Annotated in this window: 54 protein-coding genes (2 of these 54 running past the window's edge); 36 read left to right on the top strand and 18 right to left on the bottom strand. The window is 68.6% G+C overall.

Annotated elements, in window-relative coordinates:
• Both ND450_RS27625 and ND450_RS27620 read right to left on the bottom strand, forming a co-directional pair.
• Positions 1-505: the 5' portion of a cytochrome d ubiquinol oxidase subunit II gene (locus tag ND450_RS27625; protein ID WP_253321491.1), read on the bottom strand. 116 nt of this gene lie to the left of the window's left edge; 505 of the gene's 621 nt are visible here — the first part of the coding sequence; it begins with the start codon at positions 503-505; its stop codon lies beyond the left edge, outside the window.
• Positions 505-1,665: a cytochrome ubiquinol oxidase subunit I gene (locus ND450_RS27620; protein ID WP_253321490.1), complete on the bottom strand. Its 1,161-nt coding sequence runs from the start codon at positions 1,663-1,665 to the stop codon at positions 505-507. Before ND450_RS27620 ends, ND450_RS27625 begins: the two co-directional genes overlap by 1 nt.
• A gap of 131 nt (positions 1,666-1,796) precedes the next feature.
• Between ND450_RS27620 and ND450_RS27615 the strand changes: the two genes are divergently transcribed.
• Genes ND450_RS27615 through ND450_RS27590 form a run of 6 tightly spaced genes read left to right on the top strand, consistent with a single transcriptional unit; the run spans position 1,797 to position 4,832 of the window.
• Positions 1,797-2,132 carry a PadR family transcriptional regulator gene (locus tag ND450_RS27615; protein WP_089909725.1) on the top strand — a complete coding sequence of 112 codons (336 nt, stop codon included), beginning with the start codon at positions 1,797-1,799 and terminating at the stop codon, positions 2,130-2,132.
• Complete coding sequence (locus tag ND450_RS27610) at positions 2,117-2,794, top strand: permease prefix domain 1-containing protein (RefSeq protein WP_253321489.1); 678 nt, start codon at positions 2,117-2,119, stop codon at positions 2,792-2,794. Before ND450_RS27615 ends, ND450_RS27610 begins: the two co-directional genes overlap by 16 nt.
• Complete coding sequence (locus ND450_RS27605; protein ID WP_089909731.1) at positions 2,791-3,099, top strand: DivIVA domain-containing protein; 309 nt, start codon at positions 2,791-2,793, stop codon at positions 3,097-3,099. The genes ND450_RS27610 and ND450_RS27605 overlap by 4 nt, the downstream gene beginning before the upstream one ends.
• Entirely contained in the window at positions 3,083-3,643 is a 561-nt protein-coding gene (locus tag ND450_RS27600) for a DNA-3-methyladenine glycosylase I (RefSeq protein WP_253321488.1), read from the top strand. The genes ND450_RS27605 and ND450_RS27600 overlap by 17 nt, the downstream gene beginning before the upstream one ends.
• A gap of 23 nt (positions 3,644-3,666) precedes the next feature.
• On the top strand, positions 3,667-4,401 hold the full coding sequence (locus ND450_RS27595) for a DddA-like double-stranded DNA deaminase toxin (RefSeq protein WP_253321487.1): 735 nt from the start codon (positions 3,667-3,669) through the stop codon (positions 4,399-4,401).
• Between the two features lie 2 nt (positions 4,402-4,403).
• The gene (locus ND450_RS27590) at positions 4,404-4,832 is read left to right on the top strand and encodes an Imm1 family immunity protein (RefSeq protein ID WP_253321486.1); all 429 of its coding nucleotides are present in this window, start codon (positions 4,404-4,406) and stop codon (positions 4,830-4,832) included.
• An 18-nt stretch (positions 4,833-4,850) separates the two neighbouring features.
• Here ND450_RS27590 and ND450_RS27585 read toward each other — a convergent pair whose 3' ends face one another.
• Complete coding sequence (locus ND450_RS27585; RefSeq protein WP_253321485.1) at positions 4,851-5,636, bottom strand: enoyl-CoA hydratase-related protein; 786 nt, start codon at positions 5,634-5,636, stop codon at positions 4,851-4,853.
• Between the two features lie 10 nt (positions 5,637-5,646).
• A complete protein-coding gene (locus ND450_RS27580) occupies positions 5,647-6,444 on the bottom strand; it encodes a PaaX family transcriptional regulator C-terminal domain-containing protein (protein ID WP_253321484.1) in 798 nt (265 codons plus the stop codon).
• Positions 6,445-6,653: 209 nt separating this feature from the next.
• On the opposite strand from ND450_RS27580, the gene ND450_RS27575 reads away from it, so the two are divergent.
• From ND450_RS27575 to ND450_RS27565, 3 genes are all read left to right on the top strand, one after another.
• Complete coding sequence (locus tag ND450_RS27575; RefSeq protein ID WP_065914675.1) at positions 6,654-6,821, top strand: DUF3117 domain-containing protein; 168 nt, start codon at positions 6,654-6,656, stop codon at positions 6,819-6,821.
• A 96-nt stretch (positions 6,822-6,917) separates the two neighbouring features.
• A complete protein-coding gene (locus ND450_RS27570; protein WP_253321483.1) occupies positions 6,918-8,369 on the top strand; it encodes a M17 family metallopeptidase in 1,452 nt (483 codons plus the stop codon).
• A 78-nt stretch (positions 8,370-8,447) separates the two neighbouring features.
• Positions 8,448-10,046 (top strand): membrane dipeptidase, encoded by a 1,599-nt coding sequence (locus ND450_RS27565; RefSeq protein ID WP_253321482.1) that lies wholly within the window; start codon positions 8,448-8,450, stop codon positions 10,044-10,046.
• Here the strand turns inward: ND450_RS27565 and ND450_RS27560 are convergent.
• Positions 10,028-10,921, bottom strand: coding sequence for a LysR family transcriptional regulator (locus ND450_RS27560; protein ID WP_253321481.1), 894 nt, complete (start codon positions 10,919-10,921; stop codon positions 10,028-10,030). The two genes, ND450_RS27565 and ND450_RS27560, sit on opposite strands and share 19 nt — an antisense overlap.
• 52 nt (positions 10,922-10,973) lie before the next feature.
• On the opposite strand from ND450_RS27560, the gene ND450_RS27555 reads away from it, so the two are divergent.
• Positions 10,974-12,218 (top strand): MFS transporter, encoded by a 1,245-nt coding sequence (locus ND450_RS27555; protein WP_253321480.1) that lies wholly within the window; start codon positions 10,974-10,976, stop codon positions 12,216-12,218.
• A gap of 1,332 nt (positions 12,219-13,550) precedes the next feature.
• Here ND450_RS27555 and glgA read toward each other — a convergent pair.
• Positions 13,551-14,702, bottom strand: a complete 1,152-nt coding sequence (gene glgA, locus ND450_RS27550; RefSeq protein ID WP_089910538.1) for a glycogen synthase — start codon at positions 14,700-14,702, stop codon at positions 13,551-13,553.
• A gap of 88 nt (positions 14,703-14,790) precedes the next feature.
• Here glgA and glgC point away from each other — a divergent pair, with 88 nt between their 5' ends.
• The gene (gene glgC / locus ND450_RS27545; protein WP_089949641.1) at positions 14,791-16,005 is read left to right on the top strand and encodes a glucose-1-phosphate adenylyltransferase; all 1,215 of its coding nucleotides are present in this window, start codon (positions 14,791-14,793) and stop codon (positions 16,003-16,005) included.
• 52 nt (positions 16,006-16,057) lie between these two features.
• Here the strand turns inward: glgC and ND450_RS27540 are convergent, their stop codons facing one another.
• Positions 16,058-16,690 (bottom strand): O-methyltransferase, encoded by a 633-nt coding sequence (locus tag ND450_RS27540; protein ID WP_253321479.1) that lies wholly within the window; start codon positions 16,688-16,690, stop codon positions 16,058-16,060.
• Between the two features lie 219 nt (positions 16,691-16,909).
• On the opposite strand from ND450_RS27540, the gene sigE reads away from it, so the two are divergent.
• The 4 genes from sigE (at position 16,910) to tatB (ending at position 19,999) form a co-directional block, all read left to right on the top strand.
• Positions 16,910-17,491, top strand: a complete 582-nt coding sequence (sigE, locus tag ND450_RS27535) for an RNA polymerase sigma factor SigE (protein WP_082374044.1) — start codon at positions 16,910-16,912, stop codon at positions 17,489-17,491.
• Positions 17,488-18,021 carry a zf-HC2 domain-containing protein gene (locus ND450_RS27530; protein ID WP_253321478.1) on the top strand — a complete coding sequence of 178 codons (534 nt, stop codon included), beginning with the start codon at positions 17,488-17,490 and terminating at the stop codon, positions 18,019-18,021. The genes sigE and ND450_RS27530 overlap by 4 nt, the downstream gene beginning before the upstream one ends.
• A gap of 65 nt (positions 18,022-18,086) precedes the next feature.
• Positions 18,087-19,607, top strand: coding sequence for a S1C family serine protease (locus tag ND450_RS27525; RefSeq protein WP_253321477.1), 1,521 nt, complete (start codon positions 18,087-18,089; stop codon positions 19,605-19,607).
• A 17-nt stretch (positions 19,608-19,624) separates the two neighbouring features.
• Positions 19,625-19,999: a Sec-independent protein translocase protein TatB gene (gene tatB / locus ND450_RS27520; protein ID WP_089909769.1), complete on the top strand. Its 375-nt coding sequence runs from the start codon at positions 19,625-19,627 to the stop codon at positions 19,997-19,999.
• A gap of 237 nt (positions 20,000-20,236) precedes the next feature.
• Here tatB and ND450_RS27515 read toward each other — a convergent pair whose 3' ends face one another.
• Positions 20,237-21,382, bottom strand: a complete 1,146-nt coding sequence (locus ND450_RS27515) for an Mrp/NBP35 family ATP-binding protein (protein ID WP_253321476.1) — start codon at positions 21,380-21,382, stop codon at positions 20,237-20,239.
• A 103-nt stretch (positions 21,383-21,485) separates the two neighbouring features.
• Here ND450_RS27515 and ND450_RS27510 point away from each other — a divergent pair, with 103 nt between their 5' ends.
• The gene (locus tag ND450_RS27510; protein WP_089909775.1) at positions 21,486-21,953 is read left to right on the top strand and encodes a MarR family winged helix-turn-helix transcriptional regulator; all 468 of its coding nucleotides are present in this window, start codon (positions 21,486-21,488) and stop codon (positions 21,951-21,953) included.
• A gap of 4 nt (positions 21,954-21,957) precedes the next feature.
• Positions 21,958-22,356, top strand: a complete 399-nt coding sequence (locus tag ND450_RS27505) for an NUDIX domain-containing protein (RefSeq protein ID WP_089909778.1) — start codon at positions 21,958-21,960, stop codon at positions 22,354-22,356.
• On the opposite strand, the gene ND450_RS27500 is transcribed toward ND450_RS27505, so the two are convergent.
• Genes ND450_RS27500 through ND450_RS27480 form a run of 5 tightly spaced genes read right to left on the bottom strand, consistent with a single transcriptional unit; the run spans position 22,346 to position 25,713 of the window.
• Positions 22,346-22,804 (bottom strand): hypothetical protein, encoded by a 459-nt coding sequence (locus tag ND450_RS27500; RefSeq protein WP_253321475.1) that lies wholly within the window; start codon positions 22,802-22,804, stop codon positions 22,346-22,348. The two genes, ND450_RS27505 and ND450_RS27500, sit on opposite strands and share 11 nt — an antisense overlap.
• Positions 22,801-23,286: a DUF1003 domain-containing protein gene (locus ND450_RS27495; protein ID WP_253321474.1), complete on the bottom strand. Its 486-nt coding sequence runs from the start codon at positions 23,284-23,286 to the stop codon at positions 22,801-22,803. Before ND450_RS27495 ends, ND450_RS27500 begins: the two co-directional genes overlap by 4 nt.
• A complete protein-coding gene (locus tag ND450_RS27490) occupies positions 23,279-24,532 on the bottom strand; it encodes a magnesium transporter MgtE N-terminal domain-containing protein (RefSeq protein ID WP_253321473.1) in 1,254 nt (417 codons plus the stop codon). The genes ND450_RS27495 and ND450_RS27490 overlap by 8 nt, the downstream gene beginning before the upstream one ends.
• Before the next feature lie 15 nt (positions 24,533-24,547).
• Positions 24,548-25,381 carry an aminoglycoside phosphotransferase family protein gene (locus tag ND450_RS27485; protein WP_253321472.1) on the bottom strand — a complete coding sequence of 278 codons (834 nt, stop codon included), beginning with the start codon at positions 25,379-25,381 and terminating at the stop codon, positions 24,548-24,550.
• A complete protein-coding gene (locus tag ND450_RS27480) occupies positions 25,378-25,713 on the bottom strand; it encodes a hypothetical protein (protein ID WP_253321471.1) in 336 nt (111 codons plus the stop codon). The genes ND450_RS27485 and ND450_RS27480 overlap by 4 nt, the downstream gene beginning before the upstream one ends.
• Before the next feature lie 242 nt (positions 25,714-25,955).
• On the opposite strand from ND450_RS27480, the gene ND450_RS27475 reads away from it, so the two are divergent.
• The 4 genes from ND450_RS27475 to ND450_RS27460 all read left to right on the top strand — a co-directional run bounded on the left by ND450_RS27475 (position 25,956) and on the right by ND450_RS27460 (position 29,022).
• Positions 25,956-26,915: a CoA ester lyase gene (locus ND450_RS27475; RefSeq protein ID WP_089909794.1), complete on the top strand. Its 960-nt coding sequence runs from the start codon at positions 25,956-25,958 to the stop codon at positions 26,913-26,915.
• Positions 26,916-26,959: 44 nt separating this feature from the next.
• A complete protein-coding gene (locus ND450_RS27470) occupies positions 26,960-28,045 on the top strand; it encodes an AAA family ATPase (RefSeq protein ID WP_253321470.1) in 1,086 nt (361 codons plus the stop codon).
• Positions 28,042-28,701, top strand: a complete 660-nt coding sequence (locus ND450_RS27465; protein WP_256557315.1) for a DUF4276 family protein — start codon at positions 28,042-28,044, stop codon at positions 28,699-28,701. Before ND450_RS27470 ends, ND450_RS27465 begins: the two co-directional genes overlap by 4 nt.
• 144 nt (positions 28,702-28,845) lie before the next feature.
• The gene (locus ND450_RS27460) at positions 28,846-29,022 is read left to right on the top strand and encodes a hypothetical protein (protein ID WP_177229561.1); all 177 of its coding nucleotides are present in this window, start codon (positions 28,846-28,848) and stop codon (positions 29,020-29,022) included.
• A 2-nt stretch (positions 29,023-29,024) separates the two neighbouring features.
• Here ND450_RS27460 and ND450_RS27455 read toward each other — a convergent pair whose 3' ends face one another.
• Positions 29,025-29,399, bottom strand: coding sequence for a DUF4190 domain-containing protein (locus ND450_RS27455; protein ID WP_253321468.1), 375 nt, complete (start codon positions 29,397-29,399; stop codon positions 29,025-29,027).
• A 203-nt stretch (positions 29,400-29,602) separates the two neighbouring features.
• Between ND450_RS27455 and ND450_RS27450 the strand changes: the two genes are divergently transcribed.
• The 13 genes from ND450_RS27450 to ND450_RS27390 all read left to right on the top strand — a co-directional run bounded on the left by ND450_RS27450 (position 29,603) and on the right by ND450_RS27390 (position 53,208).
• Complete coding sequence (locus tag ND450_RS27450) at positions 29,603-30,799, top strand: acyl-CoA dehydrogenase family protein (protein WP_089909803.1); 1,197 nt, start codon at positions 29,603-29,605, stop codon at positions 30,797-30,799.
• Between the two features lie 144 nt (positions 30,800-30,943).
• Complete coding sequence (locus tag ND450_RS27445) at positions 30,944-31,711, top strand: DUF3396 domain-containing protein (RefSeq protein ID WP_253321467.1); 768 nt, start codon at positions 30,944-30,946, stop codon at positions 31,709-31,711.
• Between the two features lie 37 nt (positions 31,712-31,748).
• Positions 31,749-32,348, top strand: a complete 600-nt coding sequence (locus ND450_RS27440) for a hypothetical protein (RefSeq protein WP_253321466.1) — start codon at positions 31,749-31,751, stop codon at positions 32,346-32,348.
• A gap of 230 nt (positions 32,349-32,578) precedes the next feature.
• Complete coding sequence (locus ND450_RS27435) at positions 32,579-39,292, top strand: LamG domain-containing protein (protein WP_253321465.1); 6,714 nt, start codon at positions 32,579-32,581, stop codon at positions 39,290-39,292.
• A 19-nt stretch (positions 39,293-39,311) separates the two neighbouring features.
• The gene (locus ND450_RS27430; RefSeq protein ID WP_253321464.1) at positions 39,312-45,461 is read left to right on the top strand and encodes an RHS repeat-associated core domain-containing protein; all 6,150 of its coding nucleotides are present in this window, start codon (positions 39,312-39,314) and stop codon (positions 45,459-45,461) included.
• Entirely contained in the window at positions 45,461-45,910 is a 450-nt protein-coding gene (locus ND450_RS27425; protein WP_253321463.1) for a hypothetical protein, read from the top strand. Before ND450_RS27430 ends, ND450_RS27425 begins: the two co-directional genes overlap by 1 nt.
• A gap of 141 nt (positions 45,911-46,051) precedes the next feature.
• Positions 46,052-46,576, top strand: coding sequence for a general stress protein (locus ND450_RS27420; RefSeq protein WP_371927421.1), 525 nt, complete (start codon positions 46,052-46,054; stop codon positions 46,574-46,576).
• 167 nt (positions 46,577-46,743) lie between these two features.
• Complete coding sequence (locus ND450_RS27415) at positions 46,744-47,997, top strand: ABC transporter substrate-binding protein (protein ID WP_253321462.1); 1,254 nt, start codon at positions 46,744-46,746, stop codon at positions 47,995-47,997.
• Positions 47,994-48,956 carry a carbohydrate ABC transporter permease gene (locus tag ND450_RS27410; RefSeq protein ID WP_371927420.1) on the top strand — a complete coding sequence of 321 codons (963 nt, stop codon included), beginning with the start codon at positions 47,994-47,996 and terminating at the stop codon, positions 48,954-48,956. Before ND450_RS27415 ends, ND450_RS27410 begins: the two co-directional genes overlap by 4 nt.
• A complete protein-coding gene (locus tag ND450_RS27405; RefSeq protein ID WP_089909827.1) occupies positions 48,956-49,801 on the top strand; it encodes a carbohydrate ABC transporter permease in 846 nt (281 codons plus the stop codon). Before ND450_RS27410 ends, ND450_RS27405 begins: the two co-directional genes overlap by 1 nt.
• Before the next feature lie 8 nt (positions 49,802-49,809).
• Positions 49,810-50,994 carry an ABC transporter ATP-binding protein gene (locus ND450_RS27400; protein WP_253321461.1) on the top strand — a complete coding sequence of 395 codons (1,185 nt, stop codon included), beginning with the start codon at positions 49,810-49,812 and terminating at the stop codon, positions 50,992-50,994.
• A gap of 270 nt (positions 50,995-51,264) precedes the next feature.
• Positions 51,265-52,152, top strand: a complete 888-nt coding sequence (locus tag ND450_RS27395; protein WP_253321460.1) for an SDR family NAD(P)-dependent oxidoreductase — start codon at positions 51,265-51,267, stop codon at positions 52,150-52,152.
• 99 nt (positions 52,153-52,251) lie between these two features.
• On the top strand, positions 52,252-53,208 hold the full coding sequence (locus ND450_RS27390) for a hypothetical protein (RefSeq protein WP_253321459.1): 957 nt from the start codon (positions 52,252-52,254) through the stop codon (positions 53,206-53,208).
• A 10-nt stretch (positions 53,209-53,218) separates the two neighbouring features.
• Here the strand turns inward: ND450_RS27390 and ND450_RS27385 are convergent, their stop codons facing one another.
• The 3 genes from ND450_RS27385 to ND450_RS27375 form a co-directional block, all read right to left on the bottom strand.
• Positions 53,219-54,187, bottom strand: a complete 969-nt coding sequence (locus ND450_RS27385; RefSeq protein ID WP_253320933.1) for an IS481 family transposase — start codon at positions 54,185-54,187, stop codon at positions 53,219-53,221.
• A 104-nt stretch (positions 54,188-54,291) separates the two neighbouring features.
• A complete protein-coding gene (locus ND450_RS27380; RefSeq protein ID WP_253321458.1) occupies positions 54,292-54,798 on the bottom strand; it encodes an SRPBCC domain-containing protein in 507 nt (168 codons plus the stop codon).
• Positions 54,795-55,097 (bottom strand): helix-turn-helix transcriptional regulator, encoded by a 303-nt coding sequence (locus ND450_RS27375; protein WP_253321457.1) that lies wholly within the window; start codon positions 55,095-55,097, stop codon positions 54,795-54,797. Before ND450_RS27375 ends, ND450_RS27380 begins: the two co-directional genes overlap by 4 nt.
• 58 nt (positions 55,098-55,155) lie before the next feature.
• On the opposite strand from ND450_RS27375, the gene ND450_RS27370 reads away from it, so the two are divergent.
• Both ND450_RS27370 and ND450_RS27365 read left to right on the top strand, forming a co-directional pair.
• Entirely contained in the window at positions 55,156-55,698 is a 543-nt protein-coding gene (locus ND450_RS27370; RefSeq protein WP_253321456.1) for an SMI1/KNR4 family protein, read from the top strand.
• Positions 55,699-55,784: 86 nt separating this feature from the next.
• Positions 55,785-56,777 carry a hypothetical protein gene (locus ND450_RS27365; protein ID WP_253321455.1) on the top strand — a complete coding sequence of 331 codons (993 nt, stop codon included), beginning with the start codon at positions 55,785-55,787 and terminating at the stop codon, positions 56,775-56,777.
• A 52-nt stretch (positions 56,778-56,829) separates the two neighbouring features.
• Here ND450_RS27365 and ND450_RS27360 read toward each other — a convergent pair whose 3' ends face one another.
• A protein-coding gene (locus ND450_RS27360; RefSeq protein ID WP_253321454.1) for a chromosome partitioning protein ParB crosses the window boundary here: on the bottom strand, positions 56,830-57,671 show its 3' portion. The gene runs 25 nt beyond the window's last position; only the last 842 of its 867 coding nucleotides appear in the window; its start codon lies beyond the right edge, outside the window; it ends in the stop codon at positions 56,830-56,832.

The raw sequence follows: 57,671 nt of genomic DNA, 5'->3' as shown, positions 1-57,671 counted from the left end.
CGTCGATCGAGCTGAACGCGAGCGGGATCGGCAACCCGCACAACGCCGCCGTCACCGGGAAGAGGGCCTTCCTGTGCTGGAACGCCCAGCCGTGCAAGGCGAACAGCACCGGCATCACGAACGCGACGGGCCAGGGCGCGTCGAGCAGGTGCACCAGGAAGAGCCCCCAGCCCGCGGACACCATCAGCGCGCCCGTGAACACGAGCCACCACCACAACCTGAGCTGGACCGAGGCCATGAACAGCACCAACCCGGCCAGGAGCAGCGTGAACGTGCTGTGCGCGCCGGAGAGCAGTTCGCCTTCGAGGCGCGGGAACGCCGCGAACAGCACCCCGACCACGGCGACCAGCCACACCTCGTTGCCCAGGAAGAACGGGGTCATGCGGTGCAGCACGGCCTCTCGTCTGCTGAAGGGCAACAGCAGCCCGCTGCCGTAGTCGAAGCCGGCCAGCGCGAAGTAGCCGACGGTCAGAACACCGAGCACGGTCAACCACAGAGCTTCCATCAGAGCGTCACCACCAACGGCGAGACAGGAGCCGGCTCCACGTCCGGACCACGACGGACCGCGCGTGCGATCAACGCCCAGTCGACGCAGGCCAGCACCACGAACAGGGAGGTGAACACGACGAGCGACATGAGGATCTGCGAGGCGTCCACATGCGACACCGCGTCCTCGGCGCGCAACAACCCGTACACGAGCCACGGCTGGCGCCCCACCTCCCGGAACATCCACCCGAAGATCGCGGCGGCGAACGGGAACGGGATGCCGAACACCATGAGGTACAACGGGAAGCGCATCCGGATCACGGCGTCGCGGAGCAGCAACGGCAGGGTGAGCCAGCTGACCACCGTCAGCCCCATCCCGATCAGGATCATGAACCCGAGCGGCGCGCCGATCCACGGCGCCGCCCCGGTCTTGCCCGGCTGGTGCGCGGCGATCACCGGGAACTGCGCGAACCCGGCGCCGATCAGCACCGGCGTGGCGAGCGCCGTGGTCACCACGCCCGTCCGCAGCGACCGCCGGAAGAAGTCGGTCTCGGGCGTGCGCCTGATGAAGTGGTACGCCGAGACGCCGGTCAGGAACACGCCGCCGGCCGTGATCGCCGCGAAGACCACGTGCACGAACGCGGAGGTGAACGTCGGATTGGTCAGCAACGCGCCGAAGTCGTCCAGCCGCAGCACGTTCCCGTCGACCCGGTAGCCGACGGGGTGCTGGAGGAACCCGTTCGCCGCCATGATCCAGAACGCCGAGGCGAACGCGGTCAGCGCCGTCAGGTACAGCAGCGCCAGGTGCACCCAGCGGTGGAGCCTGCCCCAGCCGAAGATCCAGAGCCCGAGGAACGTCGACTCCAGGAAGAACGCGATCAGCGTCTCCAGCGCGAGCGGCGCCCCGAACACGTCGCCGGCGTAGGTCGCGAGACCCGACCAGTTGAGGCCGAACTGGAACTCCATCACGACGCCGGTGACGATCCCGAGCGCGTAGTTGATCACGTAGATCCGGCCCCAGAACCGCGTCATCCGCTCGTGCACGGGCGCGCCGGTGATCGTGAACCTCGTCTGCATGACCACGAGCAGCGTCACCAGGCCGAGCGTGAGCAGCACGAACAGGAAGTGGAACGAGGTCGTCAAGGCGAACTGGAGCCGTGCGAGGTCTGCTGCGCTCATGAGTAGCGACGGTATGTGTAGCGCCGCTACTTATTAAGGCCGGAAACCGCATCTCAGGGGGATCTCAGGGCTGACCCTGACCGAGGATTTCAGGGACCACTCCGAGTGCGCGATGACTAGAGTCGCGACCCATGAAGCCCGACGCGCTCCGCGGCCACCTCGACGCGTTGCTGCTGGCCACGCTCGACGGGAAGCAGCTGCACGGCTACGCGATCATCGAGGCGTTGCAGCAGGGCAGCGGGGGCGCGCTGGACCTCCCGACGGGCACGGTCTACCCGGCGCTGCGGCGGCTGGAACGGGCCGGGCACGTCACCAGCGACTGGAGCACGGTCGGCGGCCGCAAGCGCCGCACGTACAAGCTCACGCAGGCGGGACAACGCGCGCTGAACGCGGAGCGCAGCGCGTGGCGCGAGTTCACGACGGTCATCGACGGGGTGCTGGGAGGGGGGAAGTGGGCACAGCAGTGATCGACCGGTACGTCACCGACCTCGGTGCGCGGTTGCAGGGGTCGAAGAAGCAGGTCCGGGACCTGCTCACCGAGACCCGCGACAGCCTGGCCGACGCCACCGAGGCGCACGTCGGCCGCGGCCTCACCGAGCAGGAGGCCCAGGAGCGCGCGGTCGAGGAGTTCGGTCCCGTGCGCGAGATCGCGAACGAGTACCAGGCCGAACTCGCCGTCGCCTATGGCACGCGCACGCTCGTGTGGCTCGCGATCGTGCTGCCGTTGATGCACATGGCGTGGGAGTACGGGCGGATGCTGCTCATCGGCCCGTGGCAGGACTTCGCCACGATGCCGCCCGCCTGGTACCTGTTCATCGCCAAGGCCAACGACCTGATTAGCGGCATCGCGTCCGGGGTGGCCCTGGTGACGTTGGTGCTGGGCCGGGTCCTCGCCCGCAAGTACGACTCGAAACGGCTCGCGAAGATCGGCGCGGGCGTCGCGCTCACGGCCGTCGGCGCCGTGTTCCTGGGCAACGTCTCGATCATCCTGGCGACCGCGCACCTCGACGTGGCGCGGCTCGCGCAGTCGCTGCCGATGACCATCGCGAGCGTGATCACCTGGATCGTGATCGTTCGTCTCGGTCTGCTCGCTCGCCGCTGCCTGAGCTGTGCCACGATCGTCGCGTGACCAACGCCCTGATCTACCTGATCGTGATGATCGCCGTCGCGGCAGTGGTGTTCCTGCTCGCGGCGTTGGTGTTCGGGCGCGGCGAGGAGCTCGCGCCGCTGCCGCCCGGTGCCTCGCCGACGAGGCTGCCCGCCGACGACATCACCGCGCAGGACGTCCGCGAGCTCAAGTTCCAGCAGGTCTTCCGCGGCTACAAGATGACCGAGGTGGACTGGGCGCTGCAGCGGCTCGCGACCGAGGTCGAGACCCTGCGGGCGCGCGTCGCGGAGCTCGAGGACCGGGAGAGCAGTGAGCACCCGGCCTGAGCCGCTCTCCCGCTGTCCCTGGGGAGACTCGACCCCGGACTACGTCGAGTACCACGACACCGAGTGGGGCGTGGAACTCCACGGCACCCCCGAGCTCTACGAGCGGATGTCGCTGGAGGCGTTCCAGTCCGGCCTGTCGTGGATCACGATCCTGCGCAAGCGCCCGGCGTTCCGCGCGGCCTTCTGCGACTTCGACCCGTCGCTCGTCGCGGACTTCGGCCCCGCCGACGTCGAACGGCTGATGGCCGACGCGGGCATCGTCCGCAACCGCCTGAAGATCGACGCGGCGATCCACAACGCCCGCGTGATCGTCTCGGAGGGCGTCGACCTCGACGCGCTGCTGTGGTCGTTCGCGCCGGCCGTGCACGAGCGGCCGAAGACGTTCGCGGACGTGCCGGCGATCACGGACGAGTCGAAGGCGATGGCCAAGGAACTGAAGAAGCGCGGCTTCAAGTTCCTCGGCCCCACGACCTGTTATGCGCTGATGCAGGCGACCGGGATGGTCGACGACCACATCTCGACCTGCTTCCGGGCGAACGGCTGAGCCGGCTTGGGGAGGGGCGCGGCGTGGCATCGCTCCGGGAGGTCGGCGACGGTCTCAACAGCGTGCTTGACAAGGCGGCGGACGCGGGCGCCGCACTGCAGGTTGCAGCGGAGTTGGCAGAGGACGCACAGCAGCTTCTGATGTCGGCCGCCGGCGGAAGCGCGCAAGCGGATGTCGAGACGACGAACGCGCACTTCGCTGAGGTTGTCGGAGGAGTCGCCGGACTGCACCGCTTCCTCGGAGCCGGCATCTCGTCCGTCGAGTCGATGCTGCATCGACTCGGACTCGCGGTGGACACACCTTCGGCCGAAGCGGTGGGGACGAGACCAGAGCGCGGCAGCCGCGACCACGTCGAACAACTGCGCCGTGGTCAGCCGCCGCCGGTGCAGCCCCGTTCAGGCCAGAGGACGCACGGCAGCTGGTTCGCGAACGCCGACGAGCCCATCCGCGAGCTCACCAGCGGTGAGGACGAGTGGTACGAGGTCGCCAAGCAGCACCTCAAGGAAAGAGGCGTGCCCGCCACGCCTGTGACAGCTGTTGATGTCGAGATCAAACTGGCCGTGCACATGGCGCGCAACAACATCCAGCACGCGACTGTCGTGCTGAACAACACGCCGTGCAAGGGTCGCTTCGGATGCGACGCCTTGGTGCCGGTCGTGCTTCCCGAGGGCAGCACCCTGACTGTCCACGGGATCACCCCGGACGGGAGGATCATGAGGAAGACCTATTCGGGAGGAGCGCCCGCGCCGTGGAGCTAGAAGTGTGGGGCGCCGAGGACAGCGACGAGCCACTGCTGATCCGGACGCCTGAAGAGCTCGACGTCTTGCTGGAACGCACCGGTGGTGTTGATCACGGTGACCACGGCGTTCTGCTGGAAGTGCTCGACGCCGCCTCCCCTTATCGAGTGGTGCTCAACGTTGGGATCTGTCTCGACAGGGGCGCGCTGCGGTATGCCGGTGGCGAGCACACCGACGGCGTTTACAGCAAGAATCCCGACTCGACCGCGCCCGCATCGGAAGTCCGGTTGTTCTACTACATGAACAACCGGAGGGACTTCCCCGCCAACTCCCTGTACCCGATCGACGTCGTGCGCCGCGCGATCCTGCAGTTCATGGAATCCGATGGCGGGCTCCCGGCCGCGGTCGAGTGGCAGCAGGAACCCGTCAGCAGTTCCGGGACGGGACAGTGAGCGGGTGACCCGCTGCCCTCACTTCCCGGTGAACTTCGGCGCCCGCTTGTTCACGAACGCGTCCACGGCCTCGCGGTGGTCCTCGGTCGCCCCGCAGTCCGCCTGGGTGCGGCGCTCGGCCTCCAGCGCGTCCTCCAGCGTCCCGTCGGCCGCGGCGGCCAGCGCCTCCTTGATCTTCGCGTAGGCCGTCGTGGGCCCGGCGGCGAGCTTCGCGGCCAGCAGGTGCGCGGTGGAGAGCAGTTCGGAGTCGGGCACGACCTGGTTGACCATGCCGACCCGCAACGCCTCCTCGGCGCCGACGGGCTGGGCGAGCAGCATCATCTCCATCGCGCGGCCGTGGCCGATCAGCCGCGGCAGCGTGTACGACGCGCCGGAGTCCGCGGTGAGGCCGACGTTCGCGAAGGCCATCAGGAACTTCGCCGACTGGCCCGCGATCCGCAGGTCGGCGGCGTAGGCGAAGGAGGCACCGGCGCCGGCCGCGCTGCCGTTGACCGCGGCGATCACCGGCTTCGGCATGCCGATCAGCTCGCGCACGATCGGGTTGTAGTGCTTCTCGACGGTGTGCAGAGGGGCGGGATCACCGGCCTGCAGCAGGCCGATGTGCTCCTTGAGGTCCTGCCCCGCGCAGAACGCCCTGCCCGCACCCGTGATCACCACCGCGCGCACCGACGCGTCCACCGCGGCGGCCTTCAGCTCGGCGAGGAACGCCTCCTTCAGCGAGACCGTGAAGGCGTTGAACGACTCGGGGCGGTTGAACGTGAGCGTGCGCACACCATCGGCGTCTTCGACGAGGAGCTCGGACACTGGACCTCCATCAAGCAGTGGAAACGTTGCGCACCGGCCGCAGGCACCCGTCGACGAAGCGACTCGTGCCCGGTGCCAGCCGCAGGGTCTGTTCGTCGAAGAACGACGCTGCCGCGTGCCCCGGCCAGTCCGGTGGCAACAGTTCAGCAGGAAGACCGGGATCGCGGAACAGGAACTTGCGCCACGCGTGCAGCAGCTGCTGCGAGGCCGCGAACGCCGCCGCGTCGTCCGTTTCGTCCACAACGGACACCTTCTCGGTCCAGTGCGCGACGAACCCGGCGTAGTCGCGGCGCAGCTCGGCCAGGTCCCAGGCCTTCGCGGCCAGCTCGGCGTCGCCACCGTCGTGTGAACCGTGAAAAGTTCGTGCGGCGATTTCTCCGGCGGCCAGCACGTCGGCCAGTCCGGAGGACGGCCGGGGAGCGATCCACGTCACAGGACCGAGCGCGCCGTAGCCCAGCAGCTGCAGTTCCGACGCCAGGTGGTCGCGCGAGTCGCGGCCGGGCATCTCCTCCAGCACCACGACGTGCCAGCGACCGTCCCACGTGGACGGCCCGGTGCGGTAGATGCGGGCAGCGGCCTCGTCGAGCCGGCGTTCCCCGCGGGGTGTCATGGCGTATCCGGGCCCGTCAGGCAGCCTGCTGGGCTGCAACCAGCCCTGTCTGACCGTGCGCGACACGGCCGTGCGGACGGCCGGCGCGGCGAAACCGAGGGGCTCGAGCAACCGGACGAGCGCGGCGATGGTGGCGGCGCCGCCGCGTTCGCGAAGGTGGCCGCCGTAGACGTCGAAGAGCGCGGAACGGGCTCGCACCCGGCCCAGTCTGTCACGACACGTCCGAGGGTGGCCAAAGTGTTGTGAGTTGGTGAAAACAGGTGTTGATCAGGCACAAGTGAAGATCGACAACTGTCACCCGGACTCGCCAAAAGATCGGTTCGGTTTCGCCCCTGAGTCGCGATAGGGGAGAATGGAGCAGATCCGGCCTGGCCGGACGGGGAAGATGTTGACGGAGGGAGCACGCGATGGCGGCCATGAAGCCCCGGACCGGCGACGGTCCCCTCGAGGTCACCAAGGAGGGACGCGGCATCGTCATGCGCGTGCCGCTCGAGGGTGGTGGGCGCCTTGTCGTCGAGATGTCGGCGGACGAGGCCAGCGCCTTGGGCGACGCGCTGAAGGCCGCCGCCGGCTGAGGCACCCGGCGAGGAAGCAGTGTTGAGCCCCGGTTTCCACAGTGGAGACCGGGGCATCGCTTCGTTCTCGGCCCAGGCGAGAATGAGCGGTCGTCAATGCAACAGGGAGGTCCAGCCGTGCCGTCGACGGTTCCGTCAGTGCCCACCAAGCTCGTGGACGTCGAGGTGGCCACCACCGCGCGCCGCGGCGTGCCGGCGGTCGTGCTCGCCGCCACCGGACCGGCGCTCGGACCGGGTGGCGACGGCATCGACGTCTCCGACCTGACCGGCAAGGCCGGTGAGGCGGTCCGCCACGACGAGACCTGGACGCTCGGCGTCGGCACCGGGACGCCCGCCGACTACCGCACCGCCGGCGCGGCGCTCGTGCGCGCGCTGAGCGGCGACGACGCGCCGAAGACGGCCGACGTCCTGCTGACCCCGGACTTCGACACCGAGAAGGTGCGCGCCCTCGTGCTGGGCGCGGCGCTCGGCGGCTACCGCTTCAAGGTCACCGGGGAGGACGCCCCGAAGCGCGTCGGCTCGCTGCGCCTCGTCACCGCGGACACCGGGTTCGAGGAGGTGCTCACGTCGGCCGCGCTGAAGGCCCACGCGCTGGCCACCGCCACCTCGCTCACGCGCGACCTCGCCAACACCCCGTCCAACGTCAAGGACCCGCGCTGGCTCACCACGACCGCCGCGAAGCTCGCGGACAGGGTCGACGGGCTGACGGCGACCGTGCGCGACGAGAAGTGGCTGGCGCAGCAGGGCTTCGGCGGCGTGCTGGCGGTCGGCGGCGGCTCGTCCCGCCCGCCGCGGTTCCTCGAGCTGACCTACGGCACCACCGGCCCGCACCTGGTGTTCGTCGGCAAGGGCATCACGTTCGACACGGGCGGCATCTCGGTGAAGCCCGCCGACGGCATGCACCTCATGCGCACCGACATGGCGGGCGGCGCCGCGGTGATCTCCGCGCTGCTGGCCGTGGCCCGGCGCGGGCTGCCGGTCAGGGTCACCGGGCTCGTGCCGTGCGCCGAGAACCACGTCTCCGGCTCGGCGTACCGGCCCGGTGACGTCGTGCGGCACTACGGCGGCGCGACGACCGAGGTCCAGAACACCGACGCCGAGGGCCGCATGGTCCTGGCCGACGCGATGGCGTACGCGGTGAAGAACCTGAAGCCCGACCTGCTCGTGGACATCGCGACGCTCACCGGCGCGATGAAGGTGTCGCTCGGCCTGCGCACGGGCGCGGTGCTGACCCCGTCCGACTCGCTGGCGGCCGAGGTGGTCGAGGCGGGCGCGAACGCTGGCGAGAAGTGGTGGCGGATGCCGCTGCTGGAGGAGCACGTCGACGCCGTCACCAGCGAGATCGCCGACTACAGGCAGACCCCGCCCGGCCCCGGCGGCATCACGGCGGCGCTGTTCCTGCAGAAGTTCGCGGGCGACGTGCCGTGGGCGCACCTCGACATCGCGGGCCCCGCTCGCTCGGAGAAGGTCTACGACGAGGTCGTCGCGGGCGCCACCGGGTTCGGCGCGCGGACGCTGGTCGAACTGGCTGAAAAATATTCGCGTTAACCGACGATCGACCGATACGAGACGGCGGCGTTCCACGGCATGATGTGAGCTCCTTCACAACGTCGTAGAGGAGCGCTCGTGTTACTCCGCCTGGCTCTCGCCGTCTCGCTGGTCATCGCGTCGTTATCCCCTGCCACCGCCGCCGCGCCGTGGTGGGAACCGGTCGCCCGGCCCGCGCCGGACTCGCAGATCAACGTGACGGGGGAGCCGTTCCGGGGCACGGACGGCCAGGGCAGGGTGCGCGGGCTCGTCGACGCGCACAACCACCTCATGACCAACGAGGGCTTCGGCGGCAGGCTGATCTGCGGCAAGCCGTTCTCGGAGCAGGGCGTCGCGGACGCGCTGAAGGACTGCCCCGAGCACCACCCGGCGGGCCTCGGCGCGATCTTCGAGGCGATCGTGACGGGCGACCTCGACGGCCACGACCCGGTGGGCTGGCCGACGTTCAAGGACTGGCCGTCCGACACGACGGTCTCGCACCAGCAGAACTACTACGCCTGGCTGGAACGGGCCTGGCGGGGCGGCCAGCGCGTGCTCGTCACCGACCTGACCAGCAACGCGACGTTGTGCATCATCCACCCGTTCAAGGACCGCGGCTGCGACGAGATGGCGTCGGTCCGGCTGCAGGCACAGCGCACCTACGAGCTGCAGGCGTTCATCGACAAGCAGTTCGGCGGGCCCGGCAAGGGCTGGTTCCGCATCGTCACGTCGGCCGAGCAGGCCCGTGACGTGATCACCCAGGGCAAGCTCGCCGTGGTGCTCGGCATCGAGACCTCGGAGCTGTTCGGCTGCCGGACGTTGCTCGACCTCCCGCTGTGCACGAAGGCCGCCATCGACCGGGGGCTGGACGAGGTCTACGCGCTCGGCGTCCGCAGCGCGTTCCTGTGCCACAAGTTCGACAACGCGCTGTGCGGCGTCCGGTTCGACTCGGGCACGCAGGGCGGCGTCATCAACGCGGGTCAGTTCCTGCGCACCGGCCAGTGGTGGCAGACCGAGCAGTGCAAGGGCCCGCAGCAGGACAACCCGATCGGCACCGTCGGCCCGAACGCGCTGATCCCGGCGGGTGTCGTCGCGCCGCAGTACGACCCGGCGAAGCGGTGCAACGTGCGCGGCCTGACCTCGCTCGGCGAGTACGCGGTGCAGGCGATGATGCGCAAGCACATGATGATCGAGATCGACCACATGAGCGTGAAGGCCGCCGGTCGCACGCTGGACCTGGCCGCGCAGGCGAAGTTCCCGGGCATCGTGTCGAGCCACAGCTGGATGGACGCCCAGTGGACCGAGAAGGTCTACCAGCTCGGCGGGTTCGTCGCGGGCTACGAGAACGACCCCGGCGGCTACGTCTCGCAGGCCGCGGCCGCGGAACCGTTGCGGCGCAAGTACGACGTGGGCATCGGCTTCGGCTCCGACTACAACGGCGTGGGCTCGCACCCGGCACCGCAGACCGGCGTGACCTACCCGTTCCGCAGCTACCCGGACGGCCCGCTGGTCGACCGGCAGCGCACCGGCGAGCGGGTCTGGGACATCAACGTCGACGGCGGCGCGCACATCGGCCTGCTGCCGGACTGGGTCGAGAAGGTCCGCCAGCTGGGCGGCGACCAGCTCGTGCGGGACATGCTCGGGGGCGCCGAGTCGTACCTGCGGACGTGGTCGGGCACTCAGCGCTGGACGCCGTGAGTCCTCAGCGCGTGGTCGCGGAACGCGCGGACCGCGGGCGTCAGCGGGTTGTCGCTCAACCACGTGAGCCCGAAGATCCGGCCGGTCCGCGGCGTCAGTGACAGCTCCCGCAAGCCGGGAGGCGGCGCGAACTCGGCGTGGGTGAGCAGTGCCACGCCGAGTCCCGCCGCGACCAGCCCGCGCACGGTCTCGATCTCCTGGCACTCGAACACGTAGCGGGGCACGACCCCGGCCGCGGCGCACATGTCGTCGGTGATCTGGCGCAGGCCGTAGCCGTGTTCCAGGGTGATCAGGTCCTCGTCGGCCAGGTCCTCGATCCGCACGGCCTTCCTGGACTCGAGCCGGTGCCCCGCCGGCACCACGACGATCAGGGGCTGCTCGAACACGACGACCGACTCGAACTCGGGCCCGGTGGGCGGCGGGGCGACGAGCGCGAGGTCGATCTCCCCGCTGACGAGCTTGTCGACCACGGCCTGACGGGCGTTCTGGACGAGCCCGAACCGCACGTGCGGGTGCTCGGCGCGGTAACCGCGGACCAGTTCCGGCACGATCGCGCGGCCGAGCATGTGCAGGAATCCCAGCACGACGCGGCCCTTCTCCGGGTCGAGCTCCTCCTCGACCTCGCGCAGCCCCGGTTCCAGCGCGGCCAGCGACCGGGTGGCCGCCTCGGCCAGCAACCGGCCCGCCCGCGTGAGGCGCACCCGGCGGCCGCTCCTGACCAGCAGCGGCGCGCCGAGCTGCTCACCCAGTTCGGCGATCCAGCGGCTGACCGTGGGCTGGGGCAGCCCGACCCGTTCTGCGACGCGGGTCACGTGCTCGTCCGCGGCAAGCGCTTTCAGCACCGCCAGCTTCGGTGCCAGGTCTGATTCATGCACGGATCGATTGTGGCTCATTTCCGTATTGGACGTATGGCTTAGCGTCAGAAGCGTGAACAGGTTGACCGCGTCCATCGCCGCTTCGGGGTTCGCGTGCTTCGCGCTGCTGTACACCCCGCAGCCGGTCATGCCGCAGATCGCCGCCGACTACGGGCTCGGGCCGGGCAGCGCCTCGCTCGCCCTGTCCGCGGCGACGCTCGCGCTGGCGGTCGTGGTCGTGCCGATCGCGATGCTGTCGGAACGGGTCGGGCGCCGGCCGGTGATCGTGGTCAGCGTGCTGGTCGCGGCGGTGCTCGGGCTCGTGCTGCCGTTCGCGCCGAATTACGACGTGTTCCTGGGCCTGCGGGTGCTGCAGGGCGTCGCCGCGGCCGGGGTGCCCGCGGCGTCCATGGCCTACCTCGCGGACGAGCTGTCGAAGAAGCGGCTGGGCGCCGCGATGGGCGCGATGATCGCCGGCAACAGCCTGGGCGGCATGTCCGGGCGTCTCGTCGCCGGCATGACGTCGGACTGGCTGGGGTGGCGCGGCTCCGTGCTGCTCGCCGGCGTGTTCGGGCTGGTCGCCGCTTTGATCGTGGTGTTCCTGCTGCCCAGGGCGAGCACCCGGCCGAAGCGGGCGCCCGCCGGCATGAAGGCGGCGCTGAAGGACCCGGTGCTGCTGTCGATGTACGTCGTCGCCGTGCTGCTCGTGGGCACGTTCATCTCGTTCTACAACGTGGCGGGGTTCCAGCTGTCCGGCCCGGCGTGGCTCGAGACGCTGGTGTTCCTCTTCTACGGCTTCGGCAGCACCGCGGCGGCCGTCGCGGGCAGGCTCGCCGACCGGTTCGGCCGGGGCCGCGTGCTGCTGCTGTGCATCGGCGTGGTGGCGGTCGGCGCGCTGGCGAGCCTGCTGTGGGTGCCGCTCGGCCTGGCGGTCGTGACCGCGGGGTTCTTCGCCTCGCACACCACGGCGAGCGGCTGGGTCGCCGCGCGAGCGCCCGAACACGCCCGCGGCCAGGCCTCCGGCCTCTACCTCGCCGGCTTCTACGTGGGCAGCAGCGTCGGCGGGACGTCCGGCGCCACCTCGTACGAGGAGTGGGGCTGGACGGGGCTGGTGCTCGTGATCCTGGGCTGGCTGGCCCTCGCGGCCATGCTCGCTCAGAACTCCAGGGCGAGGGTCGCGCGCGAGTCGACGGGGGAGATCGCGGTCCTGCCGAGCCTCGGCAGGTCGAGCGTGCCGGCGACCATGCCGACCGAGACCGAGCGGGTGTCCGCCGGGATCTCGACCACGACCGCGAACGGCAGCGGGCCGCCGTCGTAGCGGCTGCCGACCTGCGGGGCGGCCGAACCGTCCGGCAGCGTGACGGTGATCAGGTCCTTGGTCAGCAGTCCACCGGCGGTGTCGGGGAGGTCGCCCGAGGCCTCGACCCGCACCTCCAGCAACGCCTTGTCGGGCGCGGAGATCGTGGCCACGTCGTACTGGCTCTCGCCGAGCTTGACCGGGCGCTGGCGGCCGAGCCGGACGCCGGTGATCTTCATGCCGAGCTCGCGGTCTCCGAAGCGGATCTTCTGCGTCTGCTCCTGGAACTGGCCGGGTGCCGCGGCGCGCTGCAGCACGTGCGGCGGGGTGCCGGCGCGCTTGCCGGACGGGACCTCGACGCGCTGCTCGAGCGACTTGGCGCCGAGCGTGCCGAGGACGAGGTGCTCGGCGCCCTCCTGCGGATCCGGCACGGTGTAGACGACGAAGACAGAGCCGTTCGCGGGCAGCCGGTCGGCGGGCAGGACCTGGCGCTTGCCCGGCACCTCCAGCGCGAGCTCGGACGGCTGCGGGGCGAATCCCTGCCAGTTGGTGCGGTGGAAGCCGCTGTCGGTCTCGTTGAGCTTCTCGACCTTCATCCTGACCACGCGCAGCCGTGAGCCGGACTCGGCGCGGATCGTGCCCTCGGCGGTGTACCAGACGTCCGGGTTGGCCCAGCCGGTGACGGCGGTGCCGAGCAGGTCGTCGCGCAGCTTGATGTCGGCGCCGCCGAGGCCGAGGTCGACGTTGGAGCGCTTGCCGTCGTCGGGCAGCACTGCCAGGAAGTCGCGCCCGGCCGTCAGGTCCTGCTGCTTGGACGGGTCGAACTCCTTGCCGTCGGTGCGCACGAGCGTCCCGCCGGGAGAGCTGCGGTTGCCCTTCTCCGGCACCTGCGGCGACTGCACTTCGTAACGGACCTCGTCATCCGTCTTGGTGACTTCCTTCAGCGGGACGGGAACCCAGTCGGTGCCCGCGCCGGTGCCGGGGACCTGGACGGGCCCGCACCACAGCCGCTTGTCGACCTCCGACTCGACGCCCGTCTTCGCGAACCAGCAGCTGACGGCGGCGGCGCCCGCGCGTGCCACGTAGCCGTACTCGAGGGTGTAGGCGAGCTGGGCTTCGGCGTTCGCCTGCAGGTCGGAGGCGTCGGCGAGCTTCTTGCCGTCCACGGTGAGCCGAGGGGCGGCCTGCTGTCCGGCCGGGGCCGACGTGCCACATCCCGTCACTGCCAGGAGGACCGCCAGACCCAGTACCGCAGCACGCACAGTCCTCGCGCCCCTCACCAGTTGAAGCCACAACATCACTACTGGTTAAAGGCGGCTCTCACTCGTCGGGGTTGCCCCCGACGAGTGTGTCTCAGATCACACTGCGGTAGACCTCGACCGTCTGCTCCGCCATCGCGGACCACGAGAACTCCTGCTCAGCCCGCGCTCGCCCGGCCGTTCCGAACCGCTTCGCGCGCTCGGGGTCTGTGATCAAGTCGTTGATGGCTTCGGCGAGCTGGTGTCGATATGTCGACAAATCCTGCTCGTCGTAGTGGACGAGAAGGCCCGTCTCGCCGTGCACGACGACCTCGGGGATGCCGCCGACGTCACTCGCGACGACCGCCGTGCCGCACGCCATCGCCTCCAGGTTCACGATGCCCAGCGGCTCGTAGACCGACGGGCACGCGAACACCGTCGCGTGGCTCAGGATCTGCCGCACCTCGGCGGGCTGGAGCATCTTCTGGATCCAGAACACCCCCGGCCTGGCCTGGGAGAGCTCGCTGACCGCCTGCCGGGTCTCCTCGGCGATCTCCGGTGTGTCCGGCGCCCCCGCGCACAGCACGACCTGCGCCTCGGGGTCGATGTGGTGCGCGGCCGCGACGAGGTGGCCGACGCCCTTCTGCCGGGTGATCCGCCCGACGAACGCCACGATCGGCTTGGCCGGATCGATCCCGTACGCCGTGAGCGCGTCCGTCTCGGTGACGGGGTGGTAGGCGTTGCTGTCGATGCCGTTGCGCACGACGTGCACCCTGGCGGGGTCGAGCGCGGGGTAGGCGTCGAGCACGTCGGCCCGCATGCCCTCGCTCACGGCGATCACCGCGTCGGCGTGTTCGTAGGCCGTGCGCTCGGCCCAGGAGGAGATCCGGTACCCGCCGCCGAGCTGCTCGGCCTTCCACGGCCGGCGCGGCTCGAGCGAGTGCGCCGTCACCACGTGGGGGATGCCGTGCAGGAGTTTGCCCAGGTGACCGCCCATGTTGGCGTACCAGGTGTGCGAGTGCACGAGGTTCGCCGTGGAGATCGCGGACGCCATTTCCAGGTCGACCGCGAGCGTCGTGAGGGCCGCGTTCGCCTGCTCCAGGCTGTGCGGTGGGTTGTGGGCCGTGGCGTCCGATCTGGGCGCACCGAAGCAGTGCACGTCGACGTCCACGAGTTTGCGGAGGTGGGGCACGAGGAATCCCACGTGCACTCCAGCCCCACCGTAGACCTCTGGCGGGTACTCCCTTGTCAACAGCGCAACTCGCACGCACCCACCGTAGATCACAGATGTACTTGTTGGGACGAACCGGTTTGCGTCTGGTTCGAGAACGATCGCACGGATAGGGTCACATACCGTGAAGGGGCAGCCGCACGTTCTCGGAATTGTGCTTGCCGGTGGTGAAGGCAAGCGCCTCTGGCCGCTGACGGCCGACCGCGCGAAACCGGCTGTGCCCTTCGGGGGCAACTACAGGCTGGTCGATTTCGTGCTGTCGAACCTGGTCAACGCGGGTCTCGCGAAGCTCTGCGTGCTGACGCAGTACAAGTCGCACTCGCTGGACCGCCACATCTCGACGACGTGGCGCCTGTCCAATGTGCTCGGTCAGTACGTGACCCCGGTCCCGGCCCAGCAGAGACTGGGTCCGCGCTGGTACACGGGCTCGGCCGACGCGATCTTCCAGTCGCTGAACCTCGTCCACGACGAGAAACCGGACCACGTGGTCATCTTCGGAGCCGACCACGTGTACCGGATGGACCCGGGCCAGATGATCTCGCAGCACGTCGAGTCGGGCGCGGCCGTGACCGTCGCCGGCATCCGCGTGCCGCGGAACGAGGCCAAGGCGTTCGGCTGCATCGACTCCGATGCGTCCGGGAAGATCACCCGGTTCCTGGAGAAGCCGTCCGAGCCGCCGCACGTGCCGGACGACCCGGATGTGACTTTCGCTTCAATGGGCAACTACGTCTTCACGACGGAGGCGTTGCTCGACGCCCTGCGCGGTGACGCGCTGAACCCCGACTCGGACCACGACATGGGCGGCGACATCATCCCCATGCTGGTGGACCGCGGGAAGGCGCACGTCTACGACTTCCAGGACAACGAGGTCCCCGGCGCGACCGACCGGGACCGCGGGTACTGGCGTGACGTGGGGACGATCGACGCCTACTACGACGCGCACATGGACCTGGTTTCGGTCCATCCGATTTTTAATTTGTACAACCAGTTGTGGCCTATTCGGACGGCCACGCCGCCGTTGCCGCCGGCCAAGTTCATCGCGGGTGGGTCCGCTGAGGACTCGATGGTGGGGCCCGGGTCGATCATCTCCGGGAAGATCCACGGGTCGGTGATCTCGTCCGACGTGACTGTTGAGGTCGGGTCGGTGGTGCAGGGGTCCGTGCTGCTGCCCGGGGTTCGGATCGGCAAGGGTGCTGTGGTTCGGCGGGCCATTTTGGACAAGAACGTCGTGGTGCCGGACGGGGCTTTGATCGGCGTGGACGCGCCGATGGACCGTGAGCGCTACACGGTGTCCGCGAGCGGGGTCACGGTCCTCGGCAAGGGCGTCAGGGCTTACTGAGACGAACGTTCGTGAGGTGGGATCCGGCTCGGATCCCACCTCACGTCGTGTCTCAGGGGCGGCGGGCCGCCACCAGCAGGCCGTCTCCCAGCGGCAGGATGACCGGCACCAGCCGCGCGTCCTCCTTCACCAGGCGCGCGATGTCCCGCATCGCCTGCGTCGACTCGTCCCGCTTCGAGGCGTCGACCACGGCCCCGTGCCACAGCACGTTGTCGAACGCGATGACGCCACCCGGCCGCAGCATGCGCACGCCGTGCTCCAGGTACTGCGGGTACTCGGGCTTGTAGGCGTCCACGAACACGAGGTCGTACGCCGCGTCGGTCAGCCGGGGGAGCACGTCGAGTGCCTTGCCCATGATCAGGCGGGTGCGCGACGGGGAGATGCCCGCCGCCGCGTAGGCCTCGCGGGCGGCGCGCTGGTGTTCCGAGGCCACGTCGATCGAGGTCAGGATGCCCGACTTGGGCATGCCCGCCAGGAGGTAGAGGCCGCTGGTGCCCGCTCCGGTGCCGATCTCGACCACCGCGCGGGCCTGGAGTGCGGTCGCGAGGAACCGCAGGGCGGCGCCTCCGCCCGCGCCGATGGGCACGCAGCCCAGTTCCTGGCCGCGTGCTCGCGCCGCCAGGTGCACGTCGTCCTCGGGGAGGTACTGCTCGACGTACTCCCGCAGGGCCGATTCCGTGGTCACGGGGTAGCAGGTTAGTGCCAAGCGTGCCCAAAACGGGTGAACGCGGCCCGAACCGAGATTCTCAGGATGCTCTCAGCCCACTCTCACGATCGTTTAAAGGGAGCACGAGAAGGTACAGAAGCAACAAGCCAGGCTCTAGTCGGGAACAAGCCGGACCCGTCGCCCGTTGAGCCGCATAAGGGTCGCCGGGCGGCCCACATGGAGGTGCCGAAACACCTGATGCGCACGCAGTCGAGTTCGCCGGAGGCCGTCGCGCCCATCGAGACGGCCGACTGGACGCCGCCCTCGTGGGACGCCATCGTCCGCGAGCACGCGGACAGGGTCTACCGGCTCGCGTACCGCCTGACCGGCAACCAGCACGACGCCGAGGACCTGACGCAGGAGACGTTCATCCGCGTGTTCCGGTCGCTCGCGTCGTACAAGCCGGGCACCTTCGAGGGGTGGCTGCACCGCATCACCACCAACCTCTTCCTCGACATGGCACGCAGGCGCAGCCGCGTGCGCATGGAGGCGCTGCCCGAGGACAACGACCGCCTCGAGGGTGACGACCTGTCCCCCGAGGAAATCTACGACGAGAACCACCTCGACCCCGACCTGCAGGCCGCGCTCGACGAGCTCCCGCCGGAGTTCCGCGCCGCGGTCGTGCTCTGTGACGTGGAAGGTCTCTCCTACGAGGAGATCGGCGCCACGCTCGGGGTGAAGATGGGTACCGTGAGGAGCAGGATCCATCGGGGCCGCCAGGCCCTGAAGGTCGCGCTCGAACGCCGTCGTCAGGAATCGTTGCTGGAGGACTCTGCATGACCGACCTCCGTGGTTGGGGACTGCCTGAGCAGCACCTAGCGCTGGATGCCGTGGTGGCGTTCGTGGACGGGGAGCTTTCCTCGACCGCCCACGAACGAGCCTCCGCCCACATCCAGAGCTGCGGCTTCTGCGCCTTCGAGGCCTACACGCAGCAGCAGGCGCGCGCCGTCGTGCGCTCCGCACCGGCGCCCACGGCGTCGGCGTCGCTGCTGGACAGGCTCGGAGCGATTCCCCAGGAGGTCGAGCTGCCGTCCGCTCCGGACGGGCTCGCCATCACGGAGGACGGCCAGTTCGTCGCCGTCCAGCGCACGGACAAGCCCGCGTTCGGCTCCGGGCCGGTGCTGGGGTCGTCGAGACCCCTGGGCAGCAACGGCTGGTTCAGCGGCCGCCGTGCCCGTCAGGGTGCCGGTGTCGTCGTGAGCGGCATGTTGCTGAGCGCGCTCGCGTTCACCACGGCCGACGGCGGCGAGCCGCCCGCGCCCACCCCGGTGCCGCAGAACGCCGGCGCGGTCTTCGCGACCACCCCCTGACAGCCATTTCACCGCTCGTCGGGCACTCTGTGGTTCAGCACTCCTAGCGGAGAATTCGGGGAGAGATGAGCCAGCAGTCGCCCAACGGCCAGACGTCCACACCCGTTTCCGGAGTGGACGACGGAGCACACCGCAGGCTCCGGCCCCGGCCACTGGTGCAGCCGCCGGTCGACCCCGCGTCCGCCACCGCCTTCGGCCGCCCGGCCGGTGTCGCCGGAGCGTTCGCCTCGCGCGACGTGCCCGCGACGCAGGTCCAGTCCGCGCCGCCGCCCCCCGAGTCCCTCGTGACGGCGTTCGGCCGCCAGGGCTCCCAGGAACTCCTGCAGCGCCCGCCGCAGCCCACGTCCGACCCGGACCCGGACGTCGATCCCGTGTTCTGGGGCGACAAGCCCGCCGGCGACCCGTGGCGCGACCCGGCCTCCGGTGCCGTGATCGGCCCGCCCGCCGTCGGTGAGGAACCCCCCGGCGAACCCGAGCGCAAGCCCGAGCCCGGCCCCCAGCTGAGCGTCCCCGAGCTGCTGTTCGGCCGCCGCGTGAAGCCGACGGCCCTCGCGTTGCTGCTCACCGTGGCACTCGTGCTCGGCGCCGTCGGCGGCCTCGTCGGCTGGCTGATCGGCCGCGCCGGCAACCCGCTGACCGACTCGACCGTCACGCTGTCCGAGGTCGCGCAGGGCAAGGAGCGCCCCGCGGGTTCGATCTCCGACATCGCGAAGCGCGTCACGCCCAGCGTCGTCTCGATCGAGTTCAAGGGCGCGAACGTCGCGGGCGTCGGCTCCGGCGTCGTCATCGAGGGCGGCGGCTACATCCTCACCAACGACCACGTCGTCGCCCCGGCCGCGCAGGACTCGTCCGCGAAGCTCAGCGCCGTCTTCACCGACGGCACCCGCGCCGCGGCACGCGTGGTCGGCCGCGACCCGAAGACCGACCTCGCCGTCATCAAGGTCGAGGTCACCAACCCGACCGTCCTGCAGTTCGGCAACTCCGACGAACTCCAGGTCGGCGACAGCGTGATCGCCATCGGCTCGCCGCTGCAGCTCTCCAACACCGTCACCGAGGGCATCGTCTCCGCGCTGCACCGCCCCGTGACGGCGGCGGGCGAGAACGGCGGCCCCCAGGTCACCTACGACGCGATCCAGACCGACGCCGCCATCAACCCGGGCAACTCGGGCGGCGCGCTGGTCGACTCGCGCGGCGCCCTGGTCGGCATCAACTCGTCGATCCGCACCGAGACCGGCGGTTCGGTGGGCCTCGGCTTCGCGATCTCCGGCAACCAGGCCCGCAAGATCAGCCAGGAGCTGATCCGCAGCGGCCAGGTCAAGCACGCCGACATGAACGTGAACGTCAAGTCCGTCTCCGCCGAGACCTCCGAAGGCGCCCAGGTGCAGAACGTCCCGGCAGGCGGCGCCGCCGCGGCCGCGGGCATCCAGGAGGGCGACGTCATCACGAGGGTCGGCGACCGCATGGTCCGCAACGCCGCGGAACTGGTCGTGGCGGTCCGCGAGCACGAAATCGGGCAAACGGTGCAGGTAACGCTTGCGCGCCAAGGCCGTGAACTCAAACTCGACGTGACATTGAAGAGCGACTGAGAAGTAGGCTGGGACCTGTGTTCGACAGCATCGGATGGGTAGAGATCCTCATCATCGTCGTCGCGGGTCTCTTCATCCTGGGCCCCGAACGCCTGCCCTCGGCCGCGGCCTGGCTGGGCAAGACGGTGAGGCAGGTCCGCGAGTACGCGACGGGCGCGCGCGAACAGCTCAAGCAGGAGATGGGCCCGGAGTTCGAGTCGCTCCGCAAGCCCCTCGAAGACCTCCGCGAGCTGCGCAACTTCGACCCGAAGCGCGCCGTGACCAAGCACCTGTTCGAAGACCCGGAGCCGACCAAGTCCAACGGCTACCCGGCCCCGTCGACCCCGCCGGCCACCGAACAGCGCCCGCTGGCACCGGGCGAGCGCCCGCCGTACGACCCGGACGCGACCTGAGTCACGCCGGCCACCCCACGCAACGGCGAAGCCGAGCCGTCCCTACCTCGCTGCTCTGATCAGCGGTAATGGTGACGTGCGGTGCCAACCCGACCACGCACGCTATCGGCGCGCAGCGGCGATGACTCGACCCGGCTCGTCAAGACCCGAGCAACCACCCGAGCAAGGTGACCACCCGCAACCCAGGTGACCACCCCGCTGGAACAGGACTCGGCCAACGCAGGCTGACCCGCAAAATCAGCGACCAGCAGGCGACACGTTCAACAGTCGCCCAGCCAGCCCACGCGACCGCACGGACAGCTTCGTCGCCACCTCGGTGAGGACCTTCGCGGCAGCCGAGTCCGGCACGGCCTGCACGATCGGCGTCCCGGTGTCCCCGTTCTCCCGCAACCGCGGGTCCAGCGGCACCTGCCCGAGCAACGGCACCTCGGACCCGATCGCCTGGGTCAACGACTCCGCCACAGCCGCACCACCACCGGACCCGAAGACCTCCATGCGAGAACCATCGGGCATCTCCAGCCACGACATGTTCTCGATGACCCCGGCCACCCGCTGACGGGTCTGCAACGCGATCGACCCGGCGCGCTCCGCCACCTCGGCGGCCGCCTGCTGCGGCGTCGTCACCACCAGGATCTCGGCGTTCGGCACGAGCTGCGCTACCGAGATGGCCACGTCACCGGTGCCGGGCGGCAGGTCGAGCAGCAGCACGTCCAGGTCGCCCCAGAACACGTCCGCCAGGAACTGCTGGAGAGCGCGGTGCAGCATCGGCCCGCGCCACACCACGGGCGTGTTGCCCGGGGTGAACATGCCGATCGAGATGACCTTCACGCCGTGCGCCTGCGGCGGCATGATCATCTTCTCGACCTGGGTGGGGCGGCCGTCGGCGCCCAGCATGCGGGGGATCGAGTGGCCGTAGATGTCCGCGTCGACGATGCCGACCGACAGGCCTCGCGCGGCCATCGCCACGGCCAGGTTGACCGTCACCGAGGACTTGCCGACGCCGCCCTTGCCGGACGCGACGCAGTACACGCGCGTCAGCGAGCCCGGCTGGGCGAACGGGATGACCGGCTCCTCGGTGCCGCCGCGCAGCGTCTTGCGCAGCTCGGTGCGCTGGGCGTCGCTCATGACGTCCAGGTCGACGCGCACGGACGAGACGCCGTCCAGCGCCTGCACCGCCGCGGTGACGTCCTTGGTGATCTTGTCCCGCATCGGGCAGCCCGCGACCGTCAGAAAGATGCCCACGGCCACGGCACCGTCCGCGCCGACCTCGACGTCCTTGACCATGCCGATCTCGGTGATCGGGCGGCGGATCTCGGGGTCCTGCACACCGGCGAGCGCCTTGCGGACGTCGTCGACGGTGGGGAGGGGCTGCGTGGTGGTCACCGATCCATGCTACGTCCGGTTCGTGCCCGTCCTACCGGCCGGTCACTTTCCACCACAGGCCCAGGTCGTAGCCACGGGGGAGCTGTCCGTAACATCGACGCCCGTGCCGGAATCGGGTAGTTCCCGGTTGCCCACCCGTGTCGAGCTCGGGGTGTGGCGATCGTTCCTCCGCGCGCATGCACGGATCACGAGGGTCCTCGAGGCCGAACTGATTGCTGAGCAGCGCCTATCGCTCGCGGCGTACGACGTGCTGGTCCAACTGGCCGAGACGCCTTCCATGCGCATGCGCATGACCGAACTGGCCGATGCCGTCCTGCTGTCCCGCTCTGGCGTGACCCGCCTGGTGGACCGTTTGGAACGGGCCGGTCTCGTCGGGCGCGAACGCGCCGACGGTGACGGACGCGGCATCGTGGCCGTGCTCACACCGCTGGGCGCCGAGCGCCTCCGCAGTGCTTCCGCGACCCACCTCGCCGGCGTCGCCGAGCACTTCGGGGAGAGCTTCGGCCCCGGTGAGCTCGAGGCCTTCGGCCGCACGTGCGACCGGCTCGCCGCGGACGACGTGTTCCCGTGATCGCATGATCACGGTGGTGGGACTCGTGCACGTCGAGGCTGGCCGCCTCCTCGTTGTGCGCTCACGCAACAAGAAGGCCTTCTACCTCCCCGGCGGCAAGATCGAGCCGGGCGAAACCCCCGAGGACGCCGTCCGCCGCGAGGTCCGCGAGGAGCTCGGCGTCGAACTGGACGCACCCGCGCGGCTGAAGCGCTACGTCTCACCCGCGTACGGCGAGGGCGAAGGCGCGATGGTCGACATGACCTGCTTCACGGCCCGCCTGCTCGCCACACCCCGGCCCGCGGGCGAGATCGCCGAGATGACCTACGTGACCCGCGCCGAGTACCGCGAGCACGCCGAGACCGCGCCCGCGATCCACGAGGTGCTGGACGACCTGGTCGCGAGCGGGCGGATCAGCTCGTGAGGCGGCGGACCTCCGCCATCACCTGGAAGTCGACGTCGGCCTCGGAGAGGCCCGGCCGGTAGTCCAGCGTCCGGTACGCGCCGTCCATGTAGGCGAGCTTCTCCGCCTCCGGCAGCGAGGACCCGAGCTTCCGGCGCACCCACCGCGCCAGTTCACGCGGTGCCATCTGCCCGGCCAGCGTGCGCCGGGCCATCAGCCGCAGGGCCTCCGTCCGCCCGCCGTCGGTGCCGTGCTCGTGGTGTTCGAGCCCCAGTTCACCGAGTGCGTCGCCCAGTAGCGGAGGCATCTCCTCCTGCGCGTGCTGCAACGACGTGGCGGCCAGCGTGCTGACCGCGGGACCGTCGACACCCGCGACCACCAGCTCGCCCGCGGCCTGCACGACGTCGCCGTCCGTGATCTCGTCGGCATGCCACGACGCGACGACGTCGCGGAACTCCTCGACCTTCAAGGCCTGACCTTCTTCAAGTTGTTCTGCTCCTTCACGAGCTTCTCGAGCTCCCCGCGGATGAAGTCGCGGGTCGCGACCTCACCCACCGCGAGCCTCAACGCGGCCAGTTCCCGGGCCAGGTACTCGGTGTCCGCCTTGGTCTGCGCCGCCCGTGCCCGATCCTCCTCCAGCGACACCCGGTCCCGGTCGTCCTGCCGGTTCTGCGCGAGCAGGATCAGCGGCGCGGCGTACGCGGCCTGCGTCGAGAAGGCCAGGTTGAGCAGGATGAACGGGTACGGGTCCCACCGCAGCGACACGGCGACGAGGTTCACGACGATCCACGCGACGACGATCAGCGTCTGCCAGAACAGGAACTTGCCCGTACCCAGGAAACGAGCGAGCCGTTCGGAGAGCTGGCCGAACGCGTCCGGGTCGATCGACACGCGGAAGCCGCGGGGCTCGCGCGGCTGGTCCAGTCTGCGCCGGGGAAGTACTTCAGGCATGGCTCAGTCCCGTCTCGCGCCAGTTGGCCGGCAGCAGGTGGTCCAGCACGTCGTCCACGGTGACGGCGCCGAGCAGGTGCTCGGTCTCGTCGAGCACCGGGGCGCACACCAGGTTGTAGGTGGCGAAGTAGCGCGTCACGTCGCTCAGCGACGCTCCGGGTGACAGGTACGCCATGTTCGTGTCGAGGACGCCCGCGACGAGGTCGAACGGCGGTTCGCGCAGCAGGCGCTGGATGTGCACGCAGCCGAGGTAGCGGCCCGTCGGCGTCGCGGAGGGGGAGCGGCAGACGAAGACCATCGACGCCAGCGCGGGCGTGAGGTCGGGATTCCTCACCCGTGCCAGCGCTTCCGCGATCGTCGCGTCCGGCGTGAGGATGATCGGCTCCGGGGTCATCAGACCGCCCGCCGTGTCGAACGAGTACTCCAGCAGGCGCCGGACCGGGGCCGACTCCTCCGGTTCCATCAGTTCCAGCAGCCGGTCCTTGGTGCCCTCGGACAGCTCTCCCAGCAGGTCCGCAGCGTCGTCCGGGTTCATCGCCTCCAGGATGTCCGCGGCGCGTTCCTCGTCCAGGTGCGACAGGACGTCCTTCTGGTCCTCTTCGGACAGTTCCTCGATGACGTCGGCGAGCCGTTCGTCGTCCAGCGCGTCCGCGACCTCGTGGCGGCGCTTGGGCGGGAGCTCGTGCAACGCGTGCGCGACGTCCGCCGCGCGCATGCCCTCGAAGACGGCGACGAGCTGCTGCGCGCCCTGCGGCTGGCCCGCGATCTCGTTGACGCTCAGGCCGCCGACGTCCTCCCAGTTCCACACCTGCACCGGGCCCTTGAGGCTGAACCGGCCGGTGCGCTCCCGCCCGGCGACGCGGACCATGCGCCAGTCCCGCGTGCGGGTCAGCTCCATCGCGGCGTCCACGACGACCGCCGAGCCGCCGTCGTCGAGCTGGATCTTGGCGTCGAGCAGCTCGCCGATCACCAGCACCTCGTTGACGCGCTGGTGGAACGGCCGAAGGTTCACCGACCCGGTCGCGAGCGTCACGGCGTTCGGCTCGACCGAGGTGACCCGCAGCATCGGCACGAAGATCCGCCGGCGCGTCACCAGCTCGACGACCATGCCGAGCACGCGCGGCGGTTGCCGGTCGATGCGAAGACTGATCACGACGTCACGGGCCTTGCCGATGGGTTCGCCGTCGGGGCCGAACACGGGAAGTCCGGCCAGCTGAGCGATGAAGACCCGGTTCACAGCCACCACACCCCCCAGGCTAGATCAGGTCCGGGCCGCCCACCGGGCGATCTCACCGCAGACCGCCGCCATCTCACCGAGATCCTCTTCCAGGGACCAGATCCAGTTGGCGACGGCCCGGTGCAGGGTCCAGTCCCGCGCCTTGTCGGCGTCGAGCTCGCCCGCGTCGCAGATCGCCAGGAACCGGTCGGTGAGCCCCCGGTGGCCGTCGAGCTCGTCGAACCTGTTCCACAGCAACGGGATCATGCAGTACTCGGGATCACCGGCGAGCGGCTTCGGGTCGATCACCAGCCACGGTTCGCGGTCGCCGCGCAGCACGTTCTCGTAGTGCAGGTCCTCGTTGACGAGCGTCGTGCCCATCGGCCTGGTCCCGGCCTCGCGGGCCGCGTCGAGCAACGTCCGCGGCACGGCGGGGTGCTCTGCCAGTGAACTCGCGAACCGGCGGATCCCGTCCGGTGCCTGGATTCCGCGGTGGCGGCGTAGCAGGTCGCCGATCACGCCGACCGCGAGGTCGATCGGCTCGTCGTCGAGCGAATGCGGGTCGAGCCGTTCCAGCAGCAACGCGCCCAGTTCGGCGTCGTGGTCCAGCAGCCGCACGGCGCCGTTGCCGTCGTAGAGCTTCAGCGCGAGCGGTTCGTGCTCGGTCTCGGCGTCGACCCAGGTGAGCTTGAGCACGGCCGGGTGCCCGTCGGCCTGGCGCACCGGCAGCACGACGGCGCAGAAGCCGTTCATCAGCGCGTCGTCCGGGGCGAGCCGCCAGCGCGCACACGCCTTGGTGGCGAGCTTCGGCAGCTTCGCGACCCACTCGCCGGCACCGTCGCCGAGGCCCTCGCCGAACCCGTCCGGCACGGTGATCATGCGCTGAACTCCAGGCGGTACACGGCTTCCCACTCCGGCTTGGTGTTGAGCCGCGCGGTCCTCAACGCCTGCGCGGTCTCCTCGTCGGGCTCGGTCAGGTGGGCGACGGCGGGCGCGTCGACGAGGTGCGAGTGCGTGCTGGGGGAGCGGACGGTGACGGTGACCTCCGCCCCGTCGGTCAGGGGCACCTCCGGTTCGGTGCCGCCGGAGATGACCCACAGCGAGTCGGCGCGCCAGTGCGCGTGCACGAGACGGGGCCCGTGACCGGGTGAGGTGATCCAGACGGCCGCCGCCTTGCGCAGCGCCGCGTCCAGGATTCGCGTGATCTCCACCGGTTCAGACTGCCAGTGTTGGATTGCCGCTGCTCCGCAGACGGCGGCGAGTTCGCCGGGAAGTCGGCCGTCCGGCCGAATCGCTCGCGGCGGATTGGGCTTCGCCGAATCCGCCGCGAGCGGTTGACCGGACGACCGACGCGAACTCGGGTTTGTGAATCCGGACTCAGCGGATGTGCGGCAGGAGTCGATGCGTGCCACTGTGGCGCGATAGTTACCGGCCGGTACGAGGAGGTACTCCAGTGGTCGACCAGCAGCGTCCCCGTCGTTCGTGCCTTGCGGTGCCCGGCTCCAGCCAGAAGATGATCGACAAGGCGCGCACGCTGCCGGCGGACCAGGTGTTCCTGGACCTGGAGGACGCCTGCGCCCCGCTGGCCAAGCCGGACGCGCGCAAGACCATCGTCGCCTCGCTGAACGAGGGCGGCTGGGGCGACAAGGCCCGCGTCGTGCGCGTCAACGACTGGACGACGGAGTGGACCTACCGCGACGTCACCGAGGTCGTCGAGGGCGCCGGCGCGAACCTCGACTGCATCATGCTGCCGAAGGTGCAGACGCCCGAGCAGGTCGTGGCGCTCGACTTCCTGATCACCCAGATCGAGAAGACCATGGGCTACGAGGTCGGCAAGATCGGCATCGAGGCGCAGATCGAGAACGCCCTGGGCCTGAACAACGTCAACGCGATCGCCACCGCGTCCCCGCGCGTCGAGACGATCATCTTCGGCCCGGCCGACTTCATGGCGTCGATCAACATGAAGTCCCTGGTCGTCGGCGAGCAGCCGCCCGGCTACGACGTCGGCGACGCCTACCACTACATCCTCATGCGGATCCTGATGGCGGCGCGGGCTCACGACAAGCAGGCCATCGACGGCCCCTACCTGCAGATCCGCGACGTCGAGGGCTACAAGCGCGTCGCCGGCCGTTCCGCGGCGCTGGGCTTCGACGGCAAGTGGGTGCTGCACCCCGGCCAGATCGAGGCGGCCAACGAGGTCTTCAGCCCGAAGCAGGACGACTACGACCACGCCGAGAACATCCTCGACGCGTACGAGTTCTACACGTCGGAGGCGGGCGGCAAGCGCGGCGCGGTGATGCTCGGCGACGAGATGATCGACGAGGCGTCGCGCAAGATGGCGTTGGTGATCTCCGGCAAGGGGCGTGCCGCGGGCATGTCGCGCGCGAACGTCTGGACGCCGCCGGAGGACTGATCCCGTCACGCGGTTTGTCGGTCGTGCGCCTTAAGGTGGGGCGTATGACCGACAGGCCGCTGAAATCGATCGAGATCGAGGGGTACACCTCGATCCGCTCAGCCACGGTCGAACTCGGACGATTGAACGTTCTGGTCGGAGCCAACGGCGCGGGCAAGAGCAACTTCATCCGTGCGCTGGAGATGCTGGGACGCATCGTTGAACAGCGGCTTGGCCTCTTCGTCGGCCTCAACGGCGGTGCCTCGGCGCTCCTTCACCACGGCGGAGGGTCGTCGCAACTCAGGCTTCGGCTGGACGCACCGCCGAACGCTTACGAAGCAAAGCTCGTTCCGGCCTCTGGCGACGAGCTCATTTTCGAGAGCGAAGTCATCGAGTTTCACGATCCCAGCCATGAGCGGCCCTGGAACCTGATGATCGGCAGTGGGCAGCGTGAAACGCGGCTTTCGGAGACTCGGCGGCCGGTGGCTACGTACGTGAGTGATCTCCTGCGGGGCTGTCGGGTCTACCACTTCCACGACACGAGTCGGGATGCACCGGTCAAGCAGATGGTGTCGACCGCCGACAACATCAAGCTTCGCGATGACGCCGGAAATCTCGCGGCTGTGCTGCTGGCGCTGCGGGATGCAGATCCTGCCGCGTATCGCCGCATCGTCGGCACCATCCGGCTCGTGGCTCCGTTCTTCCGCGACTTCGTGCTCGCGTCTGAACGAGGCGACAGAATTCGGCTCAGGTGGAGTCAGAAGGACAGCGACGCGGTGTTCTCCGCCGACCAGATGTCGGACGGAACGCTCCGCTTCGTTTGTCTGGCTGCGTTGCTGCTGCATCCTGATCCGCCCGCTTTGATGGTTTTGGACGAACCAGAGCTTGGCCTGCATCCGTACGCGATCGTGCACCTGGCGGAGTTGCTGCGCCGGGCTTCGGTGAGCAGCCAGGTGATCATCGCTACCCAGTCGGTGACGCTGATGAACCAGTTCGAGCTCGGCGATCTGATCGTCGTCGAGCGTTCGGACGGTGGCTCGCGCTTCATCCGCCCGGACGCGGAGCGGTTGCAGGCGTGGCTGGCGGAGTATTCGCTCGGTGAGCTGTGGGAGAAGAACCTCATCGGTGGCAGGCCGAGCGGCAACTCATGACGGGGCCATATCGGCGTCTGCACCTCCTGGTCGAGGGGCAGACGGAGGAGACCGTGGTCAACGGCGTGTTGGGACCGCACCTGTCGTCGGTCGGCTGGGCGGTGACGACCTCGTTGGTGAAGACGAAACGCCCTGCCGGCGGCCCCAGTCACAAGGGCGGGATTTCCACCTGGAAACAGGTGGAAACGGATGTTCGTCTACTGCTCGGCGACACGAGCATCACCGTGTTGACCACACTGTTCGACTATTACGGCCTGCCCGCTGACTTCCCCGGCATGCGAAACCGCCCCGCCGGTGACGCTCATGCCCGCGTCGAGCATGTCGAGCAGGCATTCGCCGCGGAGATCGGCGATCACCGCTTCCGGCCTCATCTGGTGTTGCACGAGCTGGAAGCATGGGTCTTCGCCGCCGCGAACGAGCTCGGCTTGCTGCACGGCCCTGAGGTCGCCGAGCGGCTCCGGAAGGACGAAGAACTCGCCGGCGGACCCGAGTTGGTGAACGACGGTCCGCTGACCGCGCCCTCGAAGCGGCTCCTCCGGTACTGCTCGGGCTATGCCAAGACCTCGGACGGTCCGATCGCGATCGAGGAGCTGGGCCTTGATCGCTTGAGGGCTCGTTGTCCTCACTTGGACGCGTGGCTTCGGTCGCTCGAGTGATCGTTACGGATTGTGCGCCATTTCACCACGAATGTCACCCGACGTGGTCGACCGTCACAGGTTGCGTTCGAAACTGGTGAAGTGGCGCACAATCCGTCACCGGGATTTGCGCTGCGACCCCTGGGTGGGCGCATGCTCGTCGGCATGTCACGTTCGAGTAACGGCAAGACGAGCAGACGGCTGAGGCTCTTCAAGCGGCGCGAAGACGACCTGCTGGAGCGCAGCTTCCGCAGCTGCCCCGGATGCTCCGCCGACGTCCACGTGTTCGCCGACGTCTGCCGCCACTGCGGTGGCGCCCTGGAGATCGCCCTCGCGGGCTGAGCTCAGTAGGTCGTGGAGTTCGCGGCCGCGATGATCGCGATGATGATGAACGCCGCGTACGCCAGCCAGCCGGCGATGACCAGGTAGCCGACGATCAGACCGGCGACCGCCATGCCGTGCCCGTCCTCCTCGCCCCGCTTGATCTTCCCCATCGCGATGTGGCCGAAGATGACGCCGACGATCGACGTCACGCCACAGGTGACGAACCCGACGCACGACAGGACCAGCGCGAGGATCGCGTTCGTCTGGGGCTTGGGCTGCACGTATCCGTAGCCGCCGTACATGGGCTGCTGCTGGCCGTACGGGCCGGGCTGGCCGTAGGGCTGCTGGCCGTACGGATCACCGGGCTGCTTCGGGTTGTACGGGTCGTACGTCATCGCGGCTCCCCCTGGAAGTGTTGAGCGGGGATCTTAAGGTCTCGACGCGCCGTCCGTCGCCTGCGGGTGTGCGATTCGACTAGTCAGCGATGCTGTTTCGGTACAGCGGGCACCGGTGTTGTTGCGGAGAGCACACCCCGGTCGCAAACGAGCGTTAACCGGTCCATACTCGCCGGTAACTCTTGCTTCGGAAGGGAAGTGCGATGGCGCGCCTCGCCCAGACCGCGGGTCTCACGGACATCCAGGAAGAAATCCTCGCGACCGTTCGCACGTTCGTGGACAAGGAAATCATCCCGCACGCCCAGACGCTGGAGCACGGCGACACGTACCCCGCCGACATCGTCGACGGCATGAAGGAGATGGGTCTCTTCGGCCTGACGATCCCCGAGGAGTACGGCGGCCTCGGTGAGTCGTTGCTGACCTACGCGCTGGTGGTCGAGCAGATCGCGCGCGGCTGGATGAGCGTCTCCGGTGTCATCAACACGCACTTCATCGTGGCGCACATGCTCAAGCAGCACGGCACGCCCGAGCAGAAGCAGAAGTACCTGCCGCGCATGGCCGCGGGCGAGGTGCGCGGCTCGTTCTCCATGTCCGAGCCCGAACTCGGCTCCGACGTGGCCGCGATCCGCACGCGCGCGACGAAGTCGGACGCGGGTTACACCATCAACGGTCAGAAGATGTGGCTGACCAACGGCGGCACGTCGAACCTCACGGCCGTGCTGGTGAAGACCGACGAGGGCGCCGAGAAGCCGCACCAGAACCTTACGACGTTCCTGGTCGAGAAGCCCGAGGGCTACGGCGAGGTCGTGCCGGGCCTCACGATCCCCGGCAAGATCGACAAGATGGGCTACAAGGGCGTCGACACCACCGAGATGGTGTTCGACGGCTTCGAGATCGCCGCCGACCAGGTGCTGGGCGGCGTCACGGGCCAGGGCTTCCGCCACATGATGGACGGCGTCGAGGTGGGCCGCGTGAACGTGGCCGCCCGCGCGTGCGGCATCGCGATCCGCGCCTTCGAGCTCGCGATCGACTACTCGCAGCAGCGCAGGACGTTCGGCAAGGCCATCGCCGAACACCAGGCCATCGCCTTCAAGCTCGCCGAGATGGCCACCAAGGTCGAGGCCGCGCACCTGATGATGGTGAACGCGGCGCGGTTGAAGGACTCGGGTCAGCGCAACGACGTCGAGGCCGGCATGGCGAAGCTCATCGCGTCCGAGTACTGCGCCGAGGTGACGCAGGAGTCGTTCCGCATCCACGGCGGTTACGGCTACTCCAAGGAGTACGAGATCGAGCGCCTGATGCGCGAGGCCCCGTTCCTGCTGATCGGCGAGGGCACCTCGGAAATCCAGAAGACGATCATCTCGCGGGGCCTGCTCCGCGACTACCAGTCACGCGGCTAGTCACGTTCCGACGTTCCCCCGTTCGGGGCCAATCTTTCACGGGACTGGCCCCTAACGGTTTCTCCCGGTGAGTCATAAGGTTCGCTCACTTTGAGCTCAGACCTGACTCTTCCCAGACCTGTGTCGCCGCCACACGTCGTCCGCATGGAACTGGACACGTTCTCCGGTGTCGACCGTCCAGCGCTGGCCAAGTGGATCGGTGACGTGTTCACCGACCTCCTCGCGCCCCTCTGCCCGGCGTCGGTGGAGGAACTGGTGGCCGTGGCCCGCGACTACAAGCCCTCCGACACGACCCCGTGGGGCCCGCCGGGCTACGCCCGCCTGCTGCTCTCCTCGGGTGAGTTCACCCTCCCGGCGTGGTCGGCGGCCCTGCGGGACCTGCCGTCGTTCCTGCGCGTGCAACTCGTCCAGCTCGACTCCCAGGGGCTGCCCCTCGTCGAGGACGGCTGGACCGCCGAGGTGCTGCTGAAGGACGATCCGGCGTTCCCGCACCAGGTCGTCGTCACGGCCTCCCGCTCGCTGTTCGGCGGCTGGATCTCCCATGTCGTGCAACAGGACTGGCTCTCCGCCTTCCGTGCGGGCGCCACCCTGACGAGGGCGTCCGGCGGCTGGATCACGCTGGACCGCGTGGGCGTGCGCACCGCGCACGAGGTGGCCGTCGGCGTGGGCCTCGACGAGTCGCTCTTCATGGCCGCGGAACTCTCGCGCGGCCCGCACTGGGCGACGCTGCTGGGACCACGCCAGGTCGCCGCCCTGGGAGGCGTGCAGGAGGTGACCGCGACCGCACCGTGCTTCGCCGTCGAGAACCTCGGTGGCGGCCGCATCCTCCTGCAACTGACCGAACACCTGGACGAGGTGCCACCGGACATGGTCCGCAAACTGGCCGAGTTCATGGGCCCCGTCCTGCACTGACGGGCGGGATGCGTCATCGTTTGGGACCCTGTCGTCCGTGAGGCCTTCACCGAAAACCGACGCGCTGTTCGCCGTGGACACCGCACTGCGCCCCACGGGCTTCGTCCGGCGGGGCCACGTCTGGCTCCAGGACCGCGGTGACGGCGTCTCCGGCTGGCTCGGCTTCGGCATCGCGGGCGAGCTCGACCTCACCCCGCTGGTCGGCGTCTGCTTCCAGCGCTACGACGAGATCTGCCGCACCCTCGGCGTGGGAATCCCCACCACGCCAATGGTTTCTGCGCCTCTCGGCGCCCTGATGCCCGAGAAGCCGGTGTGGCACTGGAACTTCGCCTCGGGTGGTGACCACGCCGCCACCGCTTCCTCTTTGGTGACAACGTTCCTGAAGTACGGCAAGCCGTACGTCGACAAGCACGCGAAGTGGGACGCGCTGTCCCGTGAGCTCGTCGCGAAGCCCGAGACGCTGCTCGACTTCGAGCGGGCGCGGAAGCTCGCGATCATCCACGTGCTGAACGGCAACGCGGCCGCCGCCGGTGAGGTGCTGAAGAAGGAGCGGGAGAGGGTCGCGGACAGCCGTGACGTCTACGCGCGTTCGTACCGCGCCTTCGCGCACCGGTTCGAGCTCGCATTCATGCGCTAAGCAATCGAACAAACGTTCTATGTAACGCTCGTCTGCTGGCGTCAAATGACGAGTGCATGTCCGGAATGTCCGAACTCACGTTTCGCTCACGCGTGATGCTCCTCACCCGTTCGGCCTATAGGTATCTCAGGGTTCGTCAGTCACGCTTCACGCCGACATAACTTAGTTCGCGTGTCGTCGGGGGACATGCGCGAGCCTGGGGGCCCACCTTGTTCAACCGCCGCCGTGCGGTGAGTCAGTCGCGCCTGCGCACGTCCAGAAACGTCTCCGCAGCCCTGCTGTCACTCGCCCTGACCGCCACCGTGGTGGCCGTCGTCGCCGACCAGCCGCCGACCCCCGCCGCACCGCAGCCCGTCACCGAGGCGCCGGACACCGGCACCGCGTTGACGGCCGCCCGCGCGCAGGGCAGGGAGGTCGAGGCGCTCAACCTGCGCACTTCGACGCGTGAGGTCTTCGCACAGCCGGACGGGCAGCTCAAGGCCATGCTCTCCACCACCCCGCAGCGCGTGCGGCGCGACGGCGAATGGGTCGCGATCAGCACCGATCTCGCCCCGGTGGACGGCGGCGTCGCGCCCAAGGCCACCGAGGCCGGCCTCACGTTCTCCGACGGCGGTGAGAAGGAGCCGCTCGTCCGGTTGGCGAAGGACGGCAAAACGTTCGAGCTGACCTGGCCCGGCACCCTGCCCGCGCCGAAGCTCGACGGCCCGGTCGCGACCTACACCGAGGTCCTGCCCGGTGTCGACCTGCGGATGATCGCGCGCAACGACGGCTACCAGCAGCTCCTCGTGGTCAAGAACCGCGAGGCGGCCAAGGAGGTCGCGCGCGTCCGGTTCGGAGTGAAGACCGACGGTCTCACGCTGAAGCCCGGCGACAACGGCGCGTTCACCATGGTCGACGCGGTGGGCGCGAAGGTGTTCGAGGTGCCCACCTCGCTGATGTGGGACTCGAAGAAGCAGGAGAACCCGGAGGCTCCGCGCACGGACAAGCAGGTCGTCGGCGTGGAGCTCGCCGCCGACGCCCTCACCCTGGTGCCGCACCAGGGCATGCTCACCGACCCCGCGACGGTCTACCCGGTGTACGTCGACCCCGGACCCCACGTCGGCACCAACGACGGCTGGACCACGGTCTACGACGACGGCACCCACGCGATGCGGGAAGGCACGCACTGGAACGGGTTCGACACCCAGGCCGAGGACCCGAACGCCTGGTGGATCGGGATCAACCCCACCGCCAGGTCCGGTCGCGCCTACGGGTGGAACCTGAAGACCAGGACGTACTTCCAGTACTACACCGGCTTCCTCGCCGGCAAGGACATCTCCTCCGCGAGGCTCGACGTCGCGGTCGTGCACTCGCCGACGTGCAACGTCACGCACAACCACCGCCTCTACCAGTCCCAGTGGGACGTCGGCTCGGGCACGAACTGGAACAACCAGCCCGCCGACTGGGGCGTGATCAGCGAGATCGGCATCTCCTCCGTCTACAGCGGCTGCTCCGGCCACAAGTACCTCTCGTTCACGGCGAACAACTTCCCCGACCAGATCGACAAGGGCGGCAACTCGACCTTCTCGATCCGCGCCGCCGACGAGAACAACCAGGACTTCTGGCGGAAGTTCAACCCGGGCGAGTCGAAGCTCGTCGTCTACTACAACGGCACCCCGAACACGCCGACCGAGCCGTCGACCAACCCCGACCCCCAGGCCTGCGCCAACTGCGAGGGCATGCCGTGGGTGGGCGACTCGACGGTCCAGCTGCGCGCACGACTGTCCGATCCGGACGGTGACCAGGTCAACGGCATCTGGGACGTCTACGACGACGTCGTTCCCGGCGATCCCGCGAAGCAGAACAAGCGCGTGCTCTCGTCCGGCCCGCACGGTTCTGGTTCCCTGGCCGCACGGGACGTCTCGTTCACCAACGTCGAGGACAACCGGCTCATCACGTGGTTCGTGGCGGCGTCCGACGGCGCCAAGCAGGGCGGCTACGTGATCGGGCCGAAGCAGTTCCGCATCGACCGCACCGCTCCGGCGAACCAGCCGGACGTCACGAGCCTCGCCTACCCCGCGGACAACCGCTGGCACGGCGGCACCACCGTCCCGGGCAAGTTCACCTTCACCGCCAAGGACGCCGACACCGACAGGTTCGAGTACTGGTGGGGCGGGGACACCACGCCACCGCAGTTCGTCAACGCCGACCGGCTCGGCGGCACCGCGTCCGTGACGCTGACACCGCCGGGCGACGGTCCGCGCGACCTGTTCGTCCGCTCCAGGGACAGGGCGAACAACCCCGGCCCGACGAACACCCACCACATCTACGTCCGTGCGGGCAGCGGCGCGATCGCCCAGTACACAATGGACGGCAACGTCAACGACAGTGCGTACCTGGGCGACCGCCACGGCACCACGCACGGCACGACGAGCTACACCACGGGGGCCTCGGGTTCCGCACTGGCGCTCGACGGCATGGGCGGCCACGCCACGGCACCCAACTCGGTGCGCACCGACTCGAGCTTCAGCGTGTCCGCCTGGGTGCGGCTCGACGGGAGCCTCGACCAGTGGTGGCGTTCCGCGGTCAGCCAGGACGGCAACGTGGTGTGCGCCTTCTGCCTGCAGTACCAGGCCGACCACCGCCGCTGGTTCTTCGTGATGCCGCAACAGGACTCCGCGAACCCGACCGCCTGGGCGGGCGTGAGGTCGCTCGAGGAACCGACCCTCGGCGCCTGGACGCACCTCACCGGCACGTTCGACGCGGAGACCAAGCAGGTCCGGCTCTACGTCAACGGAGTCCTGCAGGGCACCTCGCAGGCCACCTCTCCGTGGAACGCCGCGGGCGTCCTGCGCATCGGCCAGGCCAAGGCGCAGAGCACGTTCGTCAACAACTGGCTCGGCGCGATCGACGACGTGCGGACCTACGACCGCGCTCTCAGCGAGACCGAGGTGCGCGGCGAGGTCCGGCGCGACAACGTGCAGGCCGGCCACTGGCGTTTCGAGGAGGACGGCGCCACCGTCGCGCGCAACTCCGCCGCCAACGGCGAGTCCGCGGCGTTGTCGGGCGGTGTCTCGTTCTTCGAGCAGCGTTCCCAGCCGAAGGACAACGCGCTGCGCTTCGACGGCTCGGGCCAGGTCCGCACCACGGGCCCGGTCGTGCGCACGGACAAGAGTTTCAGCGTCTCGGCCCACGTCTCGCTCACGGACACGAACGACCCGATGACCGTGCTGTCCCAGGACGGCCCGGACTCCAGCGGGTTCGTGTTGCAGCAGAAGGACGGCCACTGGCAGTTCGGCATGACCGAGGGCAACGGCAGCACCGCGTGGAACGTGCTCGCGCAGACCGGTCCCGCCACCGCGGTGGCGAACACGCCGACGCACCTGGCCGCGGTCTTCGACTCCGGCACCAAGAAGGCGACCCTCTACGTCGACGGCGTGCCTGCCGCGACGAGCACGGCGGCGACCAAGCCGTTCTGGGACTCGGCCGGTGCCTTCGTCATGGGCAACGACCAGCAGGGTGCCGCGCTGCGCGGTGACCTCGACGACGTCCGGGTCCACAGCAGGACCCTGGCGGCCGACGAGATCGCCGACATCGTGGAGCTCGACGCCGGTCCGCTGCGCCAGTGGCGCTTGGACGGCGACGGCGTCGACGCCTCGGGCTACAACGGCACCGCGTCACTCGGCGACCCGGTCAGCTGGGCCGGCGGGCAGAGCGAGAACTCCGATCCGAAGGACCTCGGCGTGCGCCTCACCGGGGTGCCCGGTGCGTCGCTCTACGCCTCACACGTCCTGAACACGTCACGCAACTTCTCCGTCAGCGCCTGGGCACGGCTCGACAAGCTCGTCGACAACCAGTCGCCGACCGTGTTGTCCCAGGACGGCACCACGACGAGCGCGTTCCAGCTCCAGGCGACGCCCGACGGGCACTGGGCGTTCACGATGTACGAGACCGACCAGGCAGGCGGCGGCCGCCGCGACCGCGCGGTCGGTGCCGTGGCCCAGCTGGGCATCTGGACCCACCTGGTCGGCCAGTACGACGCCGCACGTGACGTGATGACGTTGTACGTCAACGGTGTTGAGTCCGGCTTCGCCGCGCACCCCAACGCGTGGAACCACGCGACGGGCCAGTTCCGCATCGGCAGGGGCCTGTGGAACAGCGGACAGGCCGACTACTTCCCCGGCGCGATCGACGACGTCGAGGTGCACAACCGCCTCCTGTTCGCGGACGAGATCCGCGACAAGGCCGGTCGTGACCTCAGCCTCGTGCACAAGTGGCAGTTCGACGAGGGCACCGGTACCGCCGCGGGCGACTCGGTCGGCGGCAAGGGCGGCACGCTGACCAACGCCACCTACACCCCGGGTAAGCTGGGCGACGCGGTGTCGTTCAACGGCACCAACGCGGAGGTCTCGACCGGCGCGGTGGTCCGCACCGACCAGAACTTCACGGTGTCGGCCTGGGTGCGGATGCCCGCGTGCGACGGGGACTGCAAGCGCGTCGCGGTGAGCCAGGACGGAGCGCACAACAGCAAGTTCCGCCTCGGTTTCGTCAAGAACCGCGACCTCACGGGCAACTGGTTGTTCGAGATGACCGAGGAGGACACCGACGCCACCAAGGTCACCGTGGCCGCGGTGTCGGCGGAGGTCGAGGACTTCGGGGAGTGGGTACACCTCGTCGGCGTGTACGACCGCGACGCGAAGCAGGTCCTGCTCTTCGTGCAGGGCAACCGCGTCGGCGACGGCATCGTCAACTCGACGTGGCAGGCCAACGGCGGTCTCCAGATCGGCCGGGCGAAGGCTCGCAGCGTCGCGGCCGAGCGCTGGACCGGGTCGGTCGACGACGTCCGCTTCTACACCGGTGCCCTGAGCAACGAAGGTGTGTTCGGCCTCTACGAGTCGTACCCGAAGGACGACCAGCCGGTCGCGACGCTGCCCGTCGCGGACCTCGGCCACTGGAAGATGAACGAAGGCAGCGGCACGACCGCGGCCGACAGCAGTGGCCGCAACAACACGGCGACGTTCGTCGGTACCGCCCCCACCTGGATCGGTGGGCGCAGCGCGGCCGGTGTCTCGCTCGACGGCTCCACCTCCGCGGCCGAGACCGCTGGACCGATCATCGACACCTTGAGCAGCTTCACCGTCTCCGCCTGGGCCTACGCGCAGTCCGGCATCACCGGCAACCGCGGAATCCTGGCGCAGGACGGCAACCGGCAGAGCGCGTTCGTGTTGTCCTACAACGGCGACTCCGGCAAGTGGGCGGTCGTCCAGCCGAGCAAGGACGAGGACGGGGCACCCGCCACGGTGCTGGTGTCGACCGAGCTCGCGAAAACCGACCGGTGGACGCACCTGGCGGTCGTCTACGACACCAAAGCGAAGCATCTTCGCTTGTACGTCAACGGTGTTCTGTCGGCGGTGAAGACCGGCGCGGTCCTGTTCAACGCCACCGGTCCGTTCACCATCGGTCGCAACAAGTGGAACGGTGTGAAGGGCAGCTGGTTCTACCGCGGCATCGACGACGTCCGCGTCTACCGCGGCGCGCTGACGGCGGGAGAGATCGCCAAGGTCCACGACGACGTGCCGACCAACGACAACGGGCTGTGGAAGTTCGACGAGAACAGCGGCAAGGACAGCACCTGGCGCAACAACCCCGTGACGACGACGGGCGGCGCCTCGTACGTCCAGGGCGTGATCGGCAACGCGCTCAAGCTCGACGGCACCGGTTCGGCGGCAGCGCAGTGGCACGGCGTCAACACCCGTGACAGCTTCACCGTCGAGGCGTGGGCGAGGCTGGAGCGCGACGACAAGACCTACACCGTGCTCGGCCAGAACGGCACCAACGTCAGCGCGTTCGTCCTGCAGTACCGGCCCGAGTCGAAGAGGTGGGTTTTCGCCGCACCCGGCCAGGACACCGACCAGGCGCCGTTGGCGAAGGCGCAGTCCGCCGATCCCGCCGTGACGTGGAGCTGGACGCATCTCGCCGGCGTGTACGACCACGGGGCCGGCCAGCTGCGGCTCTACGTCGACGGCAAGCTCGCGGGCAGCGAGTCGGCCAGGCTGTGGCCGTCCGACGGCGGGATGACGATCGGCAAGGGCAGGTGGCAGGGCAAGGACGCCGACCTGTTCGCCGGACTCGTCGACGAGGTCCGGACGGTGGACGGCGCGGTGGCCGAGGCGCAGATCCTCGAGCACGCGTCCCGTCCGTTGCCGGCCGCGGGCCAGTTGGGTCGCTACGTCAGCATCAACGGCACCGGCGAGCACTACACGGGCCTCACCTCGGTGCCGCCGCTGCCCAACTACCGCTACGAGGGCGTGGCAGGCCGGCCGGTGTCGCCGACCGAGCCGAACGCGCAACGGCTGTACTCGTGCAAGTCGGGCAACGACCACTTCAGCTCGACCGCGGCGGACTGCGAGGGCGCGACGCTGATCGGCGAGACCGGAGCCGTCTACTCCGTGAAGCCGACCAACATCCCGACCGTCGAGCTCACCCTCTGCGTGGTCAACGCGGACCGGTTCACGTCCCTCGCGGCCGACTGCGAGGGCCAGACCAAGGTGAAGCGCCTCGGCTGGCTGCGCGCCTACACGCCGCTCGTCCGCTACCTCACCACCCAGTTCCCCTGGGACCACTGGAGCACCACCCAGGGCGTGCTGCCGGGCTACAAGTCCGAGGGAATCCTCGGCTACCTGGCCATGACCGGTGAGCAGGGCACCACGACGCTGTGGGTGTGCCGCGAAGGCACCGACACCTTCAGCTCGCTGGACTCGACCTGTGGCGGCAAGCAGAAGATCGGCAGCGCGGGCAACATCTGGACCACCGCACCGGCCGGCATGCCGTCCAAGGAGCTGTTCCGCTGCCGTGCCAACGGCGTCGGCAACAGGTTCGACTCGGTGAACTGCGAAGGACATCCGGTCGAGCAGTCGCTCGGCTTCGTGCTCGTGAGCCCGCCGACCACCGCTGCGACGTTCTGACCTCTGGGGAGACGAACAAATGAAACTGAAGCGCGCCCTCATCAGAGGGCTGGCGGTCTGCCTGGCTTTGACGGCGGTCACCGCCACCGTCGAACAGCAGGCGATCGCCGCCCCCGGCCCGTCCGTCAACGCGCCGGACGTGAAGTCTGTCTCCACCACCAACGGCTCCCTGACCTCGCGCGGCCAAGACGAGGCGACCACCCGCGCTCTGTCCGGCAACCAACCGGCGGCGGGGAACCAGCAGGGCGGTGGTTCCTTCGCCGCGACACCGTTCTCCGCTTCGGCCTCGTGGGAGGTGTCGAAGCAGAGCGGTGACTTCAGCTGGGCGTATCCCCTGCGGGTTCCGCCGGCACCCGGCGGATTCGTTCCCTCCCTCGGGTTGTCCTACCGGTCGTCCGCAGTGGACGGTCTGACCTCGGTCACGAACAACCAGCCCTCGTGGATCGGTGAGGGCTGGGACCTCTCCGCAGGATTCATCGAACGTGCCTACGGTGCGTGCTCCCAGGACGACTCCGGTGGCACCACGCCACCGAAAACCGGTGACCTCTGCTGGCGCAGCGACAACGCGACCGCCTCGTACGGCGGCCGCGGGGGCATGCTGATCAAGGACGACGCCACCGGCACCTGGCACGGCAAGTCCGACGACCGATCGCGGATCGAGCGCCTGACGGTGGCCGGCAACGGTGACAACGACGGCGAGTCGTGGAAGATCACGACGGTCGACGGTACCCAGTACCTGTTCGGCTCGCGGCCCGAGGCCAAGTCGACGTGGACCGTTCCCGTTTTCGGCGACGACAACGGTGAGCCCTGCCACCAGACGACCTTCGACACCTCGTCGTGCGATCAGGCATGGCGGTGGATGCTCGACAAGGTCATCGATCCGCGTGGCAACGTGATCCTGTACTCGTACGAGACCGAGACGAACAACTACGGCAAGAACCTCAAGGAGGCGGCCGCCACTTACGTGCGCGCGGGCACGTTGAAGCGCATCGAATACGGCCTGCACAGCACCGTGCCCGGGCAGGCGACGGGCAGGGTGGAGTTCGGCCTCACCGACAGGTGCGTCAAGGACTCCACGTGCACCTTCGACAAGAAGGAGAACTGGCCGGACGCGCCGATCTCTGCACGCTGTGACACGGGGACGTGCAAGGACAACTACTCGCCCACGTTCTGGTCGACGAAGAAGCTGTCCACGGTCACGACGCAGGTGCTGCGCGGCACCAACTACACCGACGTGGACCGCTGGACGTTGCGGCACGAGTTCCCGAAGGGGGACGACGTCTACCAGGCCGCGTTGTGGCTCAAGGGCATCACTCACACCGGACTGGTCGGTGGAGACGCCGGGCTTCCTGAGGTCACCTTCGAGGGCACGGCGATGTCGAACCGCGTCGACGTCCCGACGGGCGTCGGTCCGTTGAAGCGCTATCGCATCACGGGTGTCGTCTCCGAGGCAGGTGGTGTCACCACGATCAAGTACGCGGCTCCGGACTGCGTGCCGGGTGGAACGATGCCCGCGAACGCGGAGTCGAACACCCTGCGCTGCTACCCCGTGAAGTGGGCTCCCGACCTCGGTGCTGAACGTGACGACTACTTCCACAAGTACGTGGTCGAGTCGATCACGACTTCGGACCGGTACGCCGGCGGTGCCGAGCAGATCGTGAAGTACGAGTACCTGGACGGCGCCGCATGGCGTTACGACCGGTCGGAGTTCACCAAGGACGACAAGAAGTCCTGGAACGAGTTCCGCGGTTTTGGCCGGGTCCGGATCCGAAGCGGCCACGAGAACGATGCCGGTGGCCCGGTGACGATGACCGAGGAACGCTTCTACCGCGGTATGCACGGTGACAAGCTGCCGAACAACGGGGTGCGATCGGCGAAGGTCAAGGATTCGGAAGGGGGCGAGAGGGAGGACTCGGACTGGCTGCACGGCTTCAGCTTCGAGAGCCAGACCCACAGCGGGACGAGCGAGGACGTCGTCGCCAAGTCGATCTCGACTCCGGCCTGGTCGGGCCCTACCTCGACGCGCGGGGACTTCAAGGCCTACTGGACCGGCACCGCGTCCACGTCCTCCTACACGAAGCTGCGTGCGGGCGGCTGGCGCGTCACGAAGTCGGAGAGCGAGTACGACGATCACGGCCAGGTCGTCGTGGCCAACGATCTGGGCGACGTCAGCACCGCGGCGGACGACCGGTGCACGAGGACGGCGTACGCGCAGAACTCGGCGAAGTGGATGTGGTCCTACCCGTCCCAGACCGAGACCGTGGCCGTCAGTTGCGGAACCACGGCGGTCTTCCCCGCTCAGGCATTGGGCGGGAGCAAGTCCACTTACGACGATTCCGCGAACGTGACCAAGGTCGAGGTGATCGACCAGAGGCCCGCGTCGAATCCTGTCTGGGCAACGACTTCGACGACGACCTACGACGCATACGGCCGACCCCTCACGGTCACGGACGCGCTGAACAACACTTCGCGGACGGAGTACACGCCGGCGACCGGCGGGCCTGTGACCGGCACCGTTGTCACGGATCCACTGGGACATGCCGTCACGAGCACGGTCGAGCCCGCCTGGGGCCTGGCCTCGAAGATCGTCGACGCCAACGGGAACACGACCGAGGCCGCGTTCGACCCCCTGGGCCGCACCATGCACTTGTGGAAGCCGAACCGCCCGCGTGAGGACTTCTCCGACCGGCCGAGCATGTCGCTGCTCTACGACGTCCAGCGGGACGCTCCGAGTTCGATCACCTCCACGACACTGGCGCCGAACGGGAACTACCTCAAGGCCACGGTCGTCTACGACGGACTTTACCGGGTGCGCCAGAACCAGTACCCGACCTACGGCGGCCGGCTGATCGTCGACACCAGGTACGACTCGCAGGGCCGTGTCGTCCGTGCGACCCAGGAGTTCTTCAACGCCAACCCGGTCGACAAGAACCTCCTGTCCTTCAGCGAGACCGACGTGCCCGGCCTCACCCGCACCGAGTACGACGAGGCGGGCAGGGCCAAGCACACGATCTTCCAGGCCGGCGGTCAGGAGAAATGGCGCTCGACGACCGCATACGGCGGTGACCGCGTCGAAACCACACCGCCCTCCGGAGGCACACCGACGACGGTGGTGAGCAACGCTCGTGGCGAGATGACCGAGCTGCACCAGTACAAGGGTGCCGCCGCTTCCGGAGACCACGACACCACCCGGTACAGCTACACCTCGTCCGGCAAGCTCGCATCGGTCACCGACCAGGCGGGCAACACGTGGCGGTGGAGCTACGACCTGCGCGGCCGCCTGACGAAGGCGGAGGACGTCGACAAGGGCACGTCGACCTACACCTATGACGCCCTCAACCGTGTCGAGTCCGTGACGGACGCACGCAACTCCACGCTGACATCCACCTATGACGCGTTGGGCCGGAAGATGTCGGTCAAGTCCGGCGCGACGGTCCTGCAGGAGTTCACGTACGACACCGCTCAATACGGCAAGGGTCTGCTGGCGTCGTCGACCCAGTACTCCGGTGGGCAGGCCTACGTCAACCGCATCAAGGCATATTCGTCGCTGGACAAGCCGCTCTCCGTAGAGACGCAGATCCCGGACAGCGAAGGTCCCCTCAAGGGCCTCTACAAGGCCAGCTTCACCTACAAGCCGGACGGTAGCCGGTCAGCCATCGGGTACGGCGCCATCACCGTGGCGGGCATGCCGTCGGAAACGGTGCTGACGGAGTACGACGACTTCGGCCGGCCGCTCAAGACGTCGGCGGGGCTGAGCGGTTCGGGAACGGACACGCTGGTCAACACCACCGCCTACACGCGCCTGGGCGAGCTGTACCGGCTCGAGCTCGGCACGACCGGCAAGCGCATGTGGTTGTCGAATTACTACGACGACAACACGCGCCGGATGAACCGCTACATCGTCGACGCCGAAGTCGCGTCGCCGATGCAGGCTGACGTGAACTACGCCTACGACGCCGTTGGCAACATCAACTCGATCACCGACGCGGCGCAGGGCAAGCCCCTCGACCGCCAGTGCTTCAAGTACGACTACCTCCGGCGGCTCACCGAGGCGTGGACCCCAGGCGGCGACTGCGCGGGTGCGCCGTCAACGGCGTCGTTGTCGGGGCCGGCCCCTTACTGGCACTCCTTCGGCTACGACCAGACCGGCAACCGGCTCACCGAGACGCGGCACGCCGCGGCCGGTGACACGACGCGGACCTACGGCTACCCGGCGAGCGGCTCGCCGCGGGCGCACGCTGTGAACTCCGTGACGACGGCAGGTCCAGGGGTGAACCAGGTCGACGAGTTCACCTACAACGCGATCGGTGCCACCGCGACGCGCAAGGTCAAGGGCAACAGCCAGACCCTCGACTGGGACGCGGAAGGTCGCGTGACCAAGGTGACGGAAGGCGCCAAGGTCACCGAGTTCGTCTACGGCGCGGATGGATCGAGGCTGATCCGCCGCGACCCGGATGGCACCACGCTGTACCTGGGAGACCAGGAGTTGCGACTGGCGAAGGGCGCCGCCACTCCCAGCGTGACCCGCTACTACGCGCACGGCGGCAGCACCGTCGCGATGCGCGAAGGCAAGACCAAACTGACCTGGCTCGCCTCGGACATGCAGGGCACGAACCAGATCGCGGTCAACAGGTCGACGATGGAGGTGCAGCAACGTCGTCAACTGCCGTTCGGTGAATCTCGCGGTCCCGTCACCGACTTCCCCGGCGAGCGTGGATTCGTCGGCGGTACCGATGACGAATCCACCGGTCTGGTGCACATCGGGGCACGGCAGTACGACGCGGCGCTCGGCAGGTTCACGTCGGTCGATCCGATCATGGACCACGCCGACCCGCAGCAGTGGAACGCCTACGCGTACGCCAACAACAGCCCGATCACGTTCAGCGATCCGACCGGCCTGGCTTACTGCGACTACAACGTCTGCGCGGGCGACCCCGGTCACAACCCCAACGGGCCGCGCAACAACGTCAGCGGCCAGTGCGTCCACAACTGCCACCTCAGCCACAACAACTACTCGAGTGGCAGCGACGCTCCCGGCGGCGTGGCGCTGCAAGACGTCAAGGACTACGGCAATGGCTTCGTCGCCGACTACACCGAGGGAGCTGCTTACCTGAACGGTGTGAAGTTGCCGTGGACCCCGGCTGAGGCCGATGTCCACATTCCGAGGGCGATGAAGGCGCTCGGTGGTCCTGTCTCCGGTGAGATCGGATCCGAGGACAACGTAGAGAACACCTTCAACGCGCTCATCGCCTACTGCAACCGAAGCTGCTCGATCGACGACTACAACGAGATCAGCGTTCCCTGGTTGTTGTTCCTCGGTGAGACCGGGGCGCTTTCCGGCAACGGGCGAGGCGGGAACGCTCCGCTGGCGAGGTCCGTCCAGCGGTTCGTGAAAAGGGCTTGCGGTCGCAACAGCTTCACAGGGGACACCTTGGTGTTGATGGCCGATGGAACGGCCAAGCGCATCGATGAGGTCAAGGTCGGCGACATCGTCGCGAACAGTGAGCCGTCGAGTGAAAAAACCGAACAGCACGAGGTTTTGGCAGTCATCGTCACGGACGAGGACAAGCATTATGTCGACGTCACCGTGTCGACGCCGACGGGGCCGGAGACGATTCGCGCCACTGCACACCACCCGTTCTACAACGTCTCCGAGCAGGAGTGGGTGGATGCGGCGGACCTCGAGGTCGGCGAAAAGCTCAACGCGCCTGGCAACGGGCGTGTTGAGATCTCAGGCCTCAGGCAGTACCAAGCCGACCTGCGGACTTACAACCTGGCGATCGACGGTGTCCACACGTATTATGTGGTCGCTGGATCCCAGTCGGTCCTGGTGCACAACGCAGGGCCGTGCAAGGAAATCATCCTCGACCGGTTTGATTCGTTTGAACAAGCCCGCAACGAAGCCCTCAATCTGCTCGGCGAGATCGATCCGTCGACGAGGCAGCCCATGGTTGGACGCCTTGAGAAGGCGACTTCGACCTACAACAAGACGGTCGGCTTCACCACTCGGGTCAACGGAGTTTACAAGCAGTTCAGAATGGATTGGGATCCGGACAAGGGGCCGCACATCAACGTCATGGTCGGCAAGGGTGAGTCAGCGAAGAAGTGGGCTGTTCCTTGGCGGGGGACCGAAGAGGACTTCCTGCGACTCTTGAAGGGGAACTCGTGATGAGTGAAAACCTCTACGGTAGTCGCCCTGACCTGCTCCCGGCTTTCATGGCGACCGCTAAGAAGCGTGATGTACTCGGAGTCGAGGTTCTGACGGCGGAGGAAAATCATGCTCTCGAAGAACGAAGTCTGAACCGGTTCGCGCACCTCTCCAGCGGCCGTATCCGATGGGAAGGCGTGCCGGTTGTGACGACTTCCTTCAGGGATGAGGATCACGGTGTGCAGGTCCTCGGGGAGAGACTTCTCGAAGTCCTCGGAGAGGAAACAGACCTGGTCATCTTCTGGGGAACGCTCGTCATGCCCACTGTGTCGATGTCGAGTGCTGTAGCGCTTGGGCACCTGAACGAGATCGTGCAGGAGGCTCCTGACTTCTGGATCTTCTTGCCATCTCGGATGGCGCTGGTGGAGTTCATGCAGGACGGAATCGTCACCACTGCCGAGGTGTCGTAGGCAGTCCGTTGAGGGGCGGCTGGAACAGGTAGCTCCGGCCGCCCCTTCTCGTGAAACCGGCAAAACACCCGTAGGCGTCTCGGCATCCCGCACCGGGCACTGGCAGGATGGAACGATCAGCGTCCGACAGAGGTGGTCCCCGTGACGAGTCCGTTCGCCAACCCGAACCGGCCCGGCGTCCCTCCCCGCCTGCCCACCCCGCCCACGGGGTGGCCGATCGGCTCGTACGCCACGTACGAGGAGGCGCAGCGCGCGGTCGACCACCTCGCCACCGAGGACTTCACGGTGCAGGACGTGATGATCGTCGGCGTGGACCTGATGCTCGTCGAACGGATCACCGGCAAGCTCACGTGGGGCCGCGTCCTCGCGACAGGAGCGGCGAGCGGTGCCTGGTTCGGCCTCTTCGTCGGCCTGCTCCTGACCCTCTTCAGCCCCGAGCCCGGTGTCACCGTCGGGCCGGTGCTGACGGGTCTCATCACCGGTGTGTTCTTCGGGCTCGTGTTCGCCGCGGTCGGGTACGGGTCGGCCAAGGGCAAGCGCGACTTCCAGTCCGCGTCCCAGTTGGTCGCCAACAGGTATGACGTGCTCTGTCACCCGAAGTCGGCCGAGAAGGGCCGTGACCTGCTCGCGAGGCTCGCGATGCGGCCTGCGAACCCGAGCTCTTAAAGGTCTCATAAGGTCATTGGTTCTGAATCGTTGCTTCCCTTGGTTGCGGCACCTGATCACCGGGCCTAGGTTCGGTTGACCGGTCAGCCGGGTGCTGCCGGTGGCACGAAGGGGTGCCGGGCGCTGCGGTCTGGCTCCTCCGTGCAGTCGGGAAGGAGGCAGGGCCGATGGGTGCGACAAGGCGCTATCGACTCGCGGCCGGAGTGGGAGCCGCGATGCTCGCGGCGGGGACTCTGACGGCGTGCGGGTCTGGCGACCAGGGCATCACCGTGAACGTCTACAAGTACCCCCAGGAGAACTTCCAGGCCATCGTCGACGCGTGCAACGCGAAGGCCGGCGGGCGGTACAACATCGTCTACAACAAGCTGCCGCGTGAGGCGGACGGCCAGCGCGAACAAATGGTGCGCAGACTCGCGGCCGAGGACGACAGCATGGACGTCCTCGGGCTCGACGTCACGTGGACGGCGGAACTCGCCAAGGCGGGCTGGATCAAGGAGTTCACCGGCTCCGTCAAGTCGCAGGTGGAGTCCGGCACGCTGAAGACGCCGCTCGACACGGCGACCTACGAGGGCAAGCTGTACGGGGCTCCGGACAACACCAACGTCCAGTTGCTCTGGTACCGCTCGGACCTCGTGCCCACGCCGCCGAAGACGTGGGACGAGATGATCTCCATGGCCGAGGCGCTGGTGGCGGAAGGGAAGCCCGGCCAGATCGTGGGGCAGGGAAAGCAGTACGAGGGGCTCGTCGTGCTGTACAACACGCTCGTCAACTCCAACGGCGGCACGATCCTCGACGAGAACGGCACCAAGGCCGTCGTCGACGACAAGGCCGTGGAAGCGTTGGCGGCGTTGAAGAAGCTCGCCACGTCGAAGGCGATCGACCCGTCGTTCTCCAACGCGGCCGAGGACAACGCGCGCCTCGCCATGGAGAACGGCAACGCGGCGTTCCAGCTCAACTGGCCCTACGTCTACGCGGCGGCGCAGAAGAAGCCGGACTTCGCGAAGAACTTCAAGTGGGCGCCGTACCCCACGGTGAGCGGTGAGCAGTCGAAGGTCACCGTCGGTGGGATCAACTACGCCGTCAGCAACTACACCACGAAGCCGAACGAGTCGTTCGACGCCGTGTTGTGCTTGCGCGGCGCCGAAAGCCAGAAGCTCGCCGCGCTCAAGGACGGTGTGCCGCCGACCATCGAGGCCGTCTACGACGAGCCCGAGATGGCCGAGGCGTACCCGATGCGCGACGACATCAAGGAGACGCTGAAGAACGCGAGTGTGCGGCCGCGCACGCCCGCCTACCAGAACGTCTCGACGGTGATCTCCACGATCCTGTCGCCGCCCGCGGGCATCGACCCGCAGGCCACGGCGGACAGGCTGCGCAAGGAACTGCAGGACGCTCTCGACTCGAAGGGGGTGCTACCGTGAGCCAGACGACGACAGAGGACACCGCGACGGGATCCGGTGCCTCACCGGCGCCCGTCGCGGCCAAGAAGAAGGTCGCGCTGAGCGAGGGCAAGAAGGCCGAGCGCAGGCTCGGCTGGCTCCTCTGCGCGCCCGCCGCGCTCACCATGATCGCGGTGACCGGCTGGCCGATCCTCTACTCGCTGCTGCTGTCGATGCAGAGGTTCGACCTCAAGTTCCCCGACCGGACCGAGTGGATCTGGTTCGACAACTACGTCACCGTGCTCAGCAGCCCGTACTGGTGGAACGCGGTGTGGGTGACGGTCGTGCTGACCGTCGTCACCGTCGCGATCGAGCTGGTGCTGGGCATGTCGCTCGCGCTGATCATGCACCGGGCGCTCGTCGGCCGGGGCATCGTCCGCACGACGACGCTGATCCCGTACGGCATCGTCACGGTCGTGGCCGCGTTCTCCTGGCGCTTCGCCTGGACGCCCGGCACCGGCTACCTCGCCGAGGCGCTGGGCGGCGACCCGGTGCTGACCGAGAAGGTGCCCGCGCTGATCGTCGTGAGCATCGCGGAGATCTGGAAGACCACGCCGTTCATGGCCCTGCTGCTGATGGCGGGCCTGGCGCTGGTGCCGGACGACCTCCTCAAGGCCGCGGCGATGGACGGCGCGAGCGGGTGGCAGCGGTTCATCAAGATCACCGTGCCGATCATGAAGCCGGCGATCCTGGTCGCACTGCTGTTCCGCACGCTCGACGCGTTCCGCATCTTCGACAACCTCTTCGTGCTCACCGCGGGCTCGCAGGGCACGTCGTCGGTGTCGATGCTGACCTACAACAACCTGATCAAGGGCTTGAACCTCGGTATCGGGTCGACCATGTCGGTCCTGATATTCATCATGGTCGCGATCATCGCGTTCGTGTTCATCAAGCTCTTCGGCACCGCTGCCCCCGGCAGTGACGACGGGGGGAAGCGCTGATGGCTGGAATCGGAGGAGCGGAGACCACCGGCAAGAAGGTCGGCTGGGGTGTCCTCAACGCGGTCGTCGTGATCTACGCGCTGTTCCCGGTGCTGTGGATCGTGTCGTTGTCGTTCAAGTCGTCGGCGACGCTGGCGGACGGCAACTTCATCCCCCGGGAGTGGAGCCTTGAGAACTACCAGAACATCTTCTCGACGTCCGAGTTCACGCGGGCGCTGATCAACTCCATCGGCATCGCGCTCATCGCGACCGCGATCGCCGTGGTGTTCGGCACGATGGCCGCCTACGCCATCGCGCGGCTCGACTTCCCCGGCAAGAGCCTGCTGGTGGGCGTCTCGCTGCTGATCGCGATGTTCCCGCAGGTCTCGCTGGTGTCCCCGCTGTTCGAGATCGAGCGCTCGCTCGGCCTCTTCGACACGTGGCCCGGCCTGATCCTGCCGTACATCACGTTCGCGCTGCCGCTCGCGATCTACACCCTGTCGGCGTTCTTCCGCGAGATCCCCTGGGAGCTCGAGAAGGCGGCGAAGATGGACGGCGCGACGCCGGGGCAGGCGTTCCGGCGGGTCATCGCGCCGCTCGCGGCACCGGGTGTGTTCACGACGGCGATCCTCGTGTTCATCTTCTGCTGGAACGACTTCCTGTTCGCGATCTCGCTCACCTCGACCGAGCAGTCGCGGACCGTGCCGGTGGCGCTGTCGTTCTTCACCGGCAGCTCGCAGTTCGAGGACCCGGCCGGGTCGATCGCGGCGGCCGCCGTCGTGATCACCATCCCGATCATCCTCTTCGTGTTGTTCTTCCAGCGCCGGATCGTCGCCGGCCTGACCTCCGGCGCCGTCAAGGGGTGAGTTGACCAATGGCAGAGATCGTTCTGGACAAGGTGACCAAGAGGTACCCCGACGGCGCTTTGGCCGTGCAGGAGGTCAACCTGGAGATCGCCGACGGCGAGTTCATCATCCTGGTCGGACCGTCCGGCTGCGGGAAGTCCACCACGCTCAACATGATCGCTGGCCTGGAGGACATCACCGACGGCGAGCTGCGCATCGGCGGGCAGCGCGTCAACGAGAAGGCGCCCAAGGACCGCGACATCGCGATGGTGTTCCAGTCCTACGCGCTCTACCCGCACATGACGGTGAAGGAGAACATGGCCTTCCCGTTGCGGCTGGCCAAGGTCGACAACGCGACGGTCGAGAAGAAGGTCAAGGAGGCCGCGGAGATCCTCGACCTCTCGCAGCACCTCGACCGCAAACCGTCCAACCTGTCCGGTGGCCAGCGGCAGCGCGTGGCGATGGGCCGCGCGATCGTGCGCAGCCCCAAGGCGTTCCTCATGGACGAACCGCTGTCCAACCTGGACGCCAAGCTCCGCGTGCAGATGCGCACCTCGGTGTCGCGCCTGCAGAAGCAGCTCGGCACGACCACGGTGTACGTGACGCACGACCAGACCGAGGCGATGACCCTCGGCGACCGGGTCGTCGTCATGCGCGGCGGTGTCGTGCAGCAGATCGGCGCGCCGCAGTTCCTCTACGACCAGCCGGCGAACCTGTTCGTCGCGGGCTTCATCGGCTCCCCGTCGATGAACTTCGTGCCGGCGACGCTGGAGAACGGCGCGCTGCGGTCGGTCATCGGCGACGTGACGCTGACGGACCGGGTCCGCCAGCTCGTCGAGGCCGCCGACGCGCCCCGCGAGGTGATCCTGGGCATCCGCCCGGAGCACTTCGAGGACGCGGCGCTGGTCGAGCCGGCCAAGCTGTCGGAGGGCGGCAAGTTCACGCACCAGGTGGACGTGCTGGAGTCGATGGGCTCGGACAAGTACGCCTACTTCAACCTCACCGGTGAGCAGGCGGCCTCGGCGGAGCTCCAGGAGCTCGCGGCGGACGCGGGATCGGACGACGTGCCGGGTGACGGCATCTCGCTCGTGACGCGGCTGTCGTCGGCGTCCGGCGCGGTGGAAGGAGCCTCGGCGGACATCTGGTTCGACGCGGACAAGGTGCAGCTGTTCGACCCGTCCAGCGGCAGGAACCTGACTTACACGGAACGGTGAATTCTCGTTTTGCGGGCCGTCTTCCCCATGCGGGAAGGCGGCCCGTTCGTGTCACTCGAACGAGTGAGGCACAAAGCCCTCCGTCCTCATGGGCCGATCAGTCCGGGGAAACTGCCGGGCTGAATTCACCCCGACCATTGGGCGCTCGGCAGCGACATCTCATCGAAACATGGAGTACGCGGCTCCGGAACGTCCGCACGCTTGTCGAAGGCGGCTACAGGACCACAGGGGGGTCAGGGGAACCGCCGCCCGAGTGAAAGAGAGCGTGCAATGGGGATCCTGGACGGAAAAGCTGTCGTCATCACCGGGGCGGGCCGAGGACTGGGTGAGGCCTACGCCATGCACGCCGCCCTCGCCGGCGCGTCCGTGGTGGTCAACGACAACGATGGTGACCTGGCAGAACGGGTGGCCGAGCACATCCGCGAGTTCGGCGGCCGAGCCGTCGCCTCGAACCACACGGTCGCGGACCCGAGCGAGGCGGCCAAGATCGTCGACCTGTGCCTGGACGAGTTCGGCCGCGTCGACGGCCTCGTGAACAACGCGGGGCTCAACTACGAGACCGCGCCGTGGGAGGACGATCCCGAGACCATCAAGCACGTGGTCGAGGTGAACGTTCTCGGCGTCATCTACACCGGAATCGCGGCGATGCGGGCGATGCGGGCCACCGGTGGCGGTTCCATCATCAACATTTCCTCCGGCGCGTCATTCGGCCAGCGCAAACTCGCCACCTATTCGGCGACCAAGGGCGCGGTGGCGTCGCTGAGCTACTCGTGGGCTCTCGACCTGGAATCCGAAGGCATCCGCGTGAACGCCGTGTGCCCCGTCGCGCACACGCGGATGGTGTGGAAGTCCGAACGCTCCCTGCGCGCCATCCCGGCCGACCGCACGCCGGGCAAGGTGGCGCCGCTGGTGCTGTTCCTGCTCTCGGACCGCGCCGAGGGCATCACCGGGCAGGTCATCCGGTGCAACGGCAGGCAGCTGCACATCGTCGGCCAGCCGTACTTCAAGCAACCGATCCTGGAGAGCGACAACTGGGACACCGCTTCGGTCGAGCGGGCGTTCACGGGCGTGCTGCAGGCGCACCTCGAACCGTACGGGTTGGAGAAGAGGATGCCTCCCCGGCTCCGTGCGCTGGTGGAGCCTTCGCAGACCGCCTGAGTGGGTGGGGGAGGCGTCGTTCGGTGCCCTGTCGGCGCCTCCCGCATCGTTTCGATCAACTGTGGACGGTCGCGCGCGACGCGGTGCTAGCTTCCGCGCGTGCCCGTGCTTCCCGCCTACGTCAACACCAATTTCGACGACGACGAACTCCTGCGTGCGGCCATCGCACTGGTGCACGGAGACCTCGTGCCCGCTCGCGACGTCCTCGCCGCCACCCGTGACCAGCCGCACCGCCGCGAGCTCGCGGCCGACGTGCTCGGCGCTGCGGGCACCGTGGTGCTGCCCGCGCTGGTGAAGGCGGTGAGGGAGCGGCCGGACGATGTCGACCTGGTGCTGTTGCTCGGCGTGGCGCAGGCCGCGGAAGGCTGGAAGTCACGGGGGGCCGCGTGGGCGCAGGACACGACCGCGGAGCAGTTCCGCGGCCTGGAGGCCTTTTCCCGACTGGCGCGCGAGACGCTGCACCGCGCGGCGGAACTGGCGCCGGACGACGCGGTGCCGTGGTCCGCGTTGATGTCGGTGGCCGTGGGAGCACCCAGGCACCGCAACGAGGCCGCGGAGGTGTACGACGAGGTCGTCAGGCGGGTGCCCGACATGGTCAACGCGACGCTGCGCCGACTGCAGTCGACGGCGGAGAAGTGGCAGGGCAGCCGGGGGGAGATGTCCGCGTTCGCCCGCGGCGGCGTCGTGAACCTGCCCGACGGACATCCTTTGCTGTGCCTGATCCCGATCGCGCACATCGAGGTGCAGTTGCTGAAGGAGTGGACCGGCAACGGGATGCTGCAGAGGTGGCACGAGCTGAGCGCCGTATACCTCAGGAGACAGCGAGCCGAGGTCGACGCCGCGTCCGACCGGTTGCTCGCCGGTCCTGACGGGCATCCGCACTCCTTGTGGGCACACCAGATCTTCTCGGTGTACTACTACGAGATCCGCGCGAAGGGCAGGCTTGCGAAGCACCTGGTGCGCGGCGGTGAACGAGTGATGCGGTGGCCTTGGGAGTACTTCGGCAACCCGAACGACCGCTTCCGCAAGGCCCGCGCGCTCGCTTCCCTCGGCTAGCTGTACTTGGTCATGAGGTTGGTGACTGAACGCGGCTGATGGGTGGGTGCCCGTTGAGTGCGTGGTGACCGCGTTCAGTGTTGTAGTGGTTGAGCCAGGGCGCCAGCGCTGCGGTGCGGGCGTCGTTGTCCAGGAAGATTTCGCGGTAGGCCCACTCGGTTTGCAGGGTGCGGTTGAGGCGCTCGACTTTGCCGTTCTGCCAGGGGCAATGTGGCTTGATGGTCTTGTGGCGAGCGCCGATCGCCGCGATCGCGGCGGCGAAGTCGCGGGAGATCAGATAGTTCTTGGCGTTATCGGTCAGGACTCGGTGAACACGTGGGATGCCTTGCTCGGCGAACCAGGCTGTGGCGCGGAGCAGGAACCCGGCGCAGGTGGTGCCGCGTTCGTCGGCGAGGACTTCGGCGTAGGCGAGCCGGGAGTGGTCGTCGATGGCGGCGTGGACGTAGTCGTAGCCCAGGCCGCGGCGGGAGCCGGGACGCAGGCCGCGGCCGTGAGCGCGCCAGCCGCCTCCGGGCGGGATCTTGCCGATCTTCTTGACGTCGAGGTGGATCAGGTCACCTGGCTGCGGGTGTTCGTAGCGGCGGGTGGTGTGTCGGCTGGCGCGGATGCGTTGCCCGGTCAGCGGATCGCACTCGGCCAGCCTCGGCACGCCATACCGGGCCAGCACCCGCGACACAGTGCGAGCGGGTACGCCGGTGCGGGCGCTGATCCGGGCCGGTCCGCACCGCAGCTCGCTGCGTGCCGTCACGATCTGCTGCTCCGTTCGAGCCGATGTCCGCGACGGTATGTGATGCGGTCGGCTGGACCGATCGGCCAGGCCGGCGGCGCCTTCGTCACGGAATCGGCGGACCCAGCGGTGCGCGCACTGCCGTGACACACCGAGCTCTTTGGCCACGTGGGCGACCGGTCTGCCCGCGGCGACCCTGGAAACCAGGACCAGGCGTCCGTGCACAGTCAGGCGGGCGTTAGCGTGTGCCATCGAGGCCTCCGGCTGTGGTGACTGACTTCGCAATCACCACCGCACCGGAGGCCTCACCCATGATCAAGCCAACACACCGTCACCAACGTGTTGGCCAAGTACAGCTAGCGCCAGGACGGGTAGCCCGGCGCGACCTCCGCGTAGCGCTCGCTCCACGCCGGCGGCGTCTCGTCGCGCAGGAAGGCGTTCGCGCGGTCGAAGAACGCGTGCGTGCCCGGCGCGAAGCCCTTGGCGTTGCGTTCGGAGAGTCCGGTGTGGGTGAACTCGAGCAGGGTCTCGTCGCCGTCGGCGGTGAGCTCGTAGCGCACGACGCTGTCCTCCACGATCCGCTGGTGCCACTCGTGTTCGAAGACCGCGTGGCCGTTCTGCGGCGGCTGCCAGGTGAGGATGCGGCCCGTCACGCGCTTGGCGTCCATCGGCGCGGGCGGGTCCTCGGGCTCGATGACGACCGATCCGCTCCGCGGGTCGACGGTTCCCTCGCCGAACCACGTCTTGCGCTCGGCGTCGTCGGTGATGGCCGACCACACGCGGTCGATCGGGAACGCGAACCTGCGGTGGAACGTGAGGGTGGCGTGCTCGCCGTCGACGGTGATGGTGCCGAGGTCGTTCATTCGTTCTCCAGGTGCTGTCGCAGTGCGTCGAGGTGGGTGCGCCAGAAGCGGCGGTACGGGGTGATCCAGTCGTCGATGCGTTGCAGGCCTTCGGGTTTGAGCGCGTAGATGCGGCGCTGGCCGTCGGGCCTGACCTCCACCAGTCCGGTCTCCCTGAGTACGCGCAGGTGCCGGGACACGGCGGGCTGGGTGAGCGACGGCAGGCTGTCGACGAGCTCGCCCGCGGTGCGCTCGCGTTCGGCCAGCAGCGTGATCAGGTGCCGGCGGTTGGGTTCGGCCACTGCCTCGAAGACGTCCACACCGGCATTTATAACGTTATGCGTATATACGCACAAGGTTATGCTTTAGGTTGGGGCGGTGAGAGAAGACCTCGACGGCCTGCGGGAACTCGTCCCGCCCCCTGCCCGGCCGCAGCTCGGTGACCAGACGTGGGAATGGCTGTTCACGAGGCTGGGTTCGCGACTTCCCGCCGACTACGTGGAGTTCATGGAGACCTACGGCGGCGGCGCGTGGGCCGGCTGGCTGCGGTTGTGGGCGCCGCTGGACGCCGGGGACATGGGGCTGGCGGCGTGCGCGGGAAGCCTGCTCGGTGCCGAACGGCAGGCCAGGGCGGAGTTCCCCCACCACTACCGGCTGCCGCTGTACCCGGAACCCGGTGGCTACCTCCCGTTCGGGGACTCGATCGACGGTGACCGGATCGGCTGGCTCACCTCCGGTTCGCCGGACGAGTGGCAGTTGGTGCTGATGCCGAGGCACGAGGACGAGGAGTCGCGGTTGTCCGGTTCGCTCGAGGGCACGGTGCTGCAGTGGCTCAGCGGGCGGCTGAGGGTGGCGGGGCTCTACCGGTTCGACAAGGACGAGCTGGCGGAGGCCGCTACGTTCCGCGTCTGGGGTACCTGATCACCGGATGAGGTGTTCGGGTGACGTTTGCGCACGTCACACGGATGGCTGCCGAAATTGTCGGTGGTGGCTGTCACCATCGGGACATGGCCGAGCGCAAACCCAGAGTCACCGACTGGCGACTCGTCGTGCAGTCCCGGTTGGACCGGGTCCGCGCGGATCTGGCTGCCCTCGGCCCGTCCGACCCGGTCGATCCCGAGGGCGACGTGTGGCGCCGCACGGCCGAATCGCAGGCCGCCGTGGTCGAGGAGATGCTGAGCTCCCGCGAACCGTGGTGGCGCATGCTGCCGTCGTGGTGGTCGGGCTGGTACATCGAACGGGCGTGGCGCGCCCTGCACGAGGCCGAGGTGGCGACGATCTCGGCCGAGCGCGGCTTCCTGGGTCGCCTGCCCGGCCTGCGGGCGCGGGTGGCGCAGTACCTCGACGAGGACGACCCGCGCCGCCGCGGCCTGGAAGCGTTGCGGCCGGGGGAGTTCACGCCCGCGGTGGAACGGGCCATCGTCGTGGACGCGTTGCGCGCGGCCTACGACAACTCGGACTTCGCCCACGCGGGCTCCCGCGCGCTGCGCAACAAGCTGATCGCCGCGTCCCTCGTGCTGTTCGTGATCAACACGGTGCTCGGCGTCGTCGGCATCGTGAAGCCGGGCATCATCCCGCTGTGCGTCGACCCGAAGGAGAACGCGCTCCCGACGGTCTGCCCCGGCGGCACTGCGAAGGCGTCCGGAGTGGACGTCTGGCTGGTGCAGGTGCTCGGCGCGTTCGGCGCGGTGCTGGCCGCTGTGGTGCTGCTCTTACGCCGCCGGCCATCGCTCTCGCCGTATGTGATGATCGGGTACCAGGCCCTCATCAAGATCATGCTCGGCGCGGCACTGGCGGTGGTCGGGATCCTGGCGCTCGGCGCGGGCGTCACGAGCGGCCTGATCGGCATCCCGTCGGCGGCGGCCCTGCTGCTGTGGGCGGTCATCTTCGGTTACGCGCAGCAGATCGGCACGCGGCTGCTCGACAAGTACACCGACGAGGTGCTGGACCAGGCGAGGCCGCTGCCGGACGCGGACGCGCCTCGGGTGGCGCCGCGCTGAGTGCGGTGTCGCGGCCGCGCTTTTCCGGCCGCGCTACGCCGCAGCCGGAGCGCTAGCCGCGGGAGCCCCGCCCCTGCGACTGGCTCTCCTCCCGCACGGCGTTGATGACGTCGGCGTCCCACCGGTGCGTCCGGATCAGCCGGTACCGCTCCGCCGCGACCCACATGTACGCCTCGGTCTCGGTCCTGTCCCTGATCATGTCGGCCTGCCGCAGCATCGCCACGACGGGCCGGTACTCGTCGGCGTACCACCGGCGCGCCACCTCGGCGCGGTCGAGGAACTGGCCCGTGTCCTGCATGAGCCGGAAGCCCCACGCCTCGACGTGCTCGCCGAGCTGCGCGTAGTGCCACGGGTCGGACAGGACGACGGCCGCGCGGGCCTCGCCCGACAGGGGGACTCGTTCCAGGAAGAGGCGGCGGTAGTCCTTCACGATCAGGTCGCCGCGGTAGCGGATGCCCGAGGAGTTGAGGCGGGTGATCACCTGCGTCACGTACGCGTCGATCACCTCCAGGCCGAGGGCGTGCGCGACCGAGACGCGGTGGTGGCCGTCGATGATGAAGTGCAGCTCGCCGACCCGGTACACCTCGATCGGCGGCACGCTCTCGCCTCGGCGGGCGGCCAGGGCGAGGCGTTGCCAGCGTTCGCGGACGCGGCTCGAGGTCGGGCGGAAGCGGCGGTCGAAGTCGCGGGTGCGGTCGACGCTGCCCACGATCGAGTCGAGCCTGATCGACTGCAGGCCCAGGCGCTTCTCCGACGCCATGCCGAGCGCCTCCACGACCTCGTGGAACGGCAGCATGATGTTGACGTCGTCCGGCTCGCGGCGCAGCCACGTGGCCAGGCGCGACATCACCTGGCTGCGGCGGGCGCGCTGGAAGTCGTTCTCGGCGTCGGCCG

The organism is Lentzea sp. HUAS12, assembly GCF_024125735.1.
GTDB lineage: Bacteria > Actinomycetota > Actinomycetes > Mycobacteriales > Pseudonocardiaceae > Lentzea > Lentzea albida.
Note: the sequence above shows the minus strand (reverse complement) of the source record. Positions and strands in the feature narration are given on the sequence as shown.

Bases quoted from the DNA above. Each gene is read 5' to 3' on its own strand.
- sigE (WP_082374044.1), top strand. From the start codon at position 16,910: ATGCGCACGCAGTCGAGTTCGCCGGAGGCCGTCGCGCCCATCGAGACG.
- ND450_RS27530 (WP_253321478.1), top strand. From the start codon at position 17,488: ATGACCGACCTCCGTGGTTGGGGACTGCCTGAGCAGCACCTAGCGCTG.
- ND450_RS27455 (WP_253321468.1), bottom strand. From the start codon at position 29,399: ATGACGTACGACCCGTACAACCCGAAGCAGCCCGGTGATCCGTACGGC.
- ND450_RS27415 (WP_253321462.1), top strand. From the start codon at position 46,744: ATGGGTGCGACAAGGCGCTATCGACTCGCGGCCGGAGTGGGAGCCGCG.
- ND450_RS27405 (WP_089909827.1), top strand. From the start codon at position 48,956: ATGGCTGGAATCGGAGGAGCGGAGACCACCGGCAAGAAGGTCGGCTGG.
- ND450_RS27615 (WP_089909725.1), top strand. From the start codon at position 1,797: ATGAAGCCCGACGCGCTCCGCGGCCACCTCGACGCGTTGCTGCTGGCC.
- ND450_RS27460 (WP_177229561.1), top strand. From the start codon at position 28,846: ATGTCACGTTCGAGTAACGGCAAGACGAGCAGACGGCTGAGGCTCTTC.
- ND450_RS27465 (WP_256557315.1), top strand. From the start codon at position 28,042: ATGACGGGGCCATATCGGCGTCTGCACCTCCTGGTCGAGGGGCAGACG.
- ND450_RS27380 (WP_253321458.1), bottom strand. From the start codon at position 54,798: ATGAACGACCTCGGCACCATCACCGTCGACGGCGAGCACGCCACCCTC.
- ND450_RS27450 (WP_089909803.1), top strand. From the start codon at position 29,603: ATGGCGCGCCTCGCCCAGACCGCGGGTCTCACGGACATCCAGGAAGAA.
- ND450_RS27385 (WP_253320933.1), bottom strand. From the start codon at position 54,187: ATGGCACACGCTAACGCCCGCCTGACTGTGCACGGACGCCTGGTCCTG.
- ND450_RS27445 (WP_253321467.1), top strand. From the start codon at position 30,944: ATGGAACTGGACACGTTCTCCGGTGTCGACCGTCCAGCGCTGGCCAAG.
- ND450_RS27430 (WP_253321464.1), top strand. From the start codon at position 39,312: ATGAAACTGAAGCGCGCCCTCATCAGAGGGCTGGCGGTCTGCCTGGCT.
- ND450_RS27365 (WP_253321455.1), top strand. From the start codon at position 55,785: ATGGCCGAGCGCAAACCCAGAGTCACCGACTGGCGACTCGTCGTGCAG.
- ND450_RS27620 (WP_253321490.1), bottom strand. From the start codon at position 1,665: ATGAGCGCAGCAGACCTCGCACGGCTCCAGTTCGCCTTGACGACCTCG.
- ND450_RS27485 (WP_253321472.1), bottom strand. From the start codon at position 25,381: ATGATCACCGTGCCGGACGGGTTCGGCGAGGGCCTCGGCGACGGTGCC.
- ND450_RS27505 (WP_089909778.1), top strand. From the start codon at position 21,958: ATGATCACGGTGGTGGGACTCGTGCACGTCGAGGCTGGCCGCCTCCTC.
- ND450_RS27395 (WP_253321460.1), top strand. From the start codon at position 51,265: ATGGGGATCCTGGACGGAAAAGCTGTCGTCATCACCGGGGCGGGCCGA.
- ND450_RS27400 (WP_253321461.1), top strand. From the start codon at position 49,810: ATGGCAGAGATCGTTCTGGACAAGGTGACCAAGAGGTACCCCGACGGC.
- ND450_RS27525 (WP_253321477.1), top strand. From the start codon at position 18,087: ATGAGCCAGCAGTCGCCCAACGGCCAGACGTCCACACCCGTTTCCGGA.
- ND450_RS27495 (WP_253321474.1), bottom strand. From the start codon at position 23,286: ATGCCTGAAGTACTTCCCCGGCGCAGACTGGACCAGCCGCGCGAGCCC.
- ND450_RS27470 (WP_253321470.1), top strand. From the start codon at position 26,960: ATGACCGACAGGCCGCTGAAATCGATCGAGATCGAGGGGTACACCTCG.
- ND450_RS27575 (WP_065914675.1), top strand. From the start codon at position 6,654: ATGGCGGCCATGAAGCCCCGGACCGGCGACGGTCCCCTCGAGGTCACC.
- ND450_RS27425 (WP_253321463.1), top strand. From the start codon at position 45,461: ATGAGTGAAAACCTCTACGGTAGTCGCCCTGACCTGCTCCCGGCTTTC.
- ND450_RS27570 (WP_253321483.1), top strand. From the start codon at position 6,918: ATGCAACAGGGAGGTCCAGCCGTGCCGTCGACGGTTCCGTCAGTGCCC.